Origin of the sequence: Nonomuraea sp. NPDC004580, assembly GCF_040609855.1 — a bacterium.
GTDB classification, from domain to species: Bacteria; Actinomycetota; Actinomycetes; order Streptosporangiales; family Streptosporangiaceae; genus Nonomuraea; species Nonomuraea salmonea.
The window spans coordinates 1-41,312 of the sequence record NZ_JBEXLH010000071.1; the positions used below are offsets into that span (position 1 = coordinate 1).

Sequence of the window (41,312 nt, forward strand, 5' to 3'; positions counted from 1 at the left end):
TCAACGCCGCAATCTGGCACAACTGGAACACCGACGCACCGGTGAAACGGTCCCTGACCGCCTACGACCACTAACCAATTTCACATCAGCGATCTCGCGGTGGCGGGCGCCGGGCTCGTGCACGACCTCTGGCTGGTGGTGCTGCTCATGGCCGTCGGCGGCGTCGCCGACGTCATCTCCTCGGTCTGGCGGCAGTCCATCCTGCAGCTGTACGCGCCCGACGAGATGCGGGGACGGCTGCAGGGCGTCTTCATGGTCGTCGTGGCCGGCGGCCCGCGCCTGGGCGAGCTGCGGGCCGGCGCCACCGCGACCGCGTTCGGGCTGACCGGCGCCTGGGTGGGCGGCGGCCTCGCCTGCGCGGTCACCGTCCTGATCGTCGGCCTGTCGGTGTCCGGCTTCCGCAATTACCGCGCCCGGTGAGATCACCGCACCGCCTGGGCGGTCGTGAGAGCGCCGTCAGAGGGCTCCCGGGCCCGATCAGGGCCCCGGTGTCAGGCGGCGTGCGCGGCGGCCTTCAGATCCGCCAGGAACTCCGCGTACGCCGCGTCGCGATCCGGCGCCCGCAGCACCGCCGACGGATGCACCGTGGCGACCGCCACCGCCTCCCCGAGCGGCACCGCCTCGCCCCGGTGCCGGGTCACCCGGAACGAGGGCCCGAGCAGCGCCCTGGCCGCCGTCGCCCCCAGCACGACCACCACCTCGGGCCGCACCACGGCCAGCTCGGCGTCCAGCCACGGATGGCAGGCGTCGATCTCGGCCGCCGTCGGCTTCTGGTGGATGCGCCGCTTGCCTCTGGGCGTGAAGGAGAAGTGCTTGACCGCGTTCGTCAGATAGACCTCGTCCCGCGCGATCCCGGCCTCCTCCAGCCCCCGGTCCAGGACCCGGCCGGCGGGCCCCACGAAGGGGTGTCCGCGTTTGTCCTCCTGATCGCCCGGCTGCTCGCCGACCAGCATGAATCTCGCCCGTTCAGGCCCCTCGCCGAACACCGTCCGCGTGGCGTCGCGATAGAGGTCGCAGCCCTCACAACCGGCCGCCGCCGTACGCAGGGAGGCGAGGTCGAGCCGGTCGGGAACGAACGAGGCCGCCCCGTTGTTGCCGTCCTTAACCATCGTCGGTCGTTCTCCCCATAGGGTTCCTGTTGATTCCTGTGCCCGAGGTTGACGGGCTCAGTCCCTGCCACGACCGGCGTACCATGCAGTTGGGAGGAGCCTTGACCGCACACGGCCTGATCGATACCACGGAGATGTATCTCCGCACGATTTACGAGCTCGAAGAAGAGGGCATCGTCCCCCTTCGGGCGCGCATCGCAGAGCGTCTCCAGCAGAGCGGCCCCACCGTCAGCCAGACCGTCGCCCGCATGGAGCGCGACGGCCTGGTCCGCGTCGAAGGTGACCGTCACCTGTCGATGACCGACCTCGGCCGCACGCTCGCCACCCGCGTCATGCGCAAGCACCGGCTCGCCGAGTGCCTGCTCACCCAGGTCATCGGCCTGCCCTGGGAAGAGGTGCACATCGAGGCATGCCGGTGGGAGCACGTCATGTCGGAGTCCGTCGAGTCGCGGCTGGTGACGCTGCTCGACAACCCGACCGTCTGCCCGCACGGCAACCCGATCCCGGGCCTCGCCGAGCTGGGCGCGCGCGAGCCGGTCGAGAGCGGCGCCGACCTGCTCACGACGATGTGCGAGCTGGCCGGCAGCCGCGACACTCCGGTCGTCGTGCGCCGAATCAGCGAACAAGTGCAAAGCGATCCCGCTGTGATGCTTAAACTCAAGCAAGTTGGGATACAACCCGGACGCGAGGTGACGCTCGCGGCGAGCGACGACGGTGTACGGGTGACAGGTGACGGTGACGCGAACGAGACTCCTGCGGAACTCCCCCGCGATATCGCCGCGCACGTTTTTGTCTCCAAGCGCTGACGCGCGCGCGGCTACTTGGTTGAATCCCTCTAGGGAGGCCCTCCACTCTCCCCTGGCCAAGACTGTTGCAGGAGCGCCCGTGGTCCGTCTTGCAGACACGCCACCCCGAGGAGTGGTCTCCGGATGAAGCGTTGGGGGGATCTGTCACAAGAAGCGGCCGATCACCTGGCTGCCGGGTCGGTGCTCGACCAGGCCGAGATGGCGGTGGTCGTCACCGACCGTTTCAGCAATCTCCTCTATTGGAACCCGTTCGCCGAGAAGCTGTTCGGCGGGCCGGTCAAGTCGTCGCGTGATTCGTCCGGCCTGTCCCTCGGGATCATGGAGAAGGACCACCCGCTCGCCATCGAGCTGGCCAAGCACGTGCTCAAGGGCGGCGTGTGGGAGGGCACGTTCGACGTCCGGCGCGGCGACGGCACGATCGTCTACGTCCGGGCCCAGGCGGTGCCGCTGCGCCACCCCTCGGGGTCGGTGACCGGCATCGTCATGACCGCCAGAGAGGCGCTGCGCAGCAACGAGCGGGAGAAGGACCGCTTCGGGCTGCTCGAGCGCATCGGTGAGCGGCTCGCGGGCTCCCTCTACGTCGAGGAGACGCTCAAGCGGGTCGCCGAGATGCTCGTGCCGCAGTTCGCCGACCACTGCTTCATCGAGCTGATGGAGGGTGACCGGCTCGTCCGCCGGGTCTCTCAGCACGTACAGGGGTGGGCGCCCCCGTCGGGAACATGGAAGCCGGTGGGCGCGGAGATCCGCTACCCCTCCGGCCACTACGCCGACACCGCGCTCCGCCGCCAGGAGACGATCCTGGTCGAAGACTTCGCCGGCAGCCGCTACCCGGCCCCCCACGAGGGCAGCGCGCGGCTGTGCGGTGAGATCGGCATGACCTCCGCCATCGTGGCGCCGCTGCTGGTGCGGGGCGAGACGCTGGGCCTGATGTACCTCGGCCTGTCCAACCTCACCGACCGCCGCAGCCCCCACTACGACGCCTTCGACCGTGACTTCGTGGGCGCCATCGCCACCAGGGTCGCGCTCGCCATCGACAACGCGCTGCTGTTCGAAGAGGAGCGCCACACGGCGGAGTCGTTCCAGAAATACCTGCTGCCGCGGGCGCTGCCGCAGCTCGACGGCCTGCAGATCGCCGTGCGCTACTACCCGGCCGCGCCGCTCGCCTCCCACGGCCAGGGCATCCAGACCCAGGTCGGCGGCGACTGGTACGACGTCATCCCGCTGTCCGCGGGCCGCGTCGGCATCGTGATCGGCGACGTCGAGGGCAGGGGCGCCAAGGCGGCGGCCATCATGGGCCAGCTCAGGGCCGCGCTGCGGGCCTTCGCCCAAGACGACAAGTCGCCGGCCGACATCCTCGCCAGGCTCGACGAGTGGACCCGCATCATCGCCACCCCCGAGCAGGACGACAAGGGCGGCGAGGTCAGCATCCCGCCGATCGTCACCTGCCAATATTTGGTCTACGACGCCTGGTCGCGCCAGCTGTCGTTCGCCAACGCCGGGCACGCGCCGCCGCTGCTGCTGGTCGACGGCGAGTGCCGCGAGCTGGAGATCGAGGAGGTCGGCCAGCCCCTCGGCGTACGCGCCAAGGGCCTGCACGCCGACCTCGTCTACAAGGAGGAGACGGTCTCCCTCCCGCCCGGCGCCGCGCTGCTGCTCTACACCGACGGCCTGGTCGATCGCCGTCCCGGTCGCGACGGCAGCATGCCGAGCGAGGAGGAGACGCTCGGCACGCTGTGCGCGGAGCTGACCAAGGTGTCCGGCGCCGAGGTCGAGCGCATCGCCGACGCCGCCACGGTCGCGGTGCCCGGCGAGATCGACGACGACATGGCGATCCTCGTGGTCCGCTCCAGCGACGTCGACCTCGACGTCGAGGCCCGCACCTTCCCGGCCCAGCCGATCATGGTGGGCGAGGCGCGGCGGATGGCCGCCGAGGCGTTCTCGAGCTGGAACGTCCCCGAGGAGCGGGCCGAGCTGGCCTGCCTGCTGGTCTCCGAGGTCGTCACCAACGTGGTGCTGCACGCCGCCGCCGCTGGGGTGCCGCGCAGGGAACTGGTCGTCGAGGGGCCGCCGCTGCCGTTCGAGGAGTCCTGGGACATGCCGGGCCTCGAAGAGGAGGCCGTCGGCGACAAGGAGTTCACGCTGCGGCTGCGCAGGGGCGAGGAGTCGGTCTGGGTCGAGGTGTTCGACCAGGACCTGCGGCTGCCCCGCATCCGCAGCGCGGGGGAGAACGACGAGGGCGGGCGCGGCCTTTACCTGGTCGACCAGCTCGCCAGGCGTTGGGGATCGCGTCCCACCAGGGAAGGCAAAGCCGTCTGGTTCGAGATTCCCACGCGCGGCAGGTGATGTTCTACTGGCGCAATGGACCTGGCCTTCGAACGACGGGGTTCCGGCGAGCCGCTGATCCTCATCCACGGCATCGGTCACCATTGGCAGGGCTGGCTGCCGGTGCTCGACCGGCTGGCCGCCGCCCGTACGGTGATCGCGCTCGACCTGCCCGGGTTCGGGGCCTCGCCCGGCCTGCCCGACGGCATCCCTTACACCGCCGAGTCGCTGGCGGACGCGGTGGAGTCGTGCTGCGCGCTGCTCGGCGTGCGCGAGCCGCACGTCGCGGGCAACTCGCTGGGCGGCTACATCGCCCTTGAGCTGGCCGCGCGCGGCGTCGTCCGGACGGCCACCGCGCTGTCTCCCGCCGGGTTCTGGTCCCGCCCCGAGCTGCTCTACTGCCAGGCGGTGCTGCGGGGGCTCAGGGCCACGGCCAGGTCGCTGCCGCCCGAGCAGCTCGCGCGTACGGCCGAGAACTCCCGTCTGCGTACGGTCTCCGCCGGCGTCCTGGTCGCCCGCCCCTCCAGGCTCGACCCCGCCGCCCTGATCGCCGCCACCGAGGCGCTGGCCGGCTCGACCGGGTTCGACGAGACGCTGGAGTCGTTCGGCGGGCTGATGCCGCCCGCGCCGCCCAAGACGCCCGTCACGATCGCGTGGGGCGAGCACGACCGGCTGCTGCTGCGCCGCCAGGCCGTACGCGCGGCGCGCTGGTCGGGCCGGCGGGTCAAGCTGCTCAAGGGCTGCGGCCACGTGCCCATGAGCGACGACCCCGAGCTGGTGGCCAGGGTCATCCTGCAGGGTTAGTGAGCGGGGTCCATCGCGTTGCCGATGTACATCGCGGCGAGCATGGCGAACAGGTACGCCTGCAGGAACTGGATGAAGATCTCCAGCGCGGTCATCACGATCGTCATCAGCACCGCGGCGACGCCGATGGGCGCGCCCAGCAAGGTCGGCTGCTCGAACAGGAACCAGAAGCCGACCGCCGAGAAGAACGCCAGCACCATGTGGCCGGCGAACATGTTCGCGAACAGCCGCACGGCGTGGGTGAAGAACGAGGTGACGAAGATGTAGACGAGCTCGAGCGGGGCATAGAGGACGATCGCCAGGAAGCGCGGCAGGCCGGGCGGGAACAACGAGTTCTTGAAGAAGCCGACGAAGCCCTGGTGCTTGAAGCCCATGTAGAGCTTGATCACGTAGGCGATGATCGCCAGCACCGCCGGGAAGGCGATGTGGGAGGTCACCGAGAAGTGCACGCCCGGCACGACGCCCATGACGTTCCAGACCAGGATGAGCGCGAACATGCTCAGCAGCAGCGGCATCCAGCGGTCGGAGTCCTTGCCGAGGAACGGGCGGGCGATCTGCTCGCGGACGAAGGAGTAGGCGTACTCGCCGGCGTTCTGCAGGCCCCTCGGGACGAGCTGCGGCCGGGCGAAGGCGCCCCAGGCCAGCGCGCACACCACCAGGGCGCTCAGCACGGCGAGCAGGACCGGTTTCGTGAGCCAGAAGGGCGCGCCCGCCCATAAGGGCGGGAACTCGAACACATCGGGGCCGGGGGCGTGGAACTCGGGGGCGAGCGACATCGGCTGCTCCTCGGCGTCAGGACGATACCCGCTACGGTTTTACCATTCGCCTCGGCCGGGCCCCGAGAGGTCCCCTCAGACCTTCGTCTGGCCCCAGAGCAGCAGCATGACCAGGACGAACACGATCATCACGCCGGCGTAGCCGACGGGGCCGAGCCTGATCGCCCGGCGCACGCGGTTGAGGCCCCAGGCGAACAGCAACGCCAGGAAGACCAGGAGGATCAGGCCGCTGTCCATAGTGCCCAGTATGCGGCGGAATCTCGTTTGTCGCGCTTAACGCGTCAGAATCCGAAGGATCGGCCGATGATCTCCTTCATGATCTCGGTGGTGCCGCCGTAGATCGTCTGGACGCGGCTGTCCAGCCACGCCTTCGCGACCGGGTACTCCGTCATGTAGCCGTAGCCGCCGTGCAGCTGCAGGCAGCGGTCGATGACCTTGGTCTGCAGCTCGGTGGTCCACCACTTGGCCTTGGCGGCGTCCACGGCGGTGAGCCGGCCGGCGTTCAGCGCGACGATGCACCTGTCCACGTAGTGGCGGGCGATCTCCGTCTCGGTGGCCAGCTCGGCGAGGACGAAGCGGGTGTTCTGGAACGAGCCGATGCTGCGGCCGAACGCCTGGCGGGTCTTGCAGTATTCGATCGTCTCCTCCAGCACCGCCTCCGCCGCGGCCACCGCCGCCACCGCGATCGACAGGCGCTCCTGCGGCAGGTTGTTCATGAGCTGGAAGAAGCCCTCGCCGTCCTTGGGGCCGAGGCGGTTCGCGACGGGCACCCGTACGTTGTCGAAGAACAGCTCGGCCGTGTCCTGCGCCTTCATGCCGACCTTGTCCAGGTTCCTGCCGCGCCCGAAGCCCTCCATGCCGCGCTCCACCACGACCAGCGTGATGCCGCGCGCGCCCGCCTCCTGGTCGGTCTTGGCCACCACGACGACGAGGTCGGCGTTGATGCCGTTCGTGATGAACGTCTTCTGCCCGTTGAGCACGTAGTGGTCGCCGTCGCGGGCCGCCGTGGTCCTGATGCCCTGCAGGTCGCTGCCGGCCCCCGGCTCGCTCATGGCGATCGCGGTGATCAGCTCGCCGCTGACGAAGCCGGGCAGCCAGCGCTGCTTCTGCTCGTCGTCGGTCAGATCGACGACGTACGGGGCCATGACGTCGTTGTGCAGCGAGAAGCCGAGGCCGCTCGCGCCGTGCCGCATGATCTCCTCGACGATGACCGCGTTGAAGCGGAAGTCCCTGACGCCCGCGCCGCCGTGCTCCTCCGGCACCGAGAAGCCGAACATGCCCAGCTCTCCGGCCTTCTTCCAGACCTCGCGCGGGACGATGCCGTCCTTCTCCCACTGGGCGTGGTGCGGCACGACCTCGCGGGCCATGAACTCGCGCACGGTCTCGCGGAAGAGCAGGTGCTCCTCGCCGAAGAGATCTCGCTCCATCGAACGCCTCCAGGGGCAGAATTGCATTCTGTTACCGCCACGTATACCCGGTTTCGCGGGGCTGGTGGAGGGGCTGGACACGGGTTCATCACAAGTGCCGGGAGAAGCGGGAATCCGTATGTGTTGCGGGTGTTTCCCGCCTTAAGATCTACCCTCGGTCTATTTGTGGGTGATCGGAGTCTCCGTGAGTCGGTGGCGCAAGGTATTGATCGCCGGATCGGTGAGCTTAGCGGCAACGGCCGCATTCGTCGCGACGTCGTCGATTCCCGGCCAGGCCGCGTCCTCGCTGGTGATGAAGTACCGCTGTACGGGCGGCATCGCCGGCGCCGGCGTCGACCTCGAAGCTCGTATGACGCCGCAGGTCGAGTCGGGCACCATGAACGTGCGCTGGGACATGAAGTACACGAGCGTGCAGCGGTTCGGCTCGCCCGGCTTCTTCCCCGAAGGGTCGTCGCTCGACCTTGAGGGCACCGTGGACATCAGCGGCGCCTGGACCGGCCAGCTCCGGCCGAGGGGCGGGCAGCCGCAGGACGAGCTGGTGCCCGGCGACTACCTCGACCTGCCCGAAGGACTCTCCGACGACGCCTCGATCAGCCGCACCGGGACCATCCGCTTCAAGCCCGGCAAACTGATGGTCCGTTTCACGCCCGCCGAGGGCGAGGTGATGGTGAACAACTCGGTTCCTGAGGTCAAGTACAACGGCCCGTGGACCACGGAGTACACCGGCAATCGCTACGACGACTACAAGAACGACATCGAGAAGACCAGCGGCTGGGGCGCCACCGCGAGGCTGGACTTCGTCGGCACCAAGGTCGCCTACATCGGTCGGCGCGAGCAGGACCTCGGCCCGGTAAAGGTGCTCATCGACGGCAAGCCCGCCACCGAGCAGCTCATCCACCCCGGCCAGGACCGCGCGGGCAACCCCATGACCGGCACCGAGACGCAGCAGGTGCTCTGGACCTCGCCGCAGCTCGACTACGGCCCCCACACCGTCATCGTCACCAACACCGAGAACAAGCCCGCCTATCTGGACGCCTTCCAGGTGTTCACCGGCGACATCCCTGAGCCGCCGCAGCACGAGCAGGCCGAGTGCGAGCTCCAGCACGACCCCGGTGCCATCGACGTCGACATCTCCGGTCCGACCGAGGACCCCACGGACGACCCGACCGACGATCCCACCGAAGACCCGACCGACCCGGGGGAGGACCCGGGTGAGGATCCCAACAACCCGAACAACCCCAATGACCCTGGTCCGGGCGGCAACGACGTCGGGACGATCGGGGGCGAGAACGTGATCGTGGTGCCCCAGACGTCGAGCAGCACCACGACCAGCCCCAAGCCCACAGGACCGACCGCCACCAAGTACTACCGGGCCCAGGTCGCCAAGACCCCCAGCGGCGGCGTCGAGACCGGGGTCGCGCCGGACGAGGACCGGCCGCCGTACGGGCTGATGGCCACCGGAATGGTCGTGGCGATGGGAAGCGCAGGCGGTGGGTTACTGATGCGACGGCGGCGGGCCGCGCACGCGGGAGGTGCGTAAGCGATGACCGAGCAGAAGACCCCGATGCAGCGGGCCCTGCCCGGCCTGCTCATCGCCGGCTCGCTCGGCGGCGTCGGCCTGGTGATGGTGAGCCTGCTGTCGCTGGCGCCGCCCGTGGACGACGGCTCCGAGCCGCGCGCGGTGGCGCAGGCGGAGCCGACGACGGTGGAGGTGGCGAACGCGGGCGCGTTCGTGCTCCCGCCGACCGTCGGCCCCGGCGGCAAGAACGTGCCCCTGACCCCGGCCCGCCTGGACGCGCCGCCCCCGCTGGCCGCGGCGCCGGTCGTGCCCGCGATCCCGAAGCCCAAGACCAAGACCGCCCAGGCGCGGCCGACCCGCATCAAGATCCCCAAGATCAAGGTGAACGCCCCCATCGGCGCGGTCACGGTCAGCAAGAAGGGTGTGCTCGGGACGCCGCCGCTCAGCAAGCCCAACACGACCGGCTGGTACAAGCACTCACCGGTCCCCGGCGAGACGGGCCCCGCGATCATCAACGGCCACGTCACCACTCGCTCTGGCCCCGCCGTCTTCGACCGCCTCCGGGAACTGGCCAAGGGCGACCACATCTACGTCTACCGGTCGGACGGGAAGGTCACCCGCTTCACGGTCAGCGGGATCGAACAAGCCGGCAAGAACGCGTTCCCGACCAAGCGCGTGTACGGCAACACCAGCAACGCCCAGCTCAGGCTCATCACCTGCGGTGGCGTCTACAACAAGACGACCCACCACTACACGGACAACATCGTCGTGTACGCGACGCTGTCCAAGAAGAAGGGCTGAGTGTGGGAAAATTGGGGTGAATTTGCCGGTTTACGGGAAGTTGACAGAGACAGTTCGTAGGATCTCTACCTGACCGTGACCATCGGCTGGAATTCTGGCACGACTGTTGACACCGCTGTGAAACGGAGAAGGACCCGTGCTTATGTCCCAGGTGGGGCGCCGCCTCGCCCAGAAGACGTCCGCATTGGGGCTCGCGGGCACGCTCGCGCTCTTCGTTTGCTCCATCTTCATCATCGCAACACCCGGCACAGCCTCGGCCGCGACCAAGCAGTACACCTACTCGTGTAGTGGTGGCGCGCCATTCACGAATACGTCGATCCAGGTCAGCCTCACTGCGCAGGACTCGGTCACCGCAGGTCAGACCTTCGATCTGACGGTGAGCATTCCGCCGCTGACGATCGCCACGGCGAATGTTCCGACCGCCGCCACAAGGGTGCAGGCCACGCTGACGCTGCAGCCAACCGGTGGCACCGTGACAGACGCTGGGGCCAAGGACGGTGCGCAGGTTGCCGCCAGTGCCACCTCTGCACCGCAAGGCAACGTCACCTACAAGATCACGGCAGCCGCGACTGGGACCAAGGTCAGCGTCAAGCCCGGTCCCTTGAAGCTGGCTCTCGCAAGCGCTCCTAATACCGCTGTCAACTGCACCACCGATTCCGACGTAGCACTAGATGTCACGATCGGTACCGGCGGCGGGGGCAACACGGGCACCGACGTCGTTGAGTACAGCTGTGATGTGCCCAGCACCTCGACCGACACCAGCTATGAGGCCATCAAGCCCGAGATCAAGGTCGTTCTGACGCCGCCCACCTCCGCCACCGCCAACGCGGACGCCTCTGTCACCTGGGCCGGCACCATCCAGACGACCGGTGACCAGCTGGAGCTGCCGACGGGCTTCCCGACGACGGGCGCGAAGATGTTCGCGACGATCAAGGGGAGTGGCGCGGGCGTCCCGGCGACGGCGACCGGTGAGGCGGCGATCACGGCCCCGACCGCGGGCAGCCCTCTCACGACCCTCCCCAGCGTGACGATCAAAATCAAGCCCACCACCACGGGCGAGGTCACGCTGACGGCCGGCGACCTAGCGTTCGGCACCTCGGCCACGGCGCCGGCGCTCAAGTGCACCGCACCGACGACGGGACTCAAGCAGTTCAAGTTCACCGTCGGCAACGGCACGACGAGCCCCAGCCCCAGCCCCACGACGACCACCCCTCGTCCGACCACGACGCACACCGCGACGGTGACGGTCACGCCGAGCACCACGCGTTCGTCCAGCACCCCCACCAGGAAGTCCCAGACCCCCAAGGCGGGCGCGGACACCGGTGCGGGTGGTATGGCGGGGCCTGACGGCCGGCTGTTCATCCTGACGGGCACGGCGCTGGTGGCGGCGGCCGCCGTGGGCGGGCTGGTCATGCGCCGGCGTTCGATCAGGAGCTGATCCGCGGTGTCCGGCTACTACCCGTACGGCGGCGCCCCCCAGGCTCCCGTGCCCCCGCCCGAGCACAAGGGGAGCACGGCGCTGCGGACGGTGCTCATCGTGGCGGCCATCGCCGGGGTGGCGACGGTCGTGGCGGGTCTGCTGATCGTGCTGCGCTCCCCGGCCGAGTACGGCCTGCAGAGCAGCAGCCGCGACAGCCTGGGCCTGCAGGCGCAGCCGAAGAACACCGGCCAGCCCGAGCAGGCGTACTTCCAGGCCCCGGCGAACGTCCCGCCCCCGCTGCCGCAGATCAAGGCGGCGCCTCCGATGCTGCCCTCGACGCCGGTGCAGATCATCATCAAGCGGCTCGGGGTGAAGGCGCCGATCAAGTCGGTGGGCCTGCGCAGGGATGGCACGATCGAGGTCCCGCCGCCGAACAACAGGAACCTGGCGGGCTGGTACCGCAACATGTCCACGCCGGGCGAGGCGGGCCCCGCGGTGCTGCTGGGGCACGTGGACACGCGTACGGGCCCGGCGGTGTTCGCCCGGCTCAAGGAGATCAAGAACGGCGATACGATCGAGGTCAAGCGCCAGGACAAGACGACCGCGGTGTTCACGGTCGGTGGGGTGGAGCAGGCGAGCAAGAAGACGTTCCCGACCCAGCGCGTCTACGGGGCTCGGGACGACGCCCAGCTCCACCTGATCACCTGCAGTGGCACCTACGATCGCACGACCGGGCACTACACCGACAACCTCATCGTCTATGCGACGATGACGGGCTCCTATCGAAGCTGAGCGCGGAGGCTGGCATGGGCTGGATGGCGAAGCGGAGACTGCGAACTGGCCCGACGGCGGCCGTTCCCGCGAGACCGGCTCAGGCGGAGCTGCTGCGGCTGGTCCAGCTGGCAGACCCGGGGGCGCGGCTCGACGGTGACGACGTCGTGGCGACCGACGTGCGGGTGTGCGCGCCGGTCGAGGCGGAGCCCGAGCTGACCGGCGGGGTGCTGGAGAAGGTGTGGGCGGTCCGGGTGGTCGCGGAGGGGCCGCTGCCGCTCGACTTCTTCGACCGCTTCCTCGCCGAGGGCCTGGCGTTCCGGCTGGGCGGGCTCGCGGTGTGCCGGGGCGTGGTGAGCGATCCGGCCGACGACGACGAGGGCGGCCCCGCGGTGATCCTTCCGGTACGCCCGTCGCCCGAGGAGCTGGCGCCCCTGCTCGCGCCCGAGGAGGAGGGCCCGGCGTTCACGGCGGGCGACATCAGGGCCGTGCTGGTGCCCCAGGCGGGCCAGCCTCCGGCCGTGCAGGAGCTGCTGCCGTTCGCCACCGAGCTGACGGCGATCGAGCTGCGCGGCGCCGAGCCGGTCAAGCTGGGCGCGCTGGCGCTTGAGCTGTCCGAGGCGCTCAACGGCATCGCGGTCGACCGGTGGCGGTTCAGGATCGACGCGGCGGAGGACCTCGTGGCGCCGGAGCGACCTGCGGCCGAATGACGTTCTGTTGTACGCTGCCCCTAGTAACCGAATAATGCTCGGTTCCCAGGAGGCACTGTGGCAGAGGCGTACATCGTCGGGGCGGTTCGAACCCCGGTCGGCAAGAAGAAGGGTGGCCTGTCCACCGTCCACCCCACTGACCTGGCCGCGCACACCCTCAAGGCGCTGATCGACCGCACCGGCGTCGACCCCGAGGCGGTCGAGGACGTCATCATGGGGTGCGTCATGCAGTTCGGCCCCCAGAGCATGGACATCGCGCGGAATGCCTGGTTGTCGGCGGGGCTGCCCGAGACCACCGCCGGCGTCACCATCGACCGGCAGTGCGGCTCCTCGCAGCAGTCCATCCACTTCGCCGCGCAGGGCGTGCTGTCCGGCACGCAGGACCTCGTGGTGGCGGCCGGCGTCGAGTCGATGAGCATCGTGCCCATGGGCTCCTCGATCAAGGCGGCGCTCGACGCGGGCATGCCGTTCCCGTTCGGCGACAAGTGGGTCGAGCGTTACGGCAAGCAGGAGATCTCGCAGTTCCGCGGCGCCGAGCTGATGTGCGAGAAGTGGGGCTTCAGCCGCGAGGTGCTGGAGCAGTACGCGTTCGAGTCCCACCAGCGGGCGGCCAAGGCCATCGCCAACGGCTACTTCAAGGACCAGATCGAGCCCGTCAACGGCGTCGAGGACGACGAGGGCCCGAGGCCCGACACGACGCTGGAGAAGATGGCCGCGCTGAAGACGCTGAAGGAGGGCGGCCAGATCACCGCGGCCACGTCCTCGCAGATCTCCGACGGCTCCGGCGCCGTGCTCATCGCCTCCGAGCAGGCCGTACGCGACCACGGCCTGACCCCGAGGGCCCGCATCCACCAGCTCGCGCTCATGGGCGACGACCCGGTCTACATGCTGACCGCGCCGATCCCCGCCACGCGGCGGGCGCTGAAGAAGGCCGGCATGTCGATGGGCGACATCGACGTGGTGGAGATCAACGAGGCGTTCGCCCCGGTGCCGCTGGCCTGGATGAAGGAGCTCGACGCCGACCCCGACAGGGTCAACCCCAACGGCGGCGCCATCGCGCTCGGCCACCCGCTGGGCGGCACGGGCGCGATCCTGATGACCAAGCTGCTGCACGAGCTCGAGCGCACGGGCGGCCGTTACGGCCTGCAGACGATGTGCGAGGGCGGCGGTCAGGCCAACGTCACCATCATCGAACGGCTCTAGCAAAGGGCGCGAGCGCCGCCTCCGGGCGTAACGGGGGAGGCGGCGCCCGCCTAACTACCCATCCCGGTAGTTGTCTTCATCGCCCCTTGGGCGGGATGCGGCGCGGCGGCATGATCGGCCGCTGCGGCATCTTGGGCATCGGCCGCACCACGGGCAGGTGCGGGCGGTGGTTCCTGTTGGCACGAGCACGCATGAAAGGCTCCTTCACGTAATTCGGCAACGCGGCTCGACGATGCATGGAGCCGGCGGGCGAACATGACTGCCGCGTCACTGGGTGGACGGTGGGACAGGTCGCTCTCTCGCGAATTACAGGTAAAGGCGCATGTCCAAGAGGCTACGGGCGTGCTGGAAGCGCGTGCAACCGATTTATCCCCCGCCCGCCTGGTTCGGGGTCCGCCCCCATCGGGCCGGGCGGGGGCGGCTAGTTCTCGAAGCGGCGGAGTTGCCATTGGGCGAACGAGCTGACCTCCTCGTCGCGTGTCCTGGCGGCGTGGCGCAGCAGCGCCGGGTCCTCCTCGGCCATGCGCGTGGCGGTCGCCGCGGCGAACAGCCGGGCCATCGGGTCGTCACTGTCCAGCCCGGCCACCACCTCGCCCGGGTCCGGCTCCCCGCTGTCGGCGGCGACCAGCGCCGCCGTGTATCGCCCCAGCTCGGGGTCGGCGAGCTGGGAGAGCCCGAGCATGAGCTGCTCGGTCGGGGCCATCGCCAGGAAGTGCAGCACCTTCCACCGGATGGCGGTGTCGGGGTCGCGGCTCAGCGTGATGGCCTGGGCGAGGACGGCCGCGTCCTTCTGCTCCTCCGCGGCGAGGAGCACGAACTCGACGGCGAAGAAGCGCACCTGACGCCGCGGGTGGGCGAGCAGCGCAGGCGCCTCGTCGAGCAGGGACGCTGCCTGCTCGCCCAGCTCCGACAGCAGCCAGGACCCGGTCTGCACGGCGTCGTCGTCACCGCTGTGCAGCAGGGCGCGCAGGTTGTCGACCGGGTAGCCGTCGAACAGCTCGTTGAGCAGGTCGTTGGTCAGCCGCCCCCTGACCTCGTCGTCGGCGGGCCGGGCGAGGATGCGCGCCATCAGGTCGTCGCCCGTCTGTGTGTGCATCTCGAGCTACTTCCCCTCGTTGGCCTTGCGTTCGAGCTCTTCCAGGAGTTTCTGCTCGTCCCTCAGCCGCGCCTGATGCCCGGCGTCCTTGCCGAGCCTGGCCTCGTTCATCTTCCGTGTCAGGATGCTGTCCTTGACCTGTTTCGCCGCCTCGGCAGCCTGCTCCGGCGACATCTTGCCCACGTCGTTGCTCGACGGCAACCTGCCGTGCATGCGCTGCGCGTTGTTGTCGAAGCTGGCCGGAGAGTTCCGGCTCCAGCCGCCGCCCCCTCCATCGCTCTTCTTCTTCCTGCGGATCTGCAGGATGCCCGGATTGCGGTCGAAGCTCTTGGGATCGACGGGCACCCGGCCGCCGGGCAGCCGGCCCGCGCCGGCGAGCGCCGGGCTGCCGGGCGGGCCCGGTGGGCGGAGGCGGCTCAGGATGTCGCGCAGCGGAGCGGTGGCCCGCCTGGTCAGCGCGGGTGCCATGTGGCGGCCGGTGCCCTCGGCGGCCTCGCGCAGGACCTTGGTGCCTGCTCGCCTGATCGCGAGCAGGGTCGCGGTCGTGGTGAGCCCGGCCGCGGGCCCGCCGGCCATCAGGGCGTAGAGCAGCCGTACGGTGCCGACGGCCGCGATCGTGCCGACCGCGACCTTGGTGCCGGTCACGACGTACCCCAGGCCGTCGAGCGCCGCGGGCGCGATCCGCGTCGCGGCCGTGGCCTGCGCCAGGTGCCCGTTGGCGGTGTCGCTGGCGTCCCACGCGCTCTGCAGCGCGACGCCGGAGTCGCCCCGGTGGAGCCCGGCGGCCCCGCGTACGGTGGCGTCGGCGTTCGCGCCCTCCTGGGCCGTGTACGCCTGCACGATGCGGGCCGCGTCGGCGTCGGCGTGGATCTCGTCCTCGTCGATGTTGGGGAACCACAGACCGGCCAGTTCCAACGTCGCGTCGAGTTGCGGGGGGAGCGTTATCGCCATGCCGCCGGATCCTGCATCACGCTGGCCTGCTCACCTGCCGTGACGTTCTGCGGGACGAGACGCATGCCCGCGCTCACCCCGCCGATGTGCCCGCCGATGCCGGGCACGGCCTCCAGCATGGCCAGCCGGCACTCGATCCAGGCCATCTCGATCTCCGCGAAGAGACCGTCGTCCCCCCACCTACCCCCTCGCTCGCGCAGCCGCTCAGCCGCCGCCGCGTAGTCGTCCCCGTGTGTCTGCAGGCGCCTGGCCTGCTCCGTGTACGCCTCTTTGGCGATTTCAACCCCGTACTGCATGGTTGGGACTGTAATCAACCTTCGTGGCTTATGTGATTACTTTCCAGCAGACTCCCGAGGCGCCGCCGGAGCTCGGCCACATCCACCGCGAGCCCGGGCACGGCCTGCCGCAGGTGCTCGCGCAGCAGCTCATCGGCCTGGAGCCGGGCATGCTCCTGCGCGGCGCCCACGGCGGCGAAGACCGCATCGCGCAGCCCGTCGGTCCCCTCGCGCAGCGCCTGCGGCCCGAGCGTGATCTCCGCCACCCGCCCCTCGGCGTCCACGACGGCGCCCACGCCCTTCGCCTGACCCGTGCCGACGACCTCCGCCAGCAGCCGGTCCACGTCGTCGAGCGCGGCCTCGGCCTGAAACGCCTGCTCGGCAGCACGTTCGACGTCCTGAGGCCGGATGTTGCGCGGATCGATCGCGTAGCCGGACATCACCGGTCTCCCGCGAGCAGATCGCGCATCGCCGCGTCCACGCGCCGCCGGACGAACGTCTCGTCCAGCGGCTCGGGCAGGGCCTCGACGTAGGGGGCGGCCTCGTCCACGATCTCCCGCGACCGCCGCTCGGCGTCGTCCTGCGCGGCCCGGACCGCCTTGGTCAGCTCACGGCCGATGACCGCGGGCGGCAGGCGGAGCAGGCGCGGGTCGAGGTCGATGCCGCTCAGCGTGCCTCCCGCGCCGGCCGTCACCTTGATGAACCCGTCGGCGGCCACGCCGGTGCCCGCGACCTGACCGATGAGCTGTTTCGCGGTACGGAGGTGGCGCATCGCGTCCTCCGTCTGCCGCATGATCTGGTCGAAATAGAGCCTGTCCTGGTCAGGAGACGGCCATGACACCCGGAGACCCCTTTCACCGGTGATTCACAAAGAGTTCAGGATCCTACCCCCGCCTTTTCACGGCGCGGGCAGCGGCTCCGGCGCCACCTTCTGCACCTGCTGGAACACCACCGACGTACGGAAGCCGACGATCTCCTTGCGCTTGCTGAGCCGGTCGAGCAGGAACGCGTGCAGGTGGTCGAGGTCCTGCACCGCCACGTGCAGCAGGAAGTCGTCGCCTCCTGCCAGCACGAACACGCTCAGCACCTCCGGCATCTCGGCCGCCGAGGTCTGGAAGGCGTTGATCACCGCCCGGCTGAGCGGCCGCACCTGGACCGAGACCATGGCCTGGACGCCGCGGTTGAGCGCGGCGGGGTCGATGTCGGCGTGGTAGCCGCGGATCACGCCGCGGCGGGTCAGCGAGCGGACGCGTTCGAGGCAGGTGGAGGGGGCGATGCCGAGCTGCCTGGCCAGTTCGCGGTTCGACTGCCGCGCATCCGTTTGGAGCAGCCGTACGATCGCCGAATCAAGTTCGTCCATGACTCCACACTGCCAGCCTTTCCGGCCGAACGTTCGGAGGCGCATGCTCATGACCGAATGCCTGCATTAGCTTCCGGCATATGAGTGGACGAATGGGAGCCGTACAAGGCACGGCGCTGCTCGTGGGCGCCGTGCTGGGACCCGGCATGCTGGTGCTGCCGCACCTCGCCGCAGCCGCGGCGGGGCCCGCCTCCGTGCTGGCCTGGGCGGGCATGCTCGCGCTGAGCGTGCCCGTCGCGCTGACGTTCGCCGCGCTCGGCGCCCGCTATCCCGGAGGCGGCGGGGTGGCCGCGGTGGTCGGGCTGGCGTTCGGCCGGTCCGCCTCGGCCGTGGCCGGCTGGTGGTTCTACGGCGCCGTGCCGATCGGCACCGTCGCGGGCGCCCTGGTCGGCGGCCAGTACGTCGAAGCCTGCCTGGGCGTGGACGCGACCCTCGCCGCCTGCCTGATCCTGGCCGCCGCGTTCGCCGCCAACGCCGCCGGCCTGCGCACCTCGGGCGGGCTGCAGCTCTGCATGGTCGTCCTGCTCGTCGCGGTGCTGGTCACGGCCGTGGTGAGCGCCGCACCGCATGCCGACGCGGCCAACTTCACCCCCTTCGCCCCGTACGGCGCCGCCGGCGTGGCGGGCGCGGCCGGGGTGCTGATGTTCGCGTTCGTCGGCTGGGAGGCCGCGAGCCACCTGTCGGCCGAGTTCGCGGGCGGCGGGCGGGTGCTGGTCAGGGCCACGGTCGTGACGCTCGTGGTGATCGGCCTGCTGTACGCGGGCGTCTCCGTCATCTCGGTCGCCGTGCTCGGCGCCGACATGCCGGGCGTGCCGCTGACCGCCATGCTGGAGAGCGGGCTCGGCCCGGCGTCGAGGCCGGTCACGGGCGTGCTGGCGGTGCTGCTGTCGTTCGGGGCGGTCAACACCTACATCGCGGGGGCGGCCAGGCTGGGCGCGGCGCTGGCGGCGGACGGGGCGCTGCCGGTCTGGTTCGCCAGGGGAGGGGCGCCGGGCGAGACGCCGTACCGGAGTCTCGGGCTGGTGCTCGTGCTGAGCGTGCCCGTGCTGGTCTGGGCGGTGGATCTCGACCTGCTCATGCGGGCGACCTCGGCGTGCCTGGCCGCGGTCACGGCGGCGGGAGTGGCGGCGGCGGTGCGCATGCTGCCGCGCGGCCGGCTCAGGACCACGGCCGTGGTGGGCACGGGGATGTCGCTGGCCGGGCTGGCCTTCTGCGGCGCCTACCTCGTGGTGCCCGCCGTGCTGGCGCTGCTCGCGCTCGCCGTACGGCGGCTGAATACTCGCCGTTCCCTCAAAATCGGGCTATAACGGCGACAGGGCGCCGTCTCGGCGGGCAGTACCCATGAGCACAAGACGGCGCGACGTCCGGAGGTGCCATGACCGAGCACGCTGAGTACAGGGAGTCCCGGGAGGTCGGCGAGCAGGCACGCGAGAAGGAGTGGACGCACCCCAGCTTCGCCAAGCAGCTCTTCCTCGGCGACTACCGGCTGGACCTGGTGCATCCGGCCCCGACGCCGCCCGACGAGGCGGCCAAGCGGGGCGAGGACTTCGTCAGGGCGCTGCGCCGCTTCCTCGACGCGCACGTCGACCCGGTGCTCATCGAGCGCACCGCGCAGGTGCCCGACGACGTGGTCAAGGGCCTCGCGCAGCTCGGCGCGTTCGGCATGACGATCAAGGAGGAGTACGGCGGGCTCGGGCTGCCGTACCTGTACTACTGCCGCGCCCTCATGCTCGTCGGCTCCTACTGCCCCGCGCTGGCCACGCTGCTGTCGGCGCACCAGTCGATCGGCGTGCCGCAGCCGCTCAAGCTGTTCGGCACCGAGGAGCAGAAGCGCGAGTTCCTGCCGAGGTGCGCGGCCGGCGAGATCTCCGCGTTCCTGCTGACCGAGCCCGACGTCGGCTCCGACCCGGCCCGCCTGGCCACCACCGCCGTCCGCGACGGCGACGAGTACGTGCTCGACGGCGTCAAACTGTGGACGACCAACGGCGTCATCGCCGACCTGCTGGTGGTCATGGCCAGGACCGGCAAGAAGATCAGCGCGTTCGTCGTCGAGGCCGACACGCCTGGCATCACGGTCAAGCGACGCAACGAGTTCATGGGCCTGCGCGGCATCGAGAACGGCGTCACCGTCTTCTCCCAGGTCAGAGTGCCCGCCAGGAACCTCATCGGCAAGGAGGGCGAAGGGCTCAAGATCGCGCTCACCACGCTCAACACCGGCCGCCTGTCCCTGCCGGCCACCTGCGCGGGCAACGCCAAGTGGGCCGTGAAGATCGCCCGGGAGTGGGGCAGCGCGCGCGTGCAGTGGGGCCGCGAGGTCGGGCGGCACGAGGCCGTCGCCACCAAGGTCGCGTTCATCGCGGCCACCGCGTACGCGCTGGAGGCCGTCTGCGAGCTGACCGGCCGGCTGGCCGACGACCGGCGCAACGACATCAGGATCGAGGCGGCGCTGGCCAAGCTGTACGCCTCGGAGCTGTCGTACCGGGTGCTCGACGAGCTGGTCCAGATGCGCGGCGGGCGCGGCTACGAGACGGCCGCGTCGCTGGCCGCGCGGGGCGAGCGCGGCGTGCCCGCCGAGCAGATGCTGCGCGACTCCCGTATCAACCGCATCTTCGAGGGCTCGTCGGAGATCATGCGCCTGGCCATCACCCGCGAGGCCGTGGACGCCCACCTGACCGCCGCGGGCGAGCTGGTCAACCCGGACGCGAGCCGCCAGGAACGCGCCCAGGCGCTGCGCAGGGCCGGCCGCTTCTACGCCACCTGGCTGCCCACGCTGGTCGCGGGGACGGGCAACCTGCCCACCTCGTACGCCGCATTCGGCCCACTCGCCGGCCACCTGCGTTTCGTGGAGCGGATCAGCAGGAAACTGGCCAGGTCCACCTTCTACGGCATGTCCCGGTGGCAGGGCGGCCTGGAGCACAAGCAGTCGTTCCTGGGCCGGATCGTCGACATCGGCGCCGAGCTGTACGCCATGACCGCCGCCTGCCTCAAGGCCGAGGAGGATTCGCGCGACCTGGGGCGGCGGCCGTACGAGCTGGCCGACACCTTCTGCCACCAGGCCAGGCGCCGGGTGGACGCGCTGTTCGCCAGGCTCTGGGACAACAGCGACACCCAGGACGTACGCCTGGCCGGATACGTGCTCGACGGCCGCTACACGTTCCTGGAGGAGGGCATCCTCGACCCGTCGATCGAGGGCCCGTCGATCGGCACGCCGGAGGGCGGGGAGAGCGTACGGAGGAAGATCCTCTGACATCCGGTCTAGACCGGATGTGATCGCTCCTTTCGTGAGGTGTTGCAAAAACGAGACGGACCGGTATAGACCGGCCGCTTAGCTCAGGCTTACGCTGACGCAAACGCGGGCAAGCCGGAACTCGCGTGTCACATCCCCCCTGGGCTGGGTCGGCCGAACTGGTACGGACCAGCTCGACCCGTCCGACGAGAAGGCGGTATCTCCAGTGAACATCAAGCTTGTGGGCGGCGCCGCTCTCGGCCTTGCCACGATGCTGGTCCTGTCCAGTTGCGGCGGCGGTGACGCAGGCGGCGGAGGCGGCGACACCCAGGCGAGCGACGGCCAGGTCACGCTGAAGATGGTCGCCGCCGACTACGGCGACGGGCCCGGCAAGCCGAACTCGGGTGAGAACTTCTGGAAGGGCGTCGTGGACGAGTTCCAGGCGGCCAACCCCAACATCAAGGTCGACGTCCAGGTCATCAACTGGAACGACATCGACAAGCAGGTCGCCACCATGGTCCAGAACGGCCAGGTGCCCGACATCCTGCAGACCGGCGACTACTCGGGCTTCGTCAAGGACGGCCTGCTCTACAAGGTGGACGAGGTCCTGTCGCCGAACGTCTCCGGCGACATGCTGCAGAAGTTCGCCGACTTCGGCAAGGTCGACGGCACCGCGTACGGCATCCCGTTCGTCTCCTCGGCCCGCGCCCTGTTCTACAACAAGGACCTGTTCGAGAAGGCGAACATCGCCGAGCCGCCGAAGACCTGGGACGAGCTCAAGGCCGCCGCCGAGAAGCTCAAGGCGGCCGGCGTGACGCAGCCGTTCGGCCTGCCCCTCGGCCAGGAGGAGGCCCAGGCCGAGTCGTTCCTGTGGATGCTCGGCAACGGGGGCAGCTACAAGGACGCCTCCGGCAAGTGGGCGATCGACTCCCCGCAGAACGTCGAGACCTTCACTTACCTCAAGGGCCTGGTCGACGCCGGCCTGACCACCCCCAACCCCGGCACCAAGGACCGCAAGACGGTCTGGGAGGACTTCGGCGCCGGCAAGGTCGGCATGGTCAACGGCGGCCCCATGTCCATCCCGATCTTCGACGCGGCCGGCCTGAAGAACTACGGCGTCGCGCCCATCCCCGGCAAGACCGGCCCGCTCGACACCACGCTCGGCGTCATGGACTGGATCATGGCGTTCAACAAGAACGGCCACGCCGCCGAGATCAAGAAGTTCTTCGACTTCTTCTACACCGGCAACGCCGCCCAGAAGATCTCCGACACCTACAAGCTGCTGCCCGTCACCAACGGCGGCATCGAAAAGCTGTCCGGCGACGAGAAGCTCAAGCCGTTCCTCGACGCGCTGCCCAACGCCAGCTTCTACCCCTTCCAGGACCCCAAGTGGGCCGAGGTGAACCCCGCCATCAAGCAGACCATCGGCGGCGCCGTCAAGGACGACCCCGCCAAGGTCCTCGGCGAGCTCCAGAAGACCGCTGAAGCGGCGGCCGGCTGATCCAGCAGGACCCGGGTACGGCCGGCGCTCGCCGGCCGTACCGTCCTGGAAAGGTGTCTGATGAGAAGGTTGCGCGCCCTCGAACCCCTCGCCTGGGTCGGGCCCGCCATCGTGCTGATCGCCCTGGTCGTGCTCTGGCCCGTGATCGAGATGATCAGGTCGTCATTCCTGGAGATCAGCCGCCTGGGCGTGGTGCGCGGCGGCAACGGGTTCGCGAACTACGACAAGCTCTTCGCCGAGAAGGACTTCGCGGACATCATGCTCCGCAGCGTGGTCTGGGTGGTCGCGGTCGTCGCGCTGACCGTGCTGGTCTCGCTCGCCCTGGCCCAGCTGTTCAACCAGCGTTTCCCGCTGCGCAAGATCGCCCGCTGGGCGCTCATCGCGCCGTGGGCCGCCTCGGTGCTGATGACCGCGATCATCTTCAAGTGGATGCTCGACCCCGAGGTCGGCGTCATCAACCAGATCCGGCTGAAACTCGGGTTGATCGACGCGATGGGCGGGGCCGCGGCCGACCAGCTCGGTGACGCCTCCACCGCCATGCCGTGGCTGATCTTCGTGGCGGTGTTCGTGTCGGTGCCGTTCACGACGTACGCGCTGCTCGCCGGACTCGCCACCATCCCGGCCGACGTGTACGAGGCCGCCAGGATGGACGGAGCCGGACGGCTACGGACGTACTGGTCGATCACGCTGCCGCTGCTGCGCCCGGCGCTCACCGTGGCCGCGCTGATCAACGTCATGAACGTCTTCAACAGCTTCCCGATCATCTGGGCCATGACCCACGGGCAGCCCGGCTACTCCACGGCCACCTCGACGATCTTCATGTACATCCTCAAGGGCTCCGACATCGGTGAGTCCGCCGCCATGTCCGTGGTCAACTTCGGCATGGTCATCGTGCTCACCGTGATCTTCCTGAAGGTGTCGCGGTGGAACAAGGAGGTGGCGTGATGGCCGTCAGGACCATGCCCGCGCCGGTCGAGCAGCGTCGCCAGGCCCGCACGGGGCGGGGCGCGAGCGCCATGCCGCGGCTCAAGACCGTCCTCATCGCCGCCACCGCGTACGTCATCGCCTTCCTCTTCCTGTTCCCGTACGTGGTCATGCTGCTGACCTCGCTGCGCTCACAGGAGTCGCTGCGCGACGTGACGTTCTGGCCCGAGGAATGGGTGTGGAGCAACCTCGCCGACTTCTGGGGCAGCGGCCTGGCCGGCAACCTGTGGGTGACGATCAAGGTGGCGGCCGGCTCGACGCTGCTCGTGCTGCTGGTCGCGCTGCCCGCCGCGTACTACTCGGCCCGCCACCGCTTCCGCGGCCGGACCGCGTTCCTGATCCTCGTGCTGATCACCCAGATGTTCCAGCCCACCGCCATGGTGGTCGGCATCTACCGCGAGTTCTTCCAGTTCGGGCTGGTGGACTCGATCTGGGCGCTGATCCTCGTCAACGGCGGGTTCAACCTCGCCTTCGCGGTGTGGATCCTGAACGCGTACTTCTCCTCGATCCCGCGTGAGCTGGAGGAGGCCGCCTTCATCGACGGCAACGGCCGCTTCGGCGCGCTGTTCAGGATCACGCTGCCGCTGGCCATGCCCGGCGTCATCACCGCGCTGATCTTCACGTTCATCGCCGCGTGGAACGAGTTCGTGGTCGCGCTCACCCTGACCACGACCCCCGAGAACCAGCCGCTTCCCGTGGCGCTCAACTCGTTCATCGGGCAGTACCAGGTGGACTGGCAGAACCTGTTCGCCGGCTCGGTGATCGCCACCATCCCGGTGATCATCCTGTTCGCCCTGATCGAGCGGAAGGTGGTCGGCGGCCTGACCGCCGGCTCCATCAAGTAGGCCCGTCAGGCCGCCCCAGGGCACCCCAGGGGGCGGCCTGACGTGTTCTCAGCTCTTCGGTACGGGCACCCGCGCGACGCAGAACACCGTCTGACCGAACGGCGGCCGGACGAACCGCTCGATCAGCCGCGTCAGCGGCACCACCGTGCGGTCGTAGATCTTCACCAGCCGCGGGTCGGGATAGCCGACGCCGCCCCGCCGCACCGCCGCCCACCAGGCGATGCCGCCCAGGAAGTTGATCGGCTTGAGCACCTCGACGTCGAGCCCCGCCTTCGCGACCGTGGCGCCGAGCGTCTTCGGGGTGTAGCGCTGCACGTGGCCGACCTTGCGGTCGAAGTCGCCGTAGAGCTGCGGGTAGCCGGGCACCCAGATGATGATGCGGCCGCCGGGCAGCGTGACGCGCGCCAGCGAGCGCAGCGCCTCGGCGTCCTCCTCGATGTGCTCCAGGACGTTCATCATGACGACCGTGTCGACCTTGTCCTCAAGCGGGATGTCGGTCGGCAGGCCGAACTGCAGGACGCTGATGTCGTCGCGGTCGACGAACCGCTTCTCCAGCTGCTCGACGCAGTAGGGGTCGAAGTCGCTGACCACGAGCCGGTCGAGGCGCGGCAGGAACTGCTCGGCGAAGTGCCCCAGACCCGAGCCGATCTCCAGCATCGAACGCCCGACGTGCGGGGCGACCATGTCGAACTCGTACTGCCGGTAGTTCTTGGCCTCGTCCCCACCCAGGTGGTTCTCCAGGGCCTCGTCACCGGCCGCCGGTTGCACTACACGGTCATACCCAGAAGACATAATCCCGTTCCTTCGAGGGGCACATGGATTGCCAGAGTCTAATGCCCACGCCGGTCACCAGGATGACACGATCAGCGAAAGTCCCTTCCCAGACGGCTGATGATGGGGTGGAATCCGACTCGGCATGGACGACGACGAGGCGATCGCCCGTTCGCTCAAGGGAGACCTGGCCGCCTATGAGGTGCTGGTCGCCCGCTACAGCACGCTCGCCCACCGCACCGCCGCCATGCTCGGCGCCGCCGACGAGGCGGAGGACGTCGTGCAGGAGGCGTTCGTCAAGGCGTTCCGCCACCTCGCCTCGTTCCGCCGCGACGCGCCGTTCAAGCCCTGGCTGCTGCGCATCGTCGCCAACGAGACCCACAACCTGACCCGCTCCCGCGGCCGCAGGACCGACCTGGCGCTCCGGCTGTCCGCCACCGCCTCCACCCGCGCGCCCGACGACCCCGAGGGCGCCGCCGTCGCCGCCGACCGCCGCTCCCGGCTGCTCGCCGCCGTCCGCACCCTGCCCGAACGGGAACGCCAGGCCGTCGTCTGCCGGTACTTCTTACAGCTGAGCGAGGCCGAGACCGCGCAGGTGCTCGACTGGCCCGTCGGCACCGTCAAGTCCAGCACCCACCGGGGGCTGGCCCGGCTGAGGGAGGAGGTGGGCGATGAGCTCGCGTGAGTCTGACAAGGACTACGAGGACCACGAGGACTACGAGGCGATCGAGGCGGAATTGCGCGCGCTGGGCGACCTCCTCGACACCCCCGCCCCGCCTCCTGCCGACGTCGCCGCCGCCGTCCGCACCCGCCTCACCTCCACACCCGCACCGGACCCGTCCCCCGGCACCTCCGAGGCGGGCGGCACTCGGGAGGCGCGGGAAAGGCGTGACCCGCCGCCTGTGCCGCAGCGGCGGCGCAGGCGGGTGGCGCGGTGGAAGGTCGTGACCGCCGTGGTCGTCGCCGTCGCCGCGCTCGTCGCGGCCACCCCGCAGGGCCGGGCCGCGGTGGTGCGGATCCTCAGCTTCGCCGGGATCGAGCTGCGCGTCGGCGACACCGCGCCGCCGCCCGTCACCACGACGGCACCCCTGCCGGGCGAGCGCACGGTCGCGCCCACCGAGGTGCCGCGCATGGCCAGGACGCCGGCCGCGCTCGGCCCTCCGCAGCGCACCACGGTCTCCGACGGCGGGCGGGTCGTGTCGATGTTCTGGCCGGACGGCATCAGGCTCGACCAGTTCGACGGCACCCTGGACCCGTACCTGTTCAAGAAGCTCGGCCCGCCCTACCCCGACTTCACCGAGGTCGGCGGCCGTACGGCGTGGTGGATCAAGGGCGATCACCCGCTCGGCTACATCAGCCGCCAGGACGGCACCGAGGTGCCCCTGCGCCAGGCGGGGCCCACCCTGATCTGGCAGCACGGCACGCTCAACCTCAGGCTCGAAGGGCTGACGAGCAAGGAGGAGGCGGTCAGGGTCGCGGAATCACTCGGGTGAGCCGGCCAGCCAGTCGTCCACGCCCTTGAGCAGCTCCTTGCGCACGGACTCGGGGGCGGAGGAGGACCGTACGGACTGGCGGGCCAGCTCGGCCACCTCCGCGTCGGAGAACCCGTAGACCTCCCTGGCCAGCTCGTACTGGCGCAGCAGCCGCGTACCGAACAGCAGCGGGTCGTCGGCGCCCAGCGCGATCGGCACCCCCGCGTCGAACAACCGGCGCAGCGGCACGTCGGCCGGTTGCTCGACGACCCCCAGGCCCACGTTCGAGGTGGGGCAGATCTCGCAGCAGATCTGCCGGTCGGCCAGCCGCTGCATGAGCCAGTCGTCCTCGGCCGCGCGCACGCCGTGGCCCACCCGGTCGGCGCCCAGGTCGTCCACGCACTGCGCGACGCTGCGCGGCCCCATCAGCTCGCCGCCGTGCGGCACCGACAGCAGCCCGCCCCGCTTGGCGATGCGGAACGCCCGCTCGAACTCCCGCGCCTGCCCGCGCCGCTCGTCGTTGGACAGGCCGAAGCCGACGACGTTCTTGTCCGCGAATTGGGTGGCCAGGCGGGCCAGCGTGTTGGCGTCGAGCGGGTGGCGGGTGCGGTTGGCCGCCACGACCACCGCGATGCCGATGCCCGCGTGCGCCGACGCCTGCTCCACCGCGTCCAGCATCAGCTCCAGCGTGGCCGTCAGGCCGCCGAAGCGCTGCGCGTAACCCGACGGGTCCACCTGGATCTCCAGCCACCGCGACCCGGCCGCCACCTCGTCCTCGGCGGTCTCGCGCAGCAGGCGGTAGACGTATTCGGGCTTGGTGAGCACGGATCTGGCGATGTCGTAGAGCCGCTGGAACCTGAACCAGCCCCGCTCGTCGGTGGCCCGCAGCTTGGGCGGCCAGTCCTGCTCCAGCGCGTCGGGCAGATGCAGCCCTTGCTCCCTTGCCAGCTCGATCAGCGTGGAATGCCGCATCGAACCGGTGAAATGCAGGTGAAGATGGGCCTTGGGAAGCGCGTGCAGAGGCCGTGGCATTGACATATCTTGCCACCGGTGCGGGTGTGGGGGAGGAAAGAGGCCCGGTCAGGGGTCCGATGGGGGGCGTGGTTGGGGACTCGATCGAAAGCCGGGGCGGCCGCGGTGTCCTTCACGGCGACCGCTCTGATCATCTACGCGATCTTCTCCTCGGGCTTCGGCCGCCTCCCGCGCGCCGCGATCCGCGCTCCCGAACCCCTGCCCGCCCCGGTGCCGGTGCAGGTGCCGGTGCCGGTGCAGCCGCCCGCTGCGGGCTCGGTCGCGGTGCCGAGGCCGGCGGAGACGGTCGCGGTCGTCGCCGACGGGTTCTGGCTCACGTACCTGCCGGGCGGCCTCGTACGCACCGGCGGCGACGGCACCGGCGCGAGGTTCGCGTCCGCGGCGGGCGGATTCGTCGAAGCCCAGGTGACACGCGGTACGGTGGCAGCGGACTTGGCCCGCTTCCTGAGCCGGATCAAGGTGCGCGACGCCCGCGCCACCACCGTGCGCGGCAGGCCCGCCGTGGCCGGCCGGCATCCGGCGGGCGGCCGGCTGATCGCCTGGCTCGAACGCCCCGGCACGGGGATGTCGATCCGGGTCAGCGACTCGCTCGGCGGCGAGCTGCTCGCTCTTGCCGCCTCCGTCAGGGCTCCTGTAGGAGACTAGGAGCCTTTTCCCCGGTAACCACTCATGTCAAGGGGGGTCGATGCGGCGGCCGGCGGCGGTGCTCCTCATGTTCGCGCTCACGGCGTGCGGCGGCGGCACGACACACCCTGTGGCCACCCCGCCGGCCTCCTCGTCCGCCACCTCGTCCGCCACCTCGCCCGCGCCCGAGCCGCTCGTCACCCGTGCGGACGGCACCGTGCTCTCCTGCGACGGCCCCGGCGTGCAGCTGCCGTCCGCGCTGTCCGGGCTCAGCCCGGCGGGCTCGTTCAGCCGCCTGGAGTCGCTGCGCCGCCCGCTGAAAGTGCGCGGCCGCATCTGGAGCGACAGCGACGAACGCCTCTACGTCGGCGTGGTCTGCGGCCCGCGCACGGCCGAGCAGTTCGTCACGCTCGTCGGCAAGGCCACGCTCACCCTGTACGGCGGCAAGCCCGCGCTGCGCTGGACCACGCGTACGGGCGTGCGCTGCTTCATGTGGCTGGAGAGGCCGGGCACCGCCGTCTACATCGGCACCACGCCCGGCCTCAGCAGCGAGATCAAGCCGATCGCCGCCGACATCACGGCCGGCTGACCCGCGTGCGGCTCAGCGGGCCTCGGACAGCAGCTTGGCCAGCCGGCTGACGCCCTCGACGAGGTCGGAGTCGCCCAGCGCGTACGACAGCCGGAAGTAGCCCGGCGTGCCGAACGCCTCACCCGGTACCACCGCCACCTCGGCCTCCTCCAGGATCAGCTCGGCCAGCTCGCTCGACGACTGCGGCCGCCGCCCGCGCAGCTCCTTGCCGATCAGCTCCTTGACCGAGGGATATGCGTAGAACGCACCCTTAGGTTCCGGGCACAACACGCCCGGGATCTCGTTGAGCATCCTGACCATCGTCTGCCGCCGCCGATCGAAGGCCGCCCGCATCTCCGCGACCGCCGACAGATCACCGGAAACAGCCGCGAGCGCCGCCATCTGCGCCACGTTGGAGACGTTCGAGGTCGCGTGGGACTGCAGGTTGGTGGCCGCCTCAACGACGTCGGACGGCCCGATCAGCCAGCCGACCCGCCAGCCCGTCATCGCGTACGTCTTGGCCACGCCGTTGAGGATCACGACCCGGTCGCCCAGCTCGGGTACGGCCGTGGCGATGCTGGTGAACTCGGCGTCGCCGTACACGAGGTGCTCGTAGATCTCGTCCGTGACCACCCACAGCCCGTGCTCGGCCGCCCACCGGCCGATCGCCACCGTCTGCTCGCGCGTGTGGACCGCGCCCGTCGGGTTGGACGGCGAGACGAACAGCAGCACCTTCGTCCGCTCGGTGCGCGCCGCCTCCAGCTGCTCCACGCTCGCGAGGTAACCGGTCGACTCGTCGGTCACGACGTCGACCTGCACGCCGCCCGCCAGCTTGATCGCCTCGGGGTAGGTCGTCCAGTAAGGAGCGACGACCAGCACCTCGTCACCCGGGTCGAGCAGCGTCGCGAACGCCTCGTACACCGCCTGCTTGCCGCCGTTGGTCACCAGGACCTGCGCCGGCTCGACGGCGTAGCCGGAGTCGCGGCGGGTCTTCTCGGCGATCGCCTTCTTCAGCTCGGGCAGGCCGCCGGCCGGCGTGTACTTGTGGAAGCGCGGCTCGCGGGCCGCCCGCACGGCGGCCTCGACGATGTAGTCGGGCGTCGGGAAGTCGGGCTCGCCCGCGCCGAAACCGATGACGGGACGTCCGGCCGCCTTCATCGCCTTCGCCTTGGCGTCTACGGCGAGCGTGGCGGACTCGGAAATCGCGGAAATTCTCGCGGAGATGCGGGGTCGCGTGGACATGCGTCCATGCTCCCACGCGGTGCCCACGCGGGCGTGACCTGGGCGATCAGGTTTTGGTTCGACGTGGCGGGCAATGACCCGTATGCTTTCGCCTGGTCCTTCCGCCGCATGTCGGCGAGCGGTTCGGTCCAGGCAGTGAGTCGATCAGGGTAGTCTGGTCTACGACATAGGGCACTGGCGCAATTGGTAGCGCACCGGTCTCCAAAACCGGCGGTTGGGGGTTCGAGTCCCTCGTGCCCTGCGAGTGCGGTCCGCGCAATAATTGGCGTGTAAGCGCGCCGCAAAACTGCGTTGGATACGACTGATCAGGTGAGGACTGTGGCGATCGACACGCGCGGCGAGACCGCAGACAAGCCTAGTGGCGAGAAGAAGACACGCACTTCTCCTGCCCTCTTCTATCGGCAGGTCGTCAACGAGCTTCGTAAGGTCATCTGGCCGACACGCAAGGATCTCATCACCTATACCACGGTCGTTCTGGTATTCGTTCTGATCATGGTCGCGATCGTGTACGGGCTCGACAGTGCCCTGGGATGGGCGGTCCTCCGCGTCTTCGGCGGATCCTGACCGAAGACTTCGAGGGGTGATCGCCTGACGGAGTCGCCATTCGATACCACGAAAGAGGAAGAGTCACCGTGTCCGAGTCTTCAGTTCCGGCGGACGAGTCCCGCGACGAGTGGGGCGACGAGCTGGAAGAGGCCACCGAGGAGTCCGCTGCGGCGGCTTCCGAGGAGGCCGAGGTCGAGGAGAGCGACGAGGCGGGCGAAGAAGAGGCCGCCGCCGTCGAGGACGGTTCGGTTCTTCCCGACGTCGACCCCGTCGAGGAGTTCAAGGACTCGCTGCGCGGCCTGCCCGGCGAGTGGTACGTCATCCACTCCTACGCCGGTTACGAGAACCGGGTGAAGTCCAACATCGAGAGCCGCAACGTGTCGCTCAACATGGAGGACTACATCTACCAGGTCGAGGTGCCCACGCACACCGTCCAGGAGTTCAAGAGCGGCAAGAAGGTCCCGGTCAAGGAGCGCGTGCTGCCCGGCTACGTCCTGGTGCGCATGGAGCTGACCGACGAGTCCTGGGCCGCCGTGCGCAACACCCCGGGCGTCACCGGCTTCGTCGGCCTGTCCAACAAGCCGAGCCCGCTCAGCCTCGACGAGGTCGCCAAGCTGCTGGCGCCCGAGCCGACCGAAGAGACCAAGAAGGCCACCACCAAGGCCGCCGCGGGTCCCACGGTCGAGTTCGAGATCGGCGAGTCCGTCACCGTCATGGACGGCCCGTTCGCCACCCTGCCCGCCTCGGTGAGCGAGATCAGCCCCGAGTCGCAGAAGCTCAAGGTGCTCGTGTCGATCTTCGGCCGCGAGACTCCGGTGGAGCTCTCGTTCAACCAGGTCTCGAAGATCTGAGACGATCACCTACACTTAGACGTTCGGCCGGCCGCCTCTCGCGAAGGGCGGCCGCCGACATGTCAGGGGCGCAACCGCGGCTCTGACCGCATCGCAATCAGGACCCGGAGAAGGACACATGCCTCCGAAGAAGAAAATCGCCGCACTGGTGAAGGTCCAGCTCCCCGCTGGCCAGGCCACCCCGGCGCCGCCGGTGGGTACCGCCCTCGGTCCCCACGGCGTCAACATCATGGACTTCGTCAAGCAGTACAACGCTGCCACGGAGTCGCAGCGGGGCAACATCATCCCCGTTGAGATCACCATCTTCGAGGACCGCAGCTTCAGCTTCATCACGAAGACGCCGCCGGCCCCCGAGCTGATCAAGAAGGCGCTCGGCCTCGACAAGGGCAGCGCCGTCCCGCACCGCGACAAGGTGGGCAAGCTCAGCCGCGAGCAGCTGCGCAGCATCGCCGAGACGAAGATGCCCGACCTCAACGCCAACGACATCGAGGCGGCCGAGAAGATCATCGCCGGCACCGCCCGGTCGATGGGCATCACGATCGCCGAGTAAGACCTTCCCGCAAGAAGTCGTGGGAGGGCCGTCCTGACCGTCGGCCCGCACACCACTAGGAGTACAGAATGCAGCGCAGCAAGGCGCACAAGGACGCGGCAGCCAAAATCGACCGCGACAAGCTCTACACGCCCGTCGAGGCCGCGAAGCTGGCCAAGGAGACGTCGACCACCAAGTTCGACGCCACCGTCGAGGTCGCTCTCCGGCTGGGCGTCGACCCTCGCAAGGCCGACCAGATCGTGCGCGGCACGGTCAACCTCCCGCACGGCACCGGTAAGACCGCCCGGGTCCTGGTCTTCGCGACCGGTGACCGTGCCGAGGCGGCCCGCGAGGCGGGTGCCGACATCGTCGGCGCCGACGAACTGATCGACGAGATCTCCAAGGGCAACCGGCTCAACGAGTTCGACGCCGTGGTCGCCACGCCCGACCTCATGGGCAAGGTCGGCCGCCTCGGCCGTGTCCTCGGCCCGCGCGGTCTCATGCCCAACCCCAAGACCGGCACCGTGACGCCCGACGTCGCCAAGGCCGTGACGGAGATCAAGGGCGGCAAGATCGAGTTCCGCACCGACCGGCAGGCCAACCTGCACTTCATCATCGGCAAGACGTCGTTCGGCGAGCGCCAGCTCATCGAGAACTACGCCGCCGCCCTCGACGAGGTGCTGCGTCTCAAGCCGTCGGCGGCCAAGGGCCGTTACCTGAAGAAGGTCACCTTCTCCACCACGATGGGCCCGGGCGTCCCGGTCGACCCCAACCTCACCCGCGGCCTCACGGCCGACCTGGAGAGCTGACCCTCAACGCTTCACAACGACGCCCCCACCCGAGCTCGTCTCGGGCGGGGGCGCCGTCGTTTCCACACGGGGACCTCTAACGAGGACGCCCCGCCCCCTGCCTGCGCCTCCACCTGACCTTTCCTGGGCGGGGACGCCGTCGTCACCCACCCCAAAGCCCCTTGCGGGGGACTTTGTCGTTCTCCTGCCTGCCCCGGCCTCTTGGGCAGGGTTCTGGCAGTCCTCGCCCGCGCCCCTCGTGCCGGAGTGCCGTGGCTTCATGCCTGCGCTGCGCTTGCGCGTTTCGCGCGAGCCTGAGTGCGAGCTTGGCGGAGGCCGGCTGGTGCGCCCGCCCTCAGCCCCCGGAGTCGTCCTCGGGGGAGGTGGGGCGTTGGGTCGGTCCCGTCGCCGGGCTCTTCTCAGCCGTGTTGAGAGGCGCGCCGGCGGTGCCGCCGGCGGGTCTCCACCCTCGCGTTTTCCCCGCGTCGCTCGGCGAGCGTCAGCGGCGTGCTTGGGGTGTTTCTGTGGGGGAAGGGAGCCAGATGAGCTGGGGGCTTCTCTGGTGTGTGGGAAGTGTGCAGGGCGTGTGAGGGATAACCCTGGGTTTTCCCCTATTTGTCGGGGGAAGTCGCCACAGCAGGAAAAGTAAACGTAGGGTCAAGGACATGCTGAAGCGCACGATAAGTATGACCGCGGCCGGAGCCGCACTAGTCGTGGCCGCGGTCGCCGGTTGTGGATCGAACGCCCAGCCCATCCAGGTCAACCTGGCCGCCTCCGAGGTGCTCACCCAGGCCGCGCAGAAGACCGCTGAGGTCACGAGCTACACGGTCGACGCCGTGGTGAACCTGACGCACCCCCAGGAGGGCAGCGGCAAGGTGCAGGGCCGCATGCTCTACCAGAGCAAGCCCCAGCTCGCGGCCGACCTCACCCTCGACACGGTGGACATGGGCCAGCGCAGCGTGCCCGGCGGTGTCCGGGCCGTGCTGCAGGGCGACACCGTCTACGTCAAGGTCGAGGCGCTCAAGGAGCTGCTGGGCGCGACCAAGCCGTGGATCAAGGTCTCGCTCAAGGACGCCGACGGCGGCTCCGGCGAGGTGAACGAGGTGCTCACCCAGGTGCAGCAGTTCGACCTCGGCAACATGACCAAGCTGATCACGGCCTCGCAGGACGTCAAGGCCGCCGGCAACGAGACCGTCAACGGCGAGGACACCACCCACTACAGCGGCACCTTCCCGGTGGAGGCCGCCGTGCAGCAGCTGCCGGCCGACAAGCAGGAGCAGGCCCGTGACGGCCTGGCCGAGCTCAAGGACGTCAAGTTCGACATCTGGGTGGCGGCCGACGGCCTGCCCCGCAAGATCGCCCTGAACGGTTCCAAGGACGGCGCCACGCTCGACGCCACCCTGTTCTTCAAGGGCTTCAACGAGCCGGTCAGCATCCAGGCACCGCCCGCCGACCAGGTCGGCGAGCTGCCGAAGGACACCACCAACTGAGAACGATTTGGAAACTCGGCGGCCAGCACGTACGCTGGTCGTTGCCGAAGACCGCCGGTCGTCGTCAGGTGCTCTAAATCTGGCGACCGAAGGATCCACGTCATGTGGACGGCCCGCGCAGGTGTGATGCGAGTTTCCCACATGGTCATTCCGTGTGCGTGAGCCCCGTGCGCCCTGCGCCCGGGGCTGTTCTCATGTCGGGGGCCTTCGCCGGTGGCACATCTGGAAGGAGGCCCATGGCGAGGGCGGATAAGGCGACAGCGGTTGCCGAGCTCAAGAGCGAGTTCGAGGGCAGCGCCGCCGCCGTTCTGACCGAGTACCGCGGTCTCACCGTCGCTCAGCTCAAGGAGCTGCGCACTGCTCTCGGTGAGAATGCGAAGTTCGCCGTGGCGAAGAACACCCTGACCAAGATCGCGGCCAATGAGGCCGGCGTCGCGGGCCTCGACAGCCTGCTCACCGGTCCGACCGCGATCGCGTTCGTCAACGGCGACGTTGTCGAGGCGGCCAAGGGTCTGCGTGACTTCGCCAAGGCCAATCCCCTCCTGGTGATCAAGGGTGGCGTCCTCGAGGGCAAGGCGCTCGACGCCGCCGAGATCACCAAGCTTGCCGACCTCGAGTCCCGCGAGGTGCTCCTCGCGAAGCTGGCCGGTGCCATGAAGGCCAAGCAGAGCGCCGCGGCCGCGATGTTCGCCGCTCTGCCCACGCAGATGGCTCAGCTGGCCGAGGCCCTGCGCGCCAAGCGCGACGAGGCGGGCGAGTAACACGGGGGTTGCCGCAGCACACCGCGGTCCCGTTCCCAGTTTTCTAGCAAGTCCTAACGTAAGGAAACCATCATGGCGAAGCTCAGCACCGACGAGCTGCTCGACGCTTTCAAGGAGATGACCCTCCTCGAGCTGTCCGAGTTCGTGAAGGTCTTCGAGGAGACCTTCGATGTCAAGGCCGCCGCCCCGGTCGCGGTCGCCGCCGCTCCGGCTGCCGGCGCTGCCGGTGGCGAGGCCCCCGCGGCCGAGGAGCAGGACGAGTTCGACGTCATCCTCGAGGCTGCCGGCGACAAGAAGATCCAGGTCATCAAGGAGATCCGCGCCCTGACGTCCCTGGGCCTCAAGGAGGCCAAGGACCTGGTCGACGGCGCTCCGAAGCCGGTCTTCGACGGCAAGGTCAACAAGGAGCAGGCGGAGAAGGCCAAGGCTGCCCTCGAGGGCGCCGGCGCCACCGTGACCGTGAAGTAACTTCCCCTTCGCTTCACGCACAGCTCAACGAGAAGAGGCGGACACACCCTGGTGCCGGGTGTGCCGCCTCTTTTCGCGTTTCCGGAGCCGGTCAGGCCGCTTCGCGGATACCTCCTCCCTGCCCTGGAACGGCGGCGCGGCGCCGAAGGGGAACTCGTGCAGGCCGTCCTCGGCGTACAGGCCGGCCAGCTCGTCGGGGGACTTGTGCAGCATGGCCGCGTGGTAGGCGGCGACGATCTCTTCGACGGACATGGGACGATCACCCATTCGCTCAACGGTCGTTGACTCAACGAGCGTAGAGTGAAAGTGGCGGCTCGGTCAACGCAGGTAGAGTCGGGGCGTGGCTGAGGAGACGGCGCTTCCGCGCGCCGAGCGGCGGCGCAGGACCGAGGCGCGCATTCTCGACGCCGCGCGGTCCCTTTTCGCCGACATGGGGTACGAACGCGCCACCATCAGGGCCGTGGCCAAGGCGGCAGGGGTGGATCCCGCGCTGGTGATGCAGTACTTCGGCAGTAAGCAGGAGCTGTTCCAGCGGGCCGTGGAGGTGACGCCGGCCCCAGGTGGCAGGTCCGGTGGCGGACAGGTGGGAGGACCGGATCCTGGCGGTGCTCAGGCGGCCGTCGAGGAGGTCGTGGAGCGGCTGCTGGGCACATTGCCCATGAAGCTGGGCGAGCTGTCGCAGAGCCGGCTGGCGATGCTGCGTTCGATGCTCACCCACCCCGAGGCCGCGGTGTCGGCGCGCCGGGCGCTGGGGGAGCAGATCGACCGGGTCGCGCAGACCCTGCCGGCTGAGGACGCGCGGCTGCGTGCGGCGCTGATGACGCTGGTCCTGCTGGGCGTCACGGTCGGCCACCAGCTCCTGGAGCTGGACGAGCTGCGCGACGTGCCCGAGGAGGAGATCGCCCGGCTGCTGCGCCCGAGCCTGCGCGCGCTCACCGGGCAGGACCCGCGATAACCGCCCGGTAACAAGCTGCTGGAACAGGTTCTCGTGAGGCGGCCCGCCGTTACCGTGAAGGCGGTGGCGCGGGCGCGTCACATCCCGGGCACATCCTGCGACCGGAAGGTGACCAGGTGGGCGTCGAAGTCGTGGTGGACGGGCTGACGAAGTCGTTCGGACGGCAGGTCATCTGGGAGGACGTCTCGCTCACGCTGCCCGCGGGCGAGATCTCCGTCCTGCTCGGCCCCTCGGGCACCGGCAAGTCGGTCTTCCTCAAGACGCTGGTCGGCCTGCTGCGCCCCGACCGCGGCCACATCTGGATCGACGGCCACGACCTGGCCACCTGTAAAGAGAACACGCTCTACGAGCTGCGCCGGCTCTTCGGCGTGCTCTTCCAGGACGGCGCCCTGTTCGGCTCGCTCAACCTCTACGACAACATCGCCTTCCCGCTGCGCGAGCACACGCGGAAGAGCGAGACGCAGATCCGCCAGATCGTCATGGAGAAGATCGACCTCGTCGGCCTGCTGGGCGCCGAGTCGAAGCTGCCGGGGGAGATCTCCGGGGGCATGCGCAAACGGGCGGGCCTGGCCAGGGCACTGGTGCTGGAGCCGGAGATCATTCTGTTCGACGAGCCGGACTCGGGGCTCGACCCCGTCCGTACGGCGTTCCTCAACCAGCTCATCGTGGACATCAACGCCGACATCGAGGCGACGTTCCTGATCGTCACGCACGACATCAACACGGCCCGTACGGTGCCCGACGACATCGGGCTGCTGTTCCGGCGGGAGCTGGTGATGTTCGGGCCGCGGGAGATGCTGCTGTCCAGCGACGAGCCGGTGGTGCGGCAGTTCATGAACGCCAGGAGGCACGGGCCCATCGGGATGTCCGAGGAGAAGGACGTCTCGGAGCTGGAGGCCGAGGCGCGGATGGGGCACGATCCCGGTGTCCTGCCGCCGATCCCGCCGCAGCTCATGCCGTCCGGCGGGCGCGTCCGCCGTACGCAGCGGCCGCCCGGCGAGTGGCTGGCGGCCAACGGGGTGACCCCGCCCGTGGGGTCGTTCGTGGACGAGCAGGGCCGCGACTGGCTCCGGGAGTACCCCCGCCTGCTCCAGGCGCACCTCCACGGCGTCACCTGACCCCTAGCGCAACGAGCGGCGGAGTGGACCCTGCACGGCGTCACCTGGCCTCCAGGTTCTCTCGCGGTCCTTCACACCCCTCCAGGCCCCCCATGCGCTTCCAGAGCGCTCTCAGGGCCTTCTGGAGGCATTTGCGGGGCTTAGGCATGAATGGTGGGGCCAGTGCGCTCTGTGCCCGTTTCCTGCCCGAGAGCGGGCCTCCCTGCCGTCCCCAACCGCCTCTGTCGATTAGGGGGCTTAGGCGGCGGGTGTCGCGTTATGATCCGGCAGCGGCCGGCCGGGAGGGGAGTGAGCACAGGTGGCAGGACTCGGTGCTCGGCCCGCCCGCATCCTCATGGCGGCGCTCAGCGGGATCCTGGCGGTCCTGGTGGGCACGGGCGTGTGGATCGCCGCCCAGGCGCGTGACGAGCAGGGCAGGGCGGGCGACAGGCGGGCGGTGCTGGCGGCGGCGGGCGAGCACGCGAAGAACCTGATGTCGCTCGACTACAAGAACGTCGAGAGCGACGTACGCCGCATACTCGACACCTCGACGGGGGCGGCGAAGAAGGAGTACGAGGCCAACCTCGGCAAGCTCAGGAAGACCACGGTCGAGAACAAGGTCGTCCAGCACGGCGTGCTCCGCGCGACCGGCCTGGTCTCGATGACCGCCACCACGGCGCGGGTGCTGGTCGTCGCGGATGTGGAGATCCGCTGGGAGGAGTCGCGCAGCGCGCCTCAGGAGCGCTATTACCGCTGGCAGATGGACCTGACCAAGAGCGGCGGGCAGTGGCTGGTGTCGAAGGTGGTGCAGGTGCCGTGAGGATCTTCGCGATCGTGCTGCTGAGCCTGCTCGTGACGGTGGGCTCGGTGCTCGTGCCGACCATGTGGTTCAACCTGCGCGACCTGCGCGAGGCCGAGGTGGCGGCCAGGGCGGCGGTGGCCGAGGCCAAGAGGCTCGCGCCCGACCTGCTCTCGTACGACTATCGCACGATCGAGGAGGACCTGGCGCGGGCCGGCACGTTCACGACGGGCGAGCTGACCGAGCACTACAAGGAGCTGACCAGGACTCTCGTCTCGCGGGCGAAGGAGCAGAAGATCGTCCAGAGCGTGGCCGTGGCGGCGGCCGGGGTCGAGCGCGCCAAGCCCGACAGGGTAGAGGTTCTGCTGTTCGTGAACACTGGTACGGTCAAGGAGATCCCCGGTAAAGAAGGACTCCAGCAAGAGTTCACCCAGAACCGGGCAAGGTTCGTCATGGTCCGGCAAGATTCGCGCTGGCTGGTGGCGGGCCTGTCCACGCTGCTGGGCACCGCGTGAGGCCCTGGAGATCACGGGCGCGCCGCTACCTTCAATTGTTACCAAAATTCAGGTTTAGTGCTGCCTTCGGCAGGGGTACCTAGGTCATCGCAACACCGGTTGTCGGCATGGGTTCGCCCCCCGGTGTGACGGAGCGTTAACCGCCCCCGTTCGCGGGTATCGTCTTGGGCCTGGCGGTAGGCGATCAGTCACACAGGGAAGAAAACCCAGCGTCCGGGCCCTGAGTCGGCTAAAAGTCGGGCTTGTGGGCTTGACGTTTCCGCCTGAACGGGCGATGCTGCGACCAACGTGGAGCATGCAGCGAGGGCGAAGTGGACAGGCGTGTGCCGTTCGGCTACACTGCCCCTTTGCGCTGCCCTTTGACGACCCGCGATGCTTGCTCACGTTGCGAGGTTGTCTGGCGTGCGTGTAGTCAGTCCGCCGCGAGCCCTCGGAAGGACATCTGTTGGCAGCCTCGCGCAACGCCTCCGCCGTACCCGCTGGTCCCCGTCGCGTCTCTTTTGCGCGCATCCAGGAGCCTCTCGAAGTTCCTGACCTTCTCGCTCTGCAGACCGAGTCTTTCGACTGGCTGCTCGGAAACGAGAAGTGGAAGGCCCGGGTAGAGGCGGCTCGCCAGGCCGGGCGCAGGGACGTCCCGACCCAGTCGGGTCTCGAAGAGATCTTTGAAGAGATCAGTCCTATCGAGGACTTCTCGGGGACCATGTCCTTGTCGTTCCGGGATCACCGGTTCGAGCCGCCGAAGTACTCCGTAGATGAGTGCAAAGAGAAGGACATGACCTTCTCCGCCCCGATGTTCGTGACGGCGGAGTTCATCAATAACACCACCGGTGAGATCAAGAGCCAGACGGTGTTCATGGGCGACTTCCCGCTCATGACGCCCAAGGGCACCTTCATCATCAACGGCACCGAACGAGTCGTGGTCTCGCAGCTGGTCCGCTCGCCCGGCGTCTACTTCGAACGCAGTGTCGACAAGACATCCGACAAGGACCTCTACGGCTGCAAGGTCATCCCGTCGCGGGGTGCCTGGCTCGAGTTCGAGATCGACAAGCGCGACAGCGTCGGTGTGCGCATCGACCGCAAGCGCAAGCAGGCCGTCACCGTGCTTCTCAAGGCACTGGGATGGACCAACGAACAGATTCTCGAGCGTTTCGGCCAGTACGAGTCGATGCGGGCCACCCTGGAGAAGGACCACACGGCCGGCCAGGACGACGCCCTGCTCGACATCTACCGCAAGCTGCGGCCCGGTGAGCCGCCGACCAAGGAGTCGGCGCAGACCCTGCTGGAGAACCTCTACTTCAACCCCAAGCGCTACGACCTCGCGAAGGTCGGCCGCTACAAGATCAACAAGAAGCTGGGCGTCGACGCCGACATCACGCTGGGCACGCTGACCGAGGACGACATCGTCGCCACGATCGAGTACATCGTGCGCCTGCACGCCGGTGAGGAGTCCATGCCGGGCGCCAACGGCGAGGTCATCGTCGAGGTCGACGACATCGACCACTTCGGCAACCGCCGCCTGCGCAGCGTCGGCGAGCTCATCCAGAACCAGGTCCGCCTGGGCCTGGCCCGCATGGAGCGCGTCGTCCGCGAGCGCATGACCACGCAGGACGTCGAGGCGATCACGCCGCAGACCCTGATCAACATCCGCCCCGTGGTGGCCTCGATCAAGGAGTTCTTCGGCACCTCGCAGCTGTCGCAGTTCATGGACCAGACCAACCCGCTGGCCGGCCTGACGCACAAGCGGCGTCTGTCCGCGCTGGGCCCCGGTGGTCTGTCGCGTGAGCGGGCCGGGTTCGAGGTCCGTGACGTGCACCCGTCCCACTACGGCCGGATGTGCCCGATCGAGACCCCTGAAGGCCCCAACATCGGCCTCATCGGCTCGCTGGCCTCCTACGGCCGGATCAACGCCTTCGGCTTCGTCGAGACGCCTTACCGCAAGGTCGTCGACGGCAAGGTGACCGACCAAATCGACTACCTCACCGCCGACGAGGAAGACCGCTACGTCAAGGCGCAGGCCAACACGGCGCTCAACCCCGACGGCTCGTTCGCCGAGGCCCGCGTCCTGGTCCGCACCAAGGGTGGTGAGACCGAGCTCGCGCGTGCCGAGGAGGTCGACTACATCGACGTGTCGCCGCGCCAGATGGTGTCGGTGGCCACCGCGATGATCCCGTTCCTCGAGCACGACGACGCCAACCGCGCGCTCATGGGCTCCAACATGCAGCGCCAGTCGGTGCCGCTGCTCAAGAGCGAGGCGCCGCTGGTCGGCACCGGCATGGAATACCGTGCCGCGACCGACGCCGGCGACGTCATCAGCGCGGAGAAGGCCGGTGTGGTCGAGGAGGTCTCCGCCGACTACATCACGGTCATGAACGACGACGGCACGCGGACGACGTACCGCGTGGCGAAGTTCAAGCGCTCCAACCAGGGCACCAGCTTCAACCAGAAGCCCATCGTCGCCGAGGGCGACAGGGTCGAGGTCAACCAGGTCATCGCCGACGGTCCCTGCACCGACAACGGCGAGATGGCGCTGGGCAAGAACCTCCTGGTGGCGTTCATGCCGTGGGAGGGCCACAACTACGAGGACGCGATCATCCTGTCCCAGCGCCTGGTGCAGGACGACGTGCTCTCCTCGATCCACATCGAGGAGCACGAGGTCGACGCCCGCGACACCAAGCTGGGCCCCGAGGAGATCACCCGCGACATTCCGAACGTGTCCGAGGAGGTGCTTGCCGACCTCGACGAGCGCGGCATCATCCGCATCGGCGCCGAGGTCGTCCCCGGTGACATCCTGGTCGGCAAGGTCACGCCCAAGGGTGAGACCGAGCTGACGCCGGAGGAGCGGCTGCTGCGCGCGATCTTCGGTGAGAAGGCCCGAGAGGTGCGCGACACCTCGCTGAA

Annotated in this window: 45 protein-coding genes and 1 tRNA gene; 32 read left to right on the top strand and 14 right to left on the bottom strand. The window is 69.2% G+C overall.

Annotated features, from left to right (window positions below; genetic code table 11):
- The first annotated feature begins 99 nt into the window (after window positions 1-99).
- The gene (locus ABZW11_RS40105; RefSeq protein ID WP_355429620.1) at window positions 100-420 is read left to right on the top strand and encodes a hypothetical protein; all 321 of its coding nucleotides are present in this window, start codon (window positions 100-102) and stop codon (window positions 418-420) included.
- A 71-nt stretch (window positions 421-491) separates the two neighbouring features.
- Here the strand turns inward: ABZW11_RS40105 and ABZW11_RS40110 are convergent, their stop codons facing one another.
- Window positions 492-1,109 carry a UdgX family uracil-DNA binding protein gene (locus tag ABZW11_RS40110; RefSeq protein WP_355429623.1) on the bottom strand — a complete coding sequence of 206 codons (618 nt, stop codon included), beginning with the start codon at window positions 1,107-1,109 and terminating at the stop codon, window positions 492-494.
- 101 nt (window positions 1,110-1,210) lie between these two features.
- Here ABZW11_RS40110 and ABZW11_RS40115 point away from each other — a divergent pair, with 101 nt between their 5' ends.
- The 3 genes from ABZW11_RS40115 (at window position 1,211) to ABZW11_RS40125 (ending at window position 5,041) form a co-directional block, all read left to right on the top strand.
- Window positions 1,211-1,915, top strand: a complete 705-nt coding sequence (locus tag ABZW11_RS40115) for a metal-dependent transcriptional regulator (protein WP_355429627.1) — start codon at window positions 1,211-1,213, stop codon at window positions 1,913-1,915.
- Window positions 1,916-2,038: 123 nt separating this feature from the next.
- A complete protein-coding gene (locus ABZW11_RS40120; RefSeq protein ID WP_355429630.1) occupies window positions 2,039-4,258 on the top strand; it encodes a SpoIIE family protein phosphatase in 2,220 nt (739 codons plus the stop codon).
- A gap of 15 nt (window positions 4,259-4,273) precedes the next feature.
- A complete protein-coding gene (locus ABZW11_RS40125) occupies window positions 4,274-5,041 on the top strand; it encodes an alpha/beta fold hydrolase (RefSeq protein WP_355429632.1) in 768 nt (255 codons plus the stop codon).
- On the opposite strand, the gene atpB is transcribed toward ABZW11_RS40125, so the two are convergent.
- The 3 genes from atpB to ABZW11_RS40140 form a co-directional block, all read right to left on the bottom strand.
- Entirely contained in the window at window positions 5,038-5,817 is a 780-nt protein-coding gene (atpB, locus tag ABZW11_RS40130) for a F0F1 ATP synthase subunit A (RefSeq protein ID WP_355429635.1), read from the bottom strand. The two genes, ABZW11_RS40125 and atpB, sit on opposite strands and share 4 nt — an antisense overlap.
- Window positions 5,818-5,892: 75 nt before the next feature.
- Window positions 5,893-6,054 (bottom strand): hypothetical protein, encoded by a 162-nt coding sequence (locus ABZW11_RS40135; RefSeq protein ID WP_355429638.1) that lies wholly within the window; start codon window positions 6,052-6,054, stop codon window positions 5,893-5,895.
- A gap of 44 nt (window positions 6,055-6,098) precedes the next feature.
- Window positions 6,099-7,244 (bottom strand): acyl-CoA dehydrogenase family protein, encoded by a 1,146-nt coding sequence (locus ABZW11_RS40140; RefSeq protein WP_355429641.1) that lies wholly within the window; start codon window positions 7,242-7,244, stop codon window positions 6,099-6,101.
- Between the two features lie 220 nt (window positions 7,245-7,464).
- Between ABZW11_RS40140 and ABZW11_RS40145 the strand changes: the two genes are divergently transcribed.
- The 6 genes from ABZW11_RS40145 (at window position 7,465) to ABZW11_RS40170 (ending at window position 13,668) form a co-directional block, all read left to right on the top strand.
- Window positions 7,465-8,784 (top strand): hypothetical protein, encoded by a 1,320-nt coding sequence (locus ABZW11_RS40145; protein WP_355429643.1) that lies wholly within the window; start codon window positions 7,465-7,467, stop codon window positions 8,782-8,784.
- A gap of 3 nt (window positions 8,785-8,787) precedes the next feature.
- Complete coding sequence (locus ABZW11_RS40150; RefSeq protein ID WP_355429646.1) at window positions 8,788-9,564, top strand: class F sortase; 777 nt, start codon at window positions 8,788-8,790, stop codon at window positions 9,562-9,564.
- 142 nt (window positions 9,565-9,706) lie between these two features.
- The gene (locus tag ABZW11_RS40155; protein ID WP_355429648.1) at window positions 9,707-11,002 is read left to right on the top strand and encodes a hypothetical protein; all 1,296 of its coding nucleotides are present in this window, start codon (window positions 9,707-9,709) and stop codon (window positions 11,000-11,002) included.
- Between the two features lie 6 nt (window positions 11,003-11,008).
- On the top strand, window positions 11,009-11,776 hold the full coding sequence (locus ABZW11_RS40160) for a class F sortase (RefSeq protein ID WP_355429651.1): 768 nt from the start codon (window positions 11,009-11,011) through the stop codon (window positions 11,774-11,776).
- A 23-nt stretch (window positions 11,777-11,799) separates the two neighbouring features.
- Window positions 11,800-12,465, top strand: coding sequence for a hypothetical protein (locus ABZW11_RS40165; protein ID WP_355429654.1), 666 nt, complete (start codon window positions 11,800-11,802; stop codon window positions 12,463-12,465).
- A 57-nt stretch (window positions 12,466-12,522) separates the two neighbouring features.
- Window positions 12,523-13,668: an acetyl-CoA C-acetyltransferase gene (locus ABZW11_RS40170; protein ID WP_355429656.1), complete on the top strand. Its 1,146-nt coding sequence runs from the start codon at window positions 12,523-12,525 to the stop codon at window positions 13,666-13,668.
- A gap of 421 nt (window positions 13,669-14,089) precedes the next feature.
- Here the strand turns inward: ABZW11_RS40170 and ABZW11_RS40175 are convergent, their stop codons facing one another.
- Genes ABZW11_RS40175 through ABZW11_RS40200 form a run of 6 tightly spaced genes read right to left on the bottom strand, consistent with a single transcriptional unit; the run spans window position 14,090 to window position 17,350 of the window.
- Window positions 14,090-14,764 (bottom strand): hypothetical protein, encoded by a 675-nt coding sequence (locus ABZW11_RS40175; protein WP_355429658.1) that lies wholly within the window; start codon window positions 14,762-14,764, stop codon window positions 14,090-14,092.
- Window positions 14,765-14,770: 6 nt separating this feature from the next.
- A complete protein-coding gene (locus tag ABZW11_RS40180) occupies window positions 14,771-15,715 on the bottom strand; it encodes a hypothetical protein (RefSeq protein ID WP_355429660.1) in 945 nt (314 codons plus the stop codon).
- Window positions 15,706-16,011, bottom strand: a complete 306-nt coding sequence (locus ABZW11_RS40185) for a hypothetical protein (RefSeq protein ID WP_355429663.1) — start codon at window positions 16,009-16,011, stop codon at window positions 15,706-15,708. Before ABZW11_RS40185 ends, ABZW11_RS40180 begins: the two co-directional genes overlap by 10 nt.
- Before the next feature lie 14 nt (window positions 16,012-16,025).
- Window positions 16,026-16,430, bottom strand: coding sequence for a YbaB/EbfC family nucleoid-associated protein (locus tag ABZW11_RS40190; RefSeq protein ID WP_355429666.1), 405 nt, complete (start codon window positions 16,428-16,430; stop codon window positions 16,026-16,028).
- Window positions 16,430-16,831 carry a YbaB/EbfC family nucleoid-associated protein gene (locus ABZW11_RS40195; RefSeq protein ID WP_355429669.1) on the bottom strand — a complete coding sequence of 134 codons (402 nt, stop codon included), beginning with the start codon at window positions 16,829-16,831 and terminating at the stop codon, window positions 16,430-16,432. The genes ABZW11_RS40190 and ABZW11_RS40195 overlap by 1 nt, the downstream gene beginning before the upstream one ends.
- A 57-nt stretch (window positions 16,832-16,888) precedes the next feature.
- Window positions 16,889-17,350: an Lrp/AsnC family transcriptional regulator gene (locus ABZW11_RS40200; protein ID WP_355429672.1), complete on the bottom strand. Its 462-nt coding sequence runs from the start codon at window positions 17,348-17,350 to the stop codon at window positions 16,889-16,891.
- 80 nt (window positions 17,351-17,430) lie between these two features.
- Here ABZW11_RS40200 and ABZW11_RS40205 point away from each other — a divergent pair, with 80 nt between their 5' ends.
- The 5 genes from ABZW11_RS40205 to ABZW11_RS40225 all read left to right on the top strand — a co-directional run bounded on the left by ABZW11_RS40205 (window position 17,431) and on the right by ABZW11_RS40225 (window position 23,906).
- On the top strand, window positions 17,431-18,657 hold the full coding sequence (locus ABZW11_RS40205) for an amino acid permease (RefSeq protein WP_355429674.1): 1,227 nt from the start codon (window positions 17,431-17,433) through the stop codon (window positions 18,655-18,657).
- Between the two features lie 68 nt (window positions 18,658-18,725).
- Window positions 18,726-20,597 (top strand): acyl-CoA dehydrogenase family protein, encoded by a 1,872-nt coding sequence (locus ABZW11_RS40210; protein WP_355429677.1) that lies wholly within the window; start codon window positions 18,726-18,728, stop codon window positions 20,595-20,597.
- 205 nt (window positions 20,598-20,802) lie between these two features.
- Window positions 20,803-22,077: an extracellular solute-binding protein gene (locus ABZW11_RS40215; RefSeq protein ID WP_355429680.1), complete on the top strand. Its 1,275-nt coding sequence runs from the start codon at window positions 20,803-20,805 to the stop codon at window positions 22,075-22,077.
- Between the two features lie 60 nt (window positions 22,078-22,137).
- Entirely contained in the window at window positions 22,138-23,022 is an 885-nt protein-coding gene (locus ABZW11_RS40220; protein ID WP_355429683.1) for a sugar ABC transporter permease, read from the top strand.
- Window positions 23,022-23,906: a carbohydrate ABC transporter permease gene (locus ABZW11_RS40225; RefSeq protein ID WP_355429686.1), complete on the top strand. Its 885-nt coding sequence runs from the start codon at window positions 23,022-23,024 to the stop codon at window positions 23,904-23,906. Before ABZW11_RS40220 ends, ABZW11_RS40225 begins: the two co-directional genes overlap by 1 nt.
- 48 nt (window positions 23,907-23,954) lie before the next feature.
- Here the strand turns inward: ABZW11_RS40225 and ABZW11_RS40230 are convergent, their stop codons facing one another.
- Window positions 23,955-24,674, bottom strand: coding sequence for a methyltransferase domain-containing protein (locus tag ABZW11_RS40230; protein WP_355429689.1), 720 nt, complete (start codon window positions 24,672-24,674; stop codon window positions 23,955-23,957).
- A 148-nt stretch (window positions 24,675-24,822) separates the two neighbouring features.
- On the opposite strand from ABZW11_RS40230, the gene ABZW11_RS40235 reads away from it, so the two are divergent.
- Together ABZW11_RS40235 and ABZW11_RS40240 are read left to right on the top strand one after the other, a co-directional pair.
- A complete protein-coding gene (locus ABZW11_RS40235; protein ID WP_355429693.1) occupies window positions 24,823-25,362 on the top strand; it encodes an RNA polymerase sigma factor in 540 nt (179 codons plus the stop codon).
- The gene (locus ABZW11_RS40240; protein WP_355429696.1) at window positions 25,349-26,170 is read left to right on the top strand and encodes a hypothetical protein; all 822 of its coding nucleotides are present in this window, start codon (window positions 25,349-25,351) and stop codon (window positions 26,168-26,170) included. The genes ABZW11_RS40235 and ABZW11_RS40240 overlap by 14 nt, the downstream gene beginning before the upstream one ends.
- Here ABZW11_RS40240 and ABZW11_RS40245 read toward each other — a convergent pair.
- Window positions 26,159-27,181: an adenosine deaminase gene (locus ABZW11_RS40245; protein ID WP_355429699.1), complete on the bottom strand. Its 1,023-nt coding sequence runs from the start codon at window positions 27,179-27,181 to the stop codon at window positions 26,159-26,161. The two genes, ABZW11_RS40240 and ABZW11_RS40245, sit on opposite strands and share 12 nt — an antisense overlap.
- A 105-nt stretch (window positions 27,182-27,286) precedes the next feature.
- Between ABZW11_RS40245 and ABZW11_RS40250 the strand changes: the two genes are divergently transcribed.
- Window positions 27,287-27,826 (top strand): hypothetical protein, encoded by a 540-nt coding sequence (locus tag ABZW11_RS40250; RefSeq protein WP_355429702.1) that lies wholly within the window; start codon window positions 27,287-27,289, stop codon window positions 27,824-27,826.
- A 40-nt stretch (window positions 27,827-27,866) separates the two neighbouring features.
- Window positions 27,867-28,394 carry a hypothetical protein gene (locus ABZW11_RS40255; RefSeq protein WP_355429705.1) on the top strand — a complete coding sequence of 176 codons (528 nt, stop codon included), beginning with the start codon at window positions 27,867-27,869 and terminating at the stop codon, window positions 28,392-28,394.
- A 12-nt stretch (window positions 28,395-28,406) separates the two neighbouring features.
- Here ABZW11_RS40255 and ABZW11_RS40260 read toward each other — a convergent pair whose 3' ends face one another.
- Window positions 28,407-29,615 carry a pyridoxal phosphate-dependent aminotransferase gene (locus ABZW11_RS40260; RefSeq protein ID WP_355429708.1) on the bottom strand — a complete coding sequence of 403 codons (1,209 nt, stop codon included), beginning with the start codon at window positions 29,613-29,615 and terminating at the stop codon, window positions 28,407-28,409.
- Window positions 29,616-29,783: 168 nt separating this feature from the next.
- Here ABZW11_RS40260 and ABZW11_RS40265 point away from each other — a divergent pair.
- The 8 genes from ABZW11_RS40265 (at window position 29,784) to rplL (ending at window position 35,048) form a co-directional block, all read left to right on the top strand.
- Window positions 29,784-29,856: transfer RNA gene (locus ABZW11_RS40265), tRNA-Trp, on the top strand.
- Between the two features lie 77 nt (window positions 29,857-29,933).
- On the top strand, window positions 29,934-30,179 hold the full coding sequence (gene secE / locus ABZW11_RS40270) for a preprotein translocase subunit SecE (RefSeq protein ID WP_080043257.1): 246 nt from the start codon (window positions 29,934-29,936) through the stop codon (window positions 30,177-30,179).
- A 68-nt stretch (window positions 30,180-30,247) separates the two neighbouring features.
- The gene (gene nusG / locus ABZW11_RS40275; RefSeq protein ID WP_355429710.1) at window positions 30,248-31,012 is read left to right on the top strand and encodes a transcription termination/antitermination protein NusG; all 765 of its coding nucleotides are present in this window, start codon (window positions 30,248-30,250) and stop codon (window positions 31,010-31,012) included.
- 118 nt (window positions 31,013-31,130) lie between these two features.
- Complete coding sequence (rplK, locus tag ABZW11_RS40280; RefSeq protein WP_355429713.1) at window positions 31,131-31,562, top strand: 50S ribosomal protein L11; 432 nt, start codon at window positions 31,131-31,133, stop codon at window positions 31,560-31,562.
- Window positions 31,563-31,630: 68 nt separating this feature from the next.
- Window positions 31,631-32,350, top strand: a complete 720-nt coding sequence (gene rplA / locus ABZW11_RS40285) for a 50S ribosomal protein L1 (RefSeq protein WP_355429716.1) — start codon at window positions 31,631-31,633, stop codon at window positions 32,348-32,350.
- A gap of 644 nt (window positions 32,351-32,994) precedes the next feature.
- Window positions 32,995-33,819: an LppX_LprAFG lipoprotein gene (locus ABZW11_RS40290; protein WP_355429719.1), complete on the top strand. Its 825-nt coding sequence runs from the start codon at window positions 32,995-32,997 to the stop codon at window positions 33,817-33,819.
- 236 nt (window positions 33,820-34,055) lie between these two features.
- On the top strand, window positions 34,056-34,580 hold the full coding sequence (gene rplJ, locus ABZW11_RS40295) for a 50S ribosomal protein L10 (protein WP_345395607.1): 525 nt from the start codon (window positions 34,056-34,058) through the stop codon (window positions 34,578-34,580).
- A 72-nt stretch (window positions 34,581-34,652) separates the two neighbouring features.
- Window positions 34,653-35,048, top strand: a complete 396-nt coding sequence (gene rplL / locus ABZW11_RS40300; protein ID WP_355429723.1) for a 50S ribosomal protein L7/L12 — start codon at window positions 34,653-34,655, stop codon at window positions 35,046-35,048.
- 24 nt (window positions 35,049-35,072) lie between these two features.
- On the opposite strand, the gene ABZW11_RS40305 is transcribed toward rplL, so the two are convergent.
- On the bottom strand, window positions 35,073-35,300 hold the full coding sequence (locus ABZW11_RS40305; protein ID WP_355429725.1) for a nuclear transport factor 2 family protein: 228 nt from the start codon (window positions 35,298-35,300) through the stop codon (window positions 35,073-35,075).
- 88 nt (window positions 35,301-35,388) lie between these two features.
- Here ABZW11_RS40305 and ABZW11_RS40310 point away from each other — a divergent pair, with 88 nt between their 5' ends.
- The 5 genes from ABZW11_RS40310 to rpoB form a co-directional block, all read left to right on the top strand.
- Window positions 35,389-36,003, top strand: coding sequence for a TetR family transcriptional regulator (locus tag ABZW11_RS40310; protein WP_355429728.1), 615 nt, complete (start codon window positions 35,389-35,391; stop codon window positions 36,001-36,003).
- Between the two features lie 116 nt (window positions 36,004-36,119).
- Window positions 36,120-37,121: an ABC transporter ATP-binding protein gene (locus tag ABZW11_RS40315; RefSeq protein ID WP_355429730.1), complete on the top strand. Its 1,002-nt coding sequence runs from the start codon at window positions 36,120-36,122 to the stop codon at window positions 37,119-37,121.
- 298 nt (window positions 37,122-37,419) lie between these two features.
- Entirely contained in the window at window positions 37,420-37,920 is a 501-nt protein-coding gene (locus ABZW11_RS40320; RefSeq protein ID WP_355429733.1) for a hypothetical protein, read from the top strand.
- Window positions 37,917-38,414, top strand: a complete 498-nt coding sequence (locus ABZW11_RS40325; protein WP_355429736.1) for a hypothetical protein — start codon at window positions 37,917-37,919, stop codon at window positions 38,412-38,414. Before ABZW11_RS40320 ends, ABZW11_RS40325 begins: the two co-directional genes overlap by 4 nt.
- 445 nt (window positions 38,415-38,859) lie before the next feature.
- Window positions 38,860-41,312: DNA-directed RNA polymerase subunit beta (gene rpoB, locus ABZW11_RS40330; RefSeq protein ID WP_355429739.1), on the top strand; the 2,453-nt coding region annotated here is incomplete at its 3' end.

Excerpts from the sequence above, each read along its gene's own strand:
- rplK (WP_355429713.1), top strand. The coding sequence starts at position 31,131 with ATGCCTCCGAAGAAGAAAATCGCCGCACTGGTGAAGGTCCAGCTCCCC.
- ABZW11_RS40290 (WP_355429719.1), top strand. The coding sequence starts at position 32,995 with ATGCTGAAGCGCACGATAAGTATGACCGCGGCCGGAGCCGCACTAGTC.
- rplA (WP_355429716.1), top strand. The coding sequence starts at position 31,631 with ATGCAGCGCAGCAAGGCGCACAAGGACGCGGCAGCCAAAATCGACCGC.
- ABZW11_RS40260 (WP_355429708.1), bottom strand. The coding sequence starts at position 29,615 with ATGTCCACGCGACCCCGCATCTCCGCGAGAATTTCCGCGATTTCCGAG.
- ABZW11_RS40155 (WP_355429648.1), top strand. The coding sequence starts at position 9,707 with ATGTCCCAGGTGGGGCGCCGCCTCGCCCAGAAGACGTCCGCATTGGGG.
- ABZW11_RS40245 (WP_355429699.1), bottom strand. The coding sequence starts at position 27,181 with ATGCCACGGCCTCTGCACGCGCTTCCCAAGGCCCATCTTCACCTGCAT.
- ABZW11_RS40135 (WP_355429638.1), bottom strand. The coding sequence starts at position 6,054 with ATGGACAGCGGCCTGATCCTCCTGGTCTTCCTGGCGTTGCTGTTCGCC.
- ABZW11_RS40240 (WP_355429696.1), top strand. The coding sequence starts at position 25,349 with ATGAGCTCGCGTGAGTCTGACAAGGACTACGAGGACCACGAGGACTAC.
- ABZW11_RS40210 (WP_355429677.1), top strand. The coding sequence starts at position 18,726 with ATGACCGAGCACGCTGAGTACAGGGAGTCCCGGGAGGTCGGCGAGCAG.
- ABZW11_RS40225 (WP_355429686.1), top strand. The coding sequence starts at position 23,022 with ATGGCCGTCAGGACCATGCCCGCGCCGGTCGAGCAGCGTCGCCAGGCC.
- ABZW11_RS40235 (WP_355429693.1), top strand. The coding sequence starts at position 24,823 with ATGGACGACGACGAGGCGATCGCCCGTTCGCTCAAGGGAGACCTGGCC.
- ABZW11_RS40125 (WP_355429632.1), top strand. The coding sequence starts at position 4,274 with ATGGACCTGGCCTTCGAACGACGGGGTTCCGGCGAGCCGCTGATCCTC.
- rplL (WP_355429723.1), top strand. The coding sequence starts at position 34,653 with ATGGCGAAGCTCAGCACCGACGAGCTGCTCGACGCTTTCAAGGAGATG.
- rplJ (WP_345395607.1), top strand. The coding sequence starts at position 34,056 with ATGGCGAGGGCGGATAAGGCGACAGCGGTTGCCGAGCTCAAGAGCGAG.
- ABZW11_RS40140 (WP_355429641.1), bottom strand. The coding sequence starts at position 7,244 with ATGGAGCGAGATCTCTTCGGCGAGGAGCACCTGCTCTTCCGCGAGACC.
- ABZW11_RS40150 (WP_355429646.1), top strand. The coding sequence starts at position 8,788 with ATGACCGAGCAGAAGACCCCGATGCAGCGGGCCCTGCCCGGCCTGCTC.
- ABZW11_RS40255 (WP_355429705.1), top strand. The coding sequence starts at position 27,867 with ATGCGGCGGCCGGCGGCGGTGCTCCTCATGTTCGCGCTCACGGCGTGC.
- ABZW11_RS40190 (WP_355429666.1), bottom strand. The coding sequence starts at position 16,430 with ATGTCCGGCTACGCGATCGATCCGCGCAACATCCGGCCTCAGGACGTC.
- ABZW11_RS40180 (WP_355429660.1), bottom strand. The coding sequence starts at position 15,715 with ATGGCGATAACGCTCCCCCCGCAACTCGACGCGACGTTGGAACTGGCC.
- ABZW11_RS40305 (WP_355429725.1), bottom strand. The coding sequence starts at position 35,300 with ATGTCCGTCGAAGAGATCGTCGCCGCCTACCACGCGGCCATGCTGCAC.
- ABZW11_RS40220 (WP_355429683.1), top strand. The coding sequence starts at position 22,138 with ATGAGAAGGTTGCGCGCCCTCGAACCCCTCGCCTGGGTCGGGCCCGCC.
- ABZW11_RS40200 (WP_355429672.1), bottom strand. The coding sequence starts at position 17,350 with ATGGACGAACTTGATTCGGCGATCGTACGGCTGCTCCAAACGGATGCG.
- ABZW11_RS40120 (WP_355429630.1), top strand. The coding sequence starts at position 2,039 with ATGAAGCGTTGGGGGGATCTGTCACAAGAAGCGGCCGATCACCTGGCT.
- ABZW11_RS40205 (WP_355429674.1), top strand. The coding sequence starts at position 17,431 with ATGAGTGGACGAATGGGAGCCGTACAAGGCACGGCGCTGCTCGTGGGC.
- ABZW11_RS40165 (WP_355429654.1), top strand. The coding sequence starts at position 11,800 with ATGGCGAAGCGGAGACTGCGAACTGGCCCGACGGCGGCCGTTCCCGCG.
- ABZW11_RS40175 (WP_355429658.1), bottom strand. The coding sequence starts at position 14,764 with ATGCACACACAGACGGGCGACGACCTGATGGCGCGCATCCTCGCCCGG.
- atpB (WP_355429635.1), bottom strand. The coding sequence starts at position 5,817 with ATGTCGCTCGCCCCCGAGTTCCACGCCCCCGGCCCCGATGTGTTCGAG.
- ABZW11_RS40110 (WP_355429623.1), bottom strand. The coding sequence starts at position 1,109 with ATGGTTAAGGACGGCAACAACGGGGCGGCCTCGTTCGTTCCCGACCGG.
- ABZW11_RS40185 (WP_355429663.1), bottom strand. The coding sequence starts at position 16,011 with ATGCAGTACGGGGTTGAAATCGCCAAAGAGGCGTACACGGAGCAGGCC.